The following is a 45,214-nucleotide window of genomic DNA, read 5'->3' on the forward strand; positions in this document are numbered from 1 at the left end:
AGTTTCTGAGAATAGAAAGTCAGGGCCTTATCTACGGAGCAGTATTAAATACTAGACGCACAGGCAAGCTCACTGACTTCGATGTGATAAATGATAGCTAATCATTTATCAATGAGAGATACAAGACACAATGGGTCAATACGGCGATCTAAATCCTCATTATCAATAAATAGTATATTCTGTTTCCTAAAGCAGGCTGTTTATCTACTAAATCAAATGCAATAAATTGCACTCCTAAATTGATATAAACCAAATTCAACAACTGGAGTTACACAAAATGTTTGCCAATCAATTACAGCTAGCGCGTGCTCTAGAGTTACCAACACGCCAAGCCATGCTTTACCGTGAACCAGCAGTACAACACTTTTGGAATAACAACACCGACCTAATTACAAACGCGTGGAGCGAATGGGAAACAACATCAATAGATGGCTCAACGTTTACGGTTGACGACACACTACTTGATAAAAACCTACGTGAAGCAGTAAAGCAAGCATGGGAAGATCCATCAAAAGAGCTGGCCGTAAAAGCGTTATTACACGAAGTTGCGCCTGATGTATTTCAATTTCAATTTTTTGATCCAGAGCGCCTTGCCGTATTACGCGGGTATTTAGAACAAGTATGGAATTCGCAAATTCCTATGCGCCCACCATATGGCATCGTGTTAAATCGCCGTGGTGCCATGCTTGATAGTCGATCAGAAGGTTATTTAGCAGCGCCAAGCTTTCAAGCGTTTTATAACGAAATACTAAACACTTACATGCGCCCTATTTCGCGTATGTTGTTCCCTGAGGTTACGGGGTTTGATACACAAACATTTGGTTTTTCTATTTATTATGAGCCAAACACAGATTCGTCAATTCGCCCACATACCGATGCATCGGCGGTAACGCTTAATATTAACTTAAACTTACCAGGCGAAGAGTTTACAGGGTCAGAAGTTGACTTTTATCACCCGTACACAGGCGACATTAAATCACTTACGTTTAAGCCCGGCACTGCCATGTTACATCGTGGCAATATTGCACACGCAGCCAAGCCTATTACCAGTGGTGAGCGAACTAATTTTGTTTTGTGGTTGTATGGAGAACGTGGGCGATTACCAGCACAAGGTGCACCACGCATTCCTATTGATGCTAAACAGCGCTGGATTAACCCTAAAAAGACGAACGACGGCTATGCACCATTTTAATCGAGTTATTAACTAAGTTTTTAACTAAACAAAAGGCTGCTTAATTTAAGCAGCCTTTTTGTTAGTATCGTTTTAGTTTACGTTTAAAACTTATACGTTGCAGATAGCCTTACACTTCTGGGTGTCCCCGGTTGAACCCAGGCATCAGCAAATGAGTTAGTGTAATAGGTCTCATCAAACAGGTTATCTACTTCTGCACGCAAGCCAATTGCCTTAGTTACATCAATATCTATAAAAGTACGCGCTGTTGTATAGCTTGGTAGCTCAAAGTCGGTACCAAAAAAACCGTTTCGAGAGTCTACATAAACTAAACCTGCGCCAAATTTAATTGCTTTGCCATATAACTCGGCTGATTTAACAAGCTGTAAACTAAGTTGATGTTTAGGAATATTTAATAAAGAACTACCCGCTTCAACGGTATAGCCAAAGTTAGCATCAAAAAATGAGTTTTCAATAGTTGCATCAACATACGCATACGATAACCATAGGCTTACATCATCCGTTAGCTCACCGTTTATATCAATCTCTATGCCTTTGCTTTGTGCTTCCCCTATTGCAGCAAAAGTAAATGCAGTGGGATCGTCAACCACCAGCATGTTGTCTTGCTCTACTTTAAACATCGCGATAGTGCCAAATAAAGCGCCATCGTTTAAAGTAAATTTAACTCCCAACTCTGTTGAAGTAGATCGATTTGGTTCAAACCCATCGCCATTTGTATCAGTGCCTGATAAAGGCCTAAAGTTTTCGCCATAAGCGGCATAAACAGATACAAACTCGCTCGCCTCATACACAACACCTAATTGGGGGCTAACACGTGACTCATTTTGTTTTGATTGTGTATCAGCTAAACGATTATTGAGTGTTTGTTGGTAGTCATCAAAACGTATACCAATACGTACATCAAGCTTATCGGTTAGGCTTATTTGGTCTTGTATAAATACACCTAACGACTCTTGCACTTCTAACTTATCGGTATTGGCCGTTGGCGTAGGTAACTCATATGCTCCATATACAGGATTAAAAACATTTATATACTGATCGCCACGTACACGAAGAACAAATTGATCATTTTCGAACTTATCAGAATCAACACCAATTATTAAACGGTGATCCAACCCTGCAACCTCTAAACTACCTGTCACCTCTGCTCTAAATACCTGATATTTTGCATTGTAATCACGGTAGCGCCTAAAGCGATTTACTTCGCCATCAATCACGCCATCAAAACCGGTTTCGGTAGCAACCCCTTTCAGCGAAGTATCACGGTAGTTAGCGCCCAGCAATACGCTCCAATTATCATTAAAGTCATGAATAAACTCTAATTGATGGCCAAGTACATCAGCCTCTATTGGGCCATCACCTGGCTCACCTAAAAAGCGGCTTTGTGGTATTAAACCAAGTTCGCCATCTATGGCTAATACGCCTCTATCAAAAGGAACCTCTTGGTCGCTGTATTCAAGCTCATATATTAGCTGGCTGTTGTCATTAATGTTCCATGTTATTGATGGGCTAAAGCCTTGTTTAGTTGTCTCTATTGTATCGCGAAAGCTTTTTGCGTCTTCATAAAAACCAACCAGTCTAATTGCTACGTCGTCGCTAAGGGGCGTGGTGTAATCTACATCAGCGCGGTAGGTGTCAAAGCTGCCTACGCTTAGCTTTAGCTCGCCGCTTGTATCAAACGTTGGGCGCTTAGTAACGAGATTTACTGTACCGCCAGGTTCACCACGGCCAAATAAAGCAGCACGTGGACCTTTTAACACCTCAACCGATTCAATACCCGACAAATCACGTGAGCCACCAAAGCCACGCCCAGCATTAAACCCATTAACAAGGTAATTGCTTGGCAAGTTTTCATCGCCTACAAAGCCGCGTAGCGCAAAGCTATTCCAAAGCCCGCCAAAGTTATTTTGACGCGCTACCGATGCCGATAAATCAAGCGCTTGATTTAAATTTATAGCACCTGCGTTTTCAAGCGCTTCTAAATCTATTTTTAATTCTGGTTGCGGTGTTTCTAACGCACTAAATAGCCTTTAAAACCTCGTATCTCTCTCACAAGGTTCACCATCCCTATCACCATCCATTTTTGTATTCGGGCAGTTATTAATAAAAAATATTGCTTCATCTTTAGATGTCATTTGGCTGCAGTGCTGCCTGCCATCACACGTAAAATTTTGCGTGCTTTTAGGAATAACGGTTTTTGGGTATTTTTCATCAAAGGTGACTAAATCATCATTAGTAGCTAAATCATCATTAGTAATAACGGGTGTTTGGCTGCTTGAGTGAGTATTGTATTTATTAATCGCATAAAAACAAAGCGCAGCAATAAGCGCTATTGAGGCAACTTTACCTAAAAAGCTACTGGCAAAATTAGATTTGGCAATACGGTGCGGCTGTTGTGTGTGTTTTTGATAAGGTGCTTTAAGCTCTACAACGCCTTCTATACGGCAGTTAATTGCTTTGGTTTTACCGTCGGGCTGTGTTGCTACTTCAAAGTAAATGGTGTCGCCAACTTTAGGCTTGCGGCTCATGTGTTTGAGCGCTGATATGTGTATAAACGTGTCGTGTTCTAGGGTGTCTGATTTAATAAAACCAAAACCTTTGTCGGTTTTCCACGTTTTTAACAATCCCTTGTGCATGTATCCGCCTATTTTGCTTAAGCTGCGTTTTACGCAAATTCCATTTAGTTAACACTTGTTATTATACGTTCCTAAATTAAAACCATGCAACCAAATATTCATGTTGCGTTAATTTTTACGCTTTACCTAATAAAACAAACTCAAAATAAACGAGCTAAAAACAACTAAGACTCAACTTATTTTATTTATAATTTGCGGCCAAATGTCCTTTAATTCACATCAACCATTACGCACTCACCTACCAACTTAACAGCTTGTTTACACTAGGTTTTGTCATTAGTTATTTCTATCTAAATTAACCTTTTTTAGTACGATTTTTCATTCGTTATTTACTTAATTTATCTATACAATCCACACCTTATTTTTTACGCACGTATTTTAAGTGATTATCTCATGTTACTAACCGTTGTTTATATTATTGGTATTACCGCAGAAGCCATGACCGGTGCACTTAGCGCAGGCAGAATGAAAATGGATTGGTTTGGTGTTGTACTGGTTGCCAGTGCAACGGCAATTGGTGGTGGTAGCGTGCGAGATATTTTACTAGGCAATTACCCACTTACGTGGGTTCAACACCCAGAGTATTTATTAATTACTTGTATAGCGGGCATTGTGACTACGTGGCTGGCTAAATGGGTGGTTAAATTTAAGGGCATATTTATGCGCTTAGACGCACTGGGGCTTGCAGCTTTTAGTATTATTGGCTGCCAAGTGGGGCTAAATATGGGGCTGCATTATGGTATTTGTGTAGTAGCAGCAGTTGTAACGGGTGTTTTTGGTGGCTTACTGCGTGATTTAATATGTCGCCAAGCGCCGCTTGTATTACATAACGAGCTATACGCGAGTGTATCGTTACTTGTTGCCTGTTTATACTTAGCGCTACACCATTACAATATTGACGACAACATCAGCATTATTGTAAGCCTTGTTGCGGGATACTTAATACGTATGGCGTCAATACGCTTTAAATGGCGCCTACCTACCTTTAGTTTATTAGAACCCGCTAAGTAAGTAACTTAAATAAATTATATGAGACAGGCTTGAATCTGCTAGGCAATCACACCTGTCTCCTCTTTTATTACTCTTTAATGCTTTTTAATGCTCTTTATTACTATTTAATACTCACTACATCGCTTAACGCGGTTTTAGAGCCGCTGTTATTGTGCGGCATTACGCTAAAACTGCCATCGGTTTCTAGCACTACGGCGGCTACATCTTCTATGGCTAGTATACCCGCACCACGAATAGCGGCGCGAATTTCTGATTTTGTTACCCGCTGCGATTTAAGTGCAGCCATGCAGTATTCACCATCACTCAATAAAAGCGTGGGTTCTGCTTTTATAAGTGCTGCAAATTTTGACGAGCGCACACTTAGCCACGTAATAACATATTGCAGCCCTATTAATACTACAAAGGCGAGTATGCCCTCAGCTAACGGAACACTTTTTGAAATAATAACAGACGCCAATATAGAGCCCAGCGCAATGGTGACTATAAAGTCGAACACGTTCCACTTTGAAAGCGTACGTTTACCCGATACACGTAACCAAAACACCAGTGCAATATAACCCAGTACACCTATTGTAAGTACACGTAATAATCCCTGCATATCATCATAAAACATAGTGGTTCCTTGCTATTAAAGGTGGCAATTAGCTTTTGCTTATAACCCTACATGGCGCTAAGTTAAATAACGATGAATAAAGTGCCTGCATCTACTTTGTTAGTTGTTTTACAAACTTAATTTTACTTAGCTCTGTGCTTTGATTATCAACGTAGCCACAAACATGATAATCATTGGTGATGAGCATAGTCAGCATTTGAGGAAACCGGTTCATCGATTTAACGTGTATATTGGTAAAGCCTTTTTCATAAGCCCACTTTTCTTGTTGGACAAGTAATTTTTTAGCAATACCTAATCTACGATAGTTAAAATGCACTCCACCAAGCCAACTATAAAATTGTGTATTAGATAGCTCATAGCCAATTTTAAAACCAACTAATGTATCTTCTTTATGTGCTACTAATATCAATGTTTTTTTGTTTTCTAAACGGTTACGTAAAGTGTCACTATCAATGGCTGTTAGTAGTTCAGGGATATATTCACTCACTGCGGTTACATCATCAATGGTGCCTGTAGTTATAGTTATAGCCATAAAATTCCTTGTTTTTATTATATGATTTGACCTAGACAGTTTAAATTTAAACTACGGTTGATTATGATGGTTTAAGCATTAAATCTTTATTTTCGCTTTATCATTTTTGAAAGGATCACCATGTCTAACTATAACGAATCTCCAGAACAAGTTGAACAGGCCACTCAAGGCTTTGTTATGCAACAAACTATGTTACGTATTAAAGATCCAAAGCCGTCTTTAGAATTTTATGAAAATGTATTGGGTATGAAGCTTTTAGGTAAGTATGACTTTCCTGGTATGAAGTTTACGCTTTACTTTTTAGGCTACGAACAAGAGTTGCCAGAAGGCGATGATAAGGCAAAAGCTGAATGGGTGTTTCGTCGCCCTGCGTTGATTGAGTTAACCCATAATTGGGGCACTGAAAACGACGACAGCTTTGAGGGCTACCACAGTGGCAACCAAGAGCCTAAAGGCTTTGGCCATATTGGTATTAGCGTACCGGATGTTTACGAAGCCTGTGAGCGCTTTGCAAAATACGATGTTGAGTTTGTTAAAAAACCAGATGATGGCTCAATGAAAGGCTTAGCATTTATTAAAGACCCTGACGGCTACTGGATTGAAATACTATCTGCCGAAGGTATTACTGATATTATTCTTTCTCAGTAATAATAAGCTGCTATAAAAAGAGCTTAGTTGTAATCTCCACCAGCAACTAATTACCAATTTAGAACCACTGGTTTTGTTACCTTGCTTTTAAGTGAGGTAACCCATTTAAAACGTTTTAGGTAATTAGTTACCCGCCCCGCTGTATTTTAAGCATAAAAGGAGATTTAAATGCTCATTGGTATCATAGAAGATCATCAATTAGTAAGAGACAGCTTTAAAAAGCTTTTAGAGTTACAACCAGATTGGAAAGTAATTATTGAAGCCTGCAGCGTAACAGAAGCCAAGCTGGCTGTAGAGCTTGAACAACCTGATATATTTATTGTTGATATATCGCTTAACGGCACTGAAACCGGCCTTTCTTTTTTATCGTACCTTGAAGAGTTTTTCCCCCATATTAAAAGTATTGTTGCCTCCATGCACGACCACGAACCTTATGTAAGCAATGCTTTGCGATTAGGCGCTTTGGGTTATGTGTCTAAGCGTTCTGCCTCTGATGAACTAATAGATGCAGTTAAAGCGGTCGCTTTAGGTAAAAGGTACATTAGTGAAGACGTAAATTTTTCGATGAGTAGCGAAAATTTAGCATTAACGGTGCTTACTAACAGAGAGCTTGAAGCCCTTCCGTTATTTTCTAAGGGATTAAACGCTAAACAAGTTGCGCAAATACTCGAAATAATGCCTAAAACAGCACATGTACACAAAGCAAACATATACAGCAAACTTAATGTTACGACCTCGTTTGAACTGCTAAAAATTGCAATTGATGCGGGAGTAATACAGTTAGATGAACTTACCTAACGTTTCTTCTTTATTTAATGTTAGTTTTACTACCGCATACAAAGAGGTAGCTAAACAATTATTGGTGGGGCTAATTTACTTTATTGCTTCACTTGCCGCTTTTTGGGTTAGCCAAAACCTTGAAACAGTACCCGAGAGCAGCGCGATATTTATTCCCGCAGGCGTAAAAATTGCGTTTTACTTACTCACTCCAACACGCTATTGGCTCACCTTATGGGTTGTGTCGCGCGCCTTAGCTGCACAGCTTGGTTTAACATACAGTGGGGTTTGGGAGTTTGATTTATTTCATGGCTTTTGGCGGGAGCTTTGTTTTATAGCGCTTGTTTATGTGTTTAAAAATAGCCGTTGGCCGCCAAGCATTAACGACAGCCTAGGTATACTTTCGTTAATACTGCTTTGTGTTGCGAGTACATCTATAAAGTGGTTTTTGTTTGCCAGTGCGTTTGAATTTACAAATGTATTGGTTGCAAAAGAGCTACTACAGTATCAGTTAAACATGTGCTTAGGCGATATTACTGGCTCGTTGTTAATTGCCCCTTTTATTATGTTAATTTACGATTCTAAATACAGTTTTAACACAGTCAGGCTCACTAAGTTATTTGGCCTAGTAGCCACTTTAGTGTGTTTTATATTAATTATATTTTTTGTCTATGCGGTTCGCCCAGACACCTACCCGCTATTAAGGCTTGCATCGTTATTACCGATAATTTGGTTTTCGTATAAGTATGGCTCGTTAGGGGCTGTAAGCAGTGCAGCGCTTATTAACGCGTTAATAATTGTTGAAGCAAGCATTACGCACGAGCCTAGCAATACCTACATTAGCCAGTTATTTATTTTAGCAAACGCAATTACCAGTATGGTTTTAGGCGCTGCAATTACTGAGCTTAAACGTAAAAACAACGAGTTAAAGCAAACCAATAAAGAGCTTAAAGAGCAGCTAACTCAAAACACGGCGCTGGCTGCCAAAATGGTGTCGGTGCAAGAAAACGAGCGAAAGCACCTTTCGCAAGAGTTGCATGACGAATTAGGGCAAAACCTAACGGCATTAAAAACAGATTTAGCTATTTTGTCGCACCTTAGTAACGAAGATACCCAATCGTTTGTGACTACATTAAAAAACAATGCTAATTCGATGTATGACTCTGTTTATCAATTAATGCATTATCTTCGCCCGCGTGAGCTAGATGAACTCGGTTTAGAAAAGGCAATAACACAAGGGCGACTAAAAAGCTTACTGCACAAGGCAAATATTAGGTATCAGCCACAATTTAAGTTAGATAATAGCCTTTCAAAAGATCACGAAATAGCTATTTACCGAATTTGCCAAGAAGCAGTAACCAATTGTATGAAGCACAGCAATGCCAGCAAACTGATTATAAATATAATAAACAGCGACGAATTTATTGAGTTAACAATTAGCGATAACGGGACTTTAGTAACCCCAACAGATAACTCAGGTCACTACGGTTTAGCGTTTATAGAGGAGCGCACTACGGCATTAGGCGGCACTTTTAAGGTGTTTAAACAAAATGGCTTTACCATTAAAGTAAAGCTGCCTTTGAGTTTTGATGGCGCAATTAACTAGCAAACATGAACTTGTTTGGTATAAAACTTTTGCCTTAATTGGCCTTCGTCAAGGTGGTCGGGATTAACTTGGATCTCGGCTTGATTACCTAATAGCTGTAATAGCATGCCTTTTGATATTAGATAGTTCCTAAACTTGATTTTACAATCACTTCTTTGCCTATGGCTTCTTGTAAGCGTGGCGTAGGTAAGCTCGGATGGCTAATTGGTTTTAAGCCCTCAGCTGAGGTAAATAAGTTTATGCAATGCTCTTTAGCTGCAACAATACTTTCGTTTTTACTTTTAATTACATCTACATTATTTAAAAAATGAATTAGTGCTTGGTTAGCCCGATCAAACTCTGCTGATACGTCATCTATATTTCGGGCGGTTGCCCATTTTCGCACAACTATGTATTCGTTTTTTTTAACACGAATTAAGCTTATTGAGGCTCCGGTCATTCTGCTATTCCACTCAATGCGGTAGCAATTAGTTCCTACGCTGTGAAGCAACACGCTCATGCTTCCAAAATCCTTTGTACTTTCATCAATCAAGCTCATTTTCGATCCCTCACTTGCAAGTTACAAGGAGTGTATAAACGATTACTTAAGTAATAAATCATCCATATTCTTAATCGCTCTAGGAAAATGGCTTATATAAATTTTGGATTTAGTGGCTTGCAAGTCAATAACTAATATTACATATAAAAAAGCGAGTGGTTTAGCTAACTGCTAATAATTAATTTGTAAGTGATTTATAGCTTATTTATAAGCCCAGGCATCGGTTATTATTACTTGGCAATTGTTATAACTGGCCGCTTGTTTTTGCGCAATACTTCTTACTCTAAAGTTTGTTGAGTCATTAGGAAGTATAATTAGGTCTTCGTCGGTTATTGATAACGTATCGACTAGCGTGTTTTGCTCGGTTAAAAAATCGACCTTAAACTTTATATTTTTAAAGGTGAAGTCCGACTCGTTTTTTACCTGCCCTATGCATGCAACATACAATGCATCGTTTTCATTTTTAGTATTAATTTGGCTTACATTAGCGATTAAGTTTTTTTGTGCTTGCTTAAAAAAGTAACGATTTTATAACGCAATACAAATAACTGTATATAAATACAGTGCGTGCGATTTTAGCATTTTAACGTAAACATAAAAAAGCCAGCGGTTAAGCTGGCTTAGAATATTTACTAACTTACATAGTTACTTGCGTAGTGCGTCTATTCGCGCATCAAGCGGCGGGTGCGATGAAAACAGCTCAGCAACGCCTTTGCCACTTGCAATACCAAAAGCCATCATTGAGCCTTCTAATTGCGAAGGATGATTTTGCTTTAATCGCTCAAGGGCGGAACGCATTTTGTCAGCACCAACTAATTTTGCTGCGCCGCTGTCGGCTGCAAATTCACGTTTACGGCTGTAACTTGCAACCACTATGCTTGCTAGCACGCCAAATAATACTTGGAATAACATATCGAATAAGAAGTATGTCCAGCTACTGCCGCCCTCTTCTTCATCGCTATTAATAAAGTTATCTACAATGCCTGCCAGTACTTTTGCGGCAAATATTACAAAGGTATTTACCACGCCTTGTATTAGCGTAAGCGTTACCATGTCGCCGTTAGCCACGTGCGATACTTCGTGGGCGAGCACGGCTTCGGCCTGATCTTTGGTCATGTTGTGCATTAAGCCTGTGCTTACTGCCACTAACGAGTTGTTTTTACTTGGGCCCGTTGCAAACGCGTTCATTTCTGGGCTGTCGTAAATAGCCACTTCTGGCATTTTAATACCTGCTTTTTGTGCTTGCGCAGATACCGTTTGTACAAGCCAATGTTCGGTTTCGTTTCGAGGCTGCGTAATTACATGCGCGCCTGTTGATTTTTTAGCGATCCATTTCGACATAAATAACGAAATAAACGATCCACCAAAACCAAATACTGTGGCTATAAGTAAAATTCCGCCAAGGCTACGATGGCTTAAGCCCAGCGCACTCATTATTATTGAAAGCACTACACCTAATATCAACATAACCGCTAGGTTAGTTAATAAAAACAAAAATATACGTTTCATATTGTCCTCACAAAAATAGGTTTGATCACCGAACATAAAATTCAATTAGGTTAAAGCAATCACTGCGTTATGACACACTATGTCATGACGTTAGCGCTATTTTGTGACAAACTATGTCATAACACAAGTGTTATTTATGTGTTTATTGATAATTTTTTTAAGAAGCGTTTTACAGCAAATTTAAGACTAAAGTTTCTTTTTAAATTAGCTTATTACAAGCTGTTATTTAGTTCTGCCATATCAATTGGAAAACCACGCTCGTGTGCCGATATGCGTGCAACTTCGCCAATTTTTTCGCCACTATTATGTTTAAGATACGACCATTGGTGGGTACTGCGGTGATGATTTACAGCAGGATCACTGCTTATTATTCCCAATTTTATAAACTCACCCACTATCTGATCTGCCGCTATTAACGTTGACGATGCTTTAACATTTTCGGCCCGCGCATAATTAATATGCGAATATAAACTTACATCGGCTACGCGCAAAGTGTCGTCATCCCCTGGGATTTGTTGCCCGCCATACAAGGCATTATTTTGTGTATTAGCAGTTTTAAACGCAGGGACAAACTCGGCTACATAATCAATTGCTGTTTGGGTACGTGTTTGCAATGCTGCTTTGTCCCAGCCATCTTTAATATAATGCAGGTATTTATTGGGAAGTTTAGGTTGTGCGCTCATTGGCGTGGCATCAGCTAACCCATCATTAAACAATGTAATGTTGTTTGTCATGCCATGTATTTGAAAGTATCCGTTAGGGTAAGGGGTTAACTGCGCCATACCTTCTGGCGTACCACGGTTACCATAAATAATTATTTCGGGTATTTGCCCACCAGCACCTTGCCAATGAGTAATGTAAGAGGCTTTAAATTCAACCATGCGTTTTACATCTACCCCAACGAGGTCGTCAATAATACCGGTTTGAAAACCACACGCATTAATAAGGTAATCTACCTCAATGGTTTGTGTATCGGCTTGTGTATTGGTTGAAGTATCAGGTTGTTCATCAAGGCTTGGCTCTGATTGATATTCAATGCGCCACTTAAGTGTTTGCTTATCATTATTGGTATTTATAACTGGCGATACATTTTTAACACTGGTGCTTGTTAAAACGTGAGCGTGTTTGTACTGTGCAAGGGCGAGTTGTGCACTGGCCGATAAACGAAAAATATTCCAGCCATATTCTTGTGCAACGATAAGCGGAAACTTTAGCTTGTCTAAATCTAAATGCTTAGCAACGGGTATCATCCACTCATCTAACGACGTGGGCTTGGCTACTTGTTTTTGCTTAGCAAGCTTTAGCATTTGCTCATAACTATATAACTGATAATAATGCTCAGGCTCGCCTAATACTTTATTAGCGCTGTCTTGATCTACAAGCTCGCTGTAGGCTTTTACTAATTTATCTAAACGCGGAAATAAATCCTCGGGTGAGTCGTCATCGCGCTTGGGTACGGCAAATACTGTGGGGCGAACATCGATGGTGTGAGGATAAAGGCGCGCAATATCTATACATTGCTTGAGTAAATCTATGCAGTCTTCGTCGGGTATTTCACGATATAAGTTGCCACCCGCATGCAAATGGCACATTGGCGGACCATCAATTAACGACTTTTTCTTTTCAAGCACATAAGTCTCTAGCCCTAACGCAGCAAGTCTAATGGCTATTGTCGCGCCAGCTGTGCCTCCACCTATTATACCTACGCGTTTTTTAGGTAAGCCATAGTTTAGTGCTTTTGGCTCAGCGCTTACGTGCGCATCTGGGGCGTAGCTTTGAATAAATGGGTGTGTCATATAGTCGTTATGTCCTTAGTAACATTGTCTTTAAGCAAGCTATGTATTTATAAACGTTTATATGTGTACTAAGGTTGACTATTTCAAGATTTACCTAAAAAAGTAACTTTTTTAAAACCACTTAAGTGTTTATAGATAACGCACTAAGCAAGCTTTTGTATATTTGTAACTTAGGAGTTTGCTCGCTGTATGGGCTTATAGCAAGTATTGGAAACGGTAAACGTGCTTTAAGTGAATCAAGGTTTGCTTGGTACTCCTTCATGTTTTTATCTACTTGGTTTGCAATCCAGCCAACGCAGTTTATACCCATACTTTGCATATGCGCAGCGGTTAGTAATGCATGATTTAAGCAACCTAGCTTCATGCCAACAACAAGTATTACCGGCAGTTGCTCTGCTTTAACCCAGTCGTATAAATAATCGTTTTTATTAATAGGTAATGCCCAACCACCAGCACCTTCGGTAAGTATAATATCAGCGCCCTGTTGTTTTACGTTTTTATAAGCATCACTTAGTTTATCTACAGTAATACTAACTCCAACTTGCTCAGCGGCTATATGCGGCGCAATAGGTGGTGCAAACGCAAACGGATTTACTACGTCGTATTTAGCGCTAACTGTTGCGCTTTCCATTAGTATTAGGGCATCGGCGTTTACTAGTTGATCGAACGCCATTTCGCAGCCAGCGGCAAGAGGCTTAAAACCAATGGCTTGTTTTTTGTGTTGGGCAAGTAACTTTAATAGCAAACTGGTAACGTGGGTTTTTCCGGCATCGGTGTCGGTGCCTGTTATAAAAAATTCTTTCATGCGTTGCCTTATTATCTGAATCTAACTTTGGTTTAAGTTTTAACTTAAGCAATTAATCACTTTTTTCTAATGGCTTTTTTCTAATGATAACAGCACCACATGATAAGACACACATGCTTTGTTATTTATAAGCGGATACGCACTGCATACTTTTTTTAGCGCAGATTTAGTAAGTAGCCCTTGGCGCGTATTAGTATGATTTTGCGTAGTTGCACCTATAGCCTTAATTGAAGCAATAGCTTTTAAAGGTGTTGTGTATTCATCGGTGTAAATACGCTTTTTAGCGCTGTTAATAGTAAACCCTACATTTTGGACTGATTGGTTTATATGCTGCTCATTATTAAAGGTATTTATGTGGCTGTTAGAATCAAGCGCGGCAAAGGCCGTTTTTATTTCGTTAAGTGAGCCCTCTACCACAGTGCTTATGTACGCCTGCCCGCATGGTTTTAATATGCTGTAAAGCGATTGCATTAAAGCCGAAAAATTAGCAGACCACTGCACTGCAAAGTTACTGTAAATAACATCAACACTGTTTGCTTGCAGCGGTAAGTTATCCATATCTGCACATATTTTAGGTGTGGTTAAATTACTACTTTGCAGCATGTTTATGCTCAAATCCATGGCAATAACGCTTGCAAACATACTTTGTAAGGTATGCGTATTAACAAGTGGCCCGGCGCCTAAATCAACACAAAGCTTATTTTTATTAAAGCCTGGTTTTATAAGTTTAAATAGATCGATCGCAGCATGTTTTTGAACATTTGCATGGGTGTTATAACGCGCTGCCGCCTTTGAAAATTTACTTTGTGTAGACTTTTTAAGCTCCTTGTTTAGCTCTCGATTTGGCTCCTTATTTAATTCTTTATTTGAATCGCTACTCACTAGGCACGGTTTTACAAGTTGTGTTTGCACTAGATCTGTTTTTAATACTGGCTGAGCAGTCATGCTATTGCACCTACTAAATGCTTAACTAAGTGCGTTATGTCTTGCTCGGTATGTGCGGCGGTTAAAGTAATGCGTAAACGTGATGTGTTATTTGCAACCGTCGGCGGCCTAATTGCAGTAAGCCAAATACCCTGTTGTTTAAGTTTATCTGCCACTTGCAACGTTTGCTCAGCGCAGCCTAATACAATGGGCTGTATGGCTGTATTTGATTCCATTACTGCAATATTATGGGTTTTAGTGAGTTGCTTAAATAATGCAATATTGGCATTTAGCTTATCGCGTTTATCATTGGCTGTTTTTATGTTTTTAATACGCGCAAGAGTGTGACTTGCCGTAAGCGGCGACATGGCGGTTGAATACGTGTAATCGCGATTAAACTGCAGCATGTAATCAATAAACTGTTTACTTCCTAATACACACGCGCCACTACTAGCCACTGCTTTACCAAAAGTAATGACTAATATATCTGGCAGCGTTTGAGTAATAAACGCTTCGCAACTGCCTAAGCCTGTTTTACCTAATGCACCAAAGCCGTGTGCGTCGTCAATCATTAGCCATGCGTTGTGCTGTTTTGCAAGTGCGAGTAATTCTTTAAGAGGCGCGGTATCGCCATCCATCGAAAATACGCCTTCGCTTATAATAAGCTTGTTTTGCGCTTTTGATTTTTCGAGCCGTGAGCGTAAATGATTCATGTCGTTGTGATTAAAACGCACTAAAGCCGCGTTACAATGCAGAGCACCGTCAATCAAGCTTGCATGATTTAACTTATCTTGAAAAATAGCACTGTTTTGTGCAGCGGCTTTATCTTGAAACAACGCTTTAATTACGCTGCTATTAGCGCTAAACCCTGAATTAAATAACATTCCTGCGCCATAACCAAATTGCTCACATAAGTATTGCTCAAGCGCTTTTTGCTGCACCTGATAACCTGTAACCAATGCTGAGCTGTGACTGCCTAATGCTTGGGGGTCATTAAGGTTTGCAGCCTCATCCCCAAAACCTAAATAGTCGTTACTCGCAAAATTAAGATAGGTTTTATTATTAACCGTTATGGTGCGCGCTGTAGAGTGCTCTACTACATTGCGTTTACGAAGCAGCGCATCTTGCTGGCGAGCCTCAAGATGCGTATTTATAAAATCAAAAGGCATAGATATAAAAGCCTACGCTTCGTAAAACAATTCAGACGTTGCTTTGTCGGCTACTTGCGATGAAAGCGAGGCTTCAACTGCTTCGTCTGAATAGTCGTGACGTTTTTCTGGGTTCATACCTAATTTTTTAATTAGGTTCATATCGGCATCAGCGTCTGGGTTTTCGGTGGTAAGGAGTTTATCACCATAAAATATTGAGTTAGCGCCTGCAAAAAAGCACATCGATTGCATTTGCTCGTTCATGGCGTTACGCCCTGCCGATAAACGTACATAACTGTGTGGCATCATAATGCGCGCTGTTGCTATGGTACGTATAAATTCAAAGTGATCTAAATCGTCTACGTTTTCAAGCGGAGTGCCTTTAACTTTAACGAGCATATTAATAGGCACACTTTCTGGCTGTTGTGGCAAATTAGCTAGTTGCATAAGTAGTCCAAAACGGTCGCTTGCTTGCTCACCCATACCGACTATTCCGCCCGAGCATACTTTCATACCGGCATCGCGTACGTGGTCAATGGTATTTAATCTATCTTGAAAAGTACGGGTTGAAATAATTTGCTCGTAATACTCAGGTGACGTGTCAAGGTTATGGTTGTAGTAATCAAGCCCTGCGTCTCTAAGCTCATGGGCTTTTTCGTTTGTGAGTTTACCTAGCGTCATACAGGTTTCTAACCCTAGCTCTTTTACTTCTTTAACCATTTGCGAAATGTATGGCATGTCTCTGTCTTTTGGATCTGACCATGCAGCCCCCATACAAAAACGGGTAGCGCCTTTTTGTTTTGCAAGGCGTGCTTGCTCTACTACTTTTTCTACTTCTATTAAGCGTTCGCGTTCTAAATCTGTTCGGTAATGCCCCGACTGCGGACAGTACTTACAGTCTTCTGGGCAAGCACCTGTTTTAATTGATAACAACGTAGAAATTTGCACTTCATTTGGGTTGAAGTTAGCACGGTGAACCGATGCGGCTTTAAAAAGTAAATCGTTAAATGGCATTTCAAATAATGCTTTAACTTCAGCGTGGGTCCAATCGTGACGAACAGGTGCAAGTTCCATAATACTCTCTTATTTTTTTTCATAACGGTGATATTGGCTTAGTCTACGAGTTGAAGTACCATTGTCAACGAAGCCCACCAAGTTAAAGTTTACATATGACTAAAAAGAATACGATTGACCTTGATTTTGATCGTCAGCACATTTGGCACCCATATACATCGATGACTAAGCCAATTCCGGTATACCCTGTTACACATGCTAATCACAATATTATTCACCTCGAAACTGGCGAGCAATTAATCGATGGCATGGCCTCGTGGTGGAGCGCAATACATGGCTATAACAACCCTGTTATAAATAACGCCATGATTGAGCAAATTAATAATATGAGCCACATTATGTTTGGCGGTATTACGCATAACAGCGCGGTAGAGCTGTGCAAAAAAATAGTAAATATAACGCCGCCTAGTTTAACTAAAGTGTTTTTAGCCGACAGCGGATCGGTAAGTGTTGAAGTAGCAATAAAAATGGCGCTGCAATATTGGTTAAGCCAAGGCATTACAACAAAACAAAAATTAATGACGCCTTACAAGGGCTACCATGGCGACACCTTTGCAGCCATGAGCGTATGCGACCCCGTTAACTCAATGCATAGTTTATATTCAGGCTTTTTACCTGAACACGTTTTTGTGCCTGCACCGGTTAGTCAATTTGGGTTCGAGTTTAACCAAGCTGAAGCCAAAGAGCTTGAAGAATACTTTAAAGCAAACCACAGCCAAGTAGCCGCCTTTATCATTGAGCCTATTGTACAAAACGCAGGTGGTATGAACTTTTATCACCCTGATTATTTAGCCTGCGTGCGTAAATTATGCACCCAATATAACGTACTGCTAATTTGCGACGAAATTGCCACAGGCTTTGGCCGTACAGGTAAATTATTTGCTGTAGAGCACGCCAATATAGAACCCGATATAATGTGTATTGGTAAAGCATTAACCGGCGGTTCAATGACGCTATCGGCCACTATCACTAGCGATAAAATAGCCATTGGCATAAGCGAAGGTGAAGCCGGTGTTTTAATGCACGGCCCTACGTTTATGGGTAATCCGCTTGCCTGTGCAGCGGCCTGCGCAAGTATTGATTTATTACTTGAACAAAACTGGCAACAACGAATAAAGCAAATAAACACACAGCTACAACAACTTAATAAATGCAGTGAACTAGATGCGGTTGCCAATGTGCGTACCTTAGGAGCAATAGGTGTTGTTGAACTGAACGAGGCTGCGGGCAATGTTGATGTTGCTAAAATTCAGGCTTATTTTGTAGTGCAAGGTGTATGGATACGCCCATTCGGTAAACTAATTTACCTTATGCCACCGTATATAAGTGACGACACAAGTATAAAAACATTGTGTGATGCGATTTATAATGCAATTAACAATAAGCATTACTAATACTTGTTGTTAATTTACTTACTCATATTCTTCATTAGGATTTAGGCTAGGGTGTGGAGACCTTTATGGATTGAAATTTGTCTAATCTGAGGCGATTGAATTGCGGCGCGGGGTATTAACCTAGTGGGCTCGGAAACTGCTCCTGCATTATTCTAATGGCTTACGTCCATATAAGAGTAAGTAAAAACCGAGCAAAACTTTCGCACCCTGCTCACGCCCCTTACCAACATCCGTGGAGTAACAAAGAGCATATCGTCACTATAATATACCCAACGGGCGCGCATTTTTGCGCATTTATTCTACGTTATCGCCTACTTATGCGGAATAAACATATTCCATAGGCCCTGCTTTAAATACCAAACATACTACTGCAAATTCAACCACGAAAGATAATATGCCTAATTAGTAAAAATACTCAGTACAAGTAAGGATAAGCCAGCGCAAAGCCAGATATGGCCAAATTTTTGCCATATTAGCGCGTTTTTATACACTCTGTGAGGGTTGTCTTTATCAACTAATAAGGAGCAAGGCTCTCCTTGTTTATATAATTTAAATAACGATTCATCTAAGTCAACTACAACACTGTGAATATCGCCATTGTAATTAAAGCTTACCAACATTGATTGTTGTTGCGCGCATTCTAATGGTAATACACGTGTGTTTATTACGGAGGTGATGTTACTAATTGCACATACTCTCCAATGATGTTTGTTTATCTTACATTTCATCCATCTGAAAAATGGTAATAAACCGGCAGCTATAAAACACATCCCTAAGATTACAAGTATATTACTCATTACATATTAACCTTCTAATAATTGATAAGCACTATGCGCTGCAATTAAGTCGCTAAGTCCAGTACCGACCGATTTAAATAGCGTCATATCTTTATTATTTAAACGGGCATTCTTGTTCTGGATTGCCAATTCGGATAATTCTGCGCAAATTTCGTGTGCGCAAAACACACCCTCTTTAATTGGCAAGAGTAATTCGCCAGCCTCAGCAAGTACGTTTACTTTACTATCAACATATACATTGCTGCGAATAATTGTGGTTGAGTCACATTCACGTTGTTCACTATGGTGATTACCAATTAAATCAATATGAGTGCCTTGGTTTAACCAAGACCCTTTAAATAAAGGTGTTGGCGATCCCGTTGCACAGCTAATCACATCAGCACTGTAAACAACTTCCTTCGTGCTTTTACCAATGACGAACTCCATATTAGGAAATGCCTGCTCTAGGGTATGTTTTAACGCCGCCACTTTTTGAGCATTTCGTGCAATAAGTGTTACTTTCTCAAAATTACGCACCGATATATGTGCTTTAATCATATATAAAGCTAAATTTCCGCTACCAAAAAATACTAAGTGTTTACTGTTTTTTCTGGATAAATACTGGCTTGCTAATGCAGACACAGCTGCAGTTCGCCAAAGCGTAATACGCGTGCCATCGACTAATGCTAATGGTTCACCATGATTGCGAGAAAATAGCATTATTTTAGAATAGAGCGATTGATATTCTGTTTCTGTGTTTGTAGGAAAGTAAGTAAACGCCTTAACGCCAATAACATGTTCATTCCATGCGGGTAATATCGCAAAAGCATCATGATTTGACTTGTCTGTATTAAGTTCGTACACATTACGTTTAGGCATACAAAAAGCAGATGCAAAACCCTTTTGGAGTGCTTTTATTAAAGATTCAAAATTAAGAGCGTAATCAATTTTTTCTGCATTTATTATTTTCATTTTTTACTCCAACCTTAATAGTGCTTATGTTAACTGAGCTTTATATTTAATGGCTCATTAGCACAGCACTATGGCCTGTAGTATTATTAGTAATTAACTCAATAAAAATAGGTTACCCATAAAAAATGCCGAACAGTCTCCTGTTCAGCATTAAGGTTGTATTGCTTCATTGATAGCGATTCTTTGCCTTATGTAGTCTTAAGCAAAGTTATTAAATCAAGTAACAACCTTCTAGGGGAAAACTAAAATTCAATACGTGCAACCAACGACATATAGCGAGCACCTTGGCGGCTAGTCACTAAACCATAGTCAGGGTTTAACTCTAGGCCGTTATCGCCATACTGAGCACGCTCTTCGTTAATATTTATCGCACTATCGCTGTTAAATAAATTATATACAGTACCTTTTAAGGTCATGTCTGAACCAAAAAAATCTGTGTAATAAGTAAGTGACATGTCTACGTTTGTTGACCAAGGCAGATTACCCTTACTGCCTCGTGGCGCAGGGTTGCCATTTTCATCGTAGTGAGATGCTTGATCGTAGTATTTACTAATACATGCATCCCACGGGCTGCCTTGCTCACAGCTATCAACGCCTTCAGGGTGAACAGAGAAATAACTCTTAGGTCGGCCAGACGTAGCGCTTGCAACAATGCCAACGGTTAACGCATCGGTAATATTATAAGCACCACTTACCTTTATTGAATGGCGATGATCGTTTGGTAAATTACCGTAGCCATGATCCATTAAATCGCCGTAGTCATAAGATGTTGTCCAACCTGGATCTGCTTGGTTGTTATCCGTTTTAACTAATCCTTCGGTATTACCATAACTATGTGACCACGTATATGATGTATTAATGCGTAAATCATCAGTTAAGTTGCCATCTAGAGTAAATTCAAGCGCGAGGTATTTTCGTTTAGCTTCTGGTAGTGCCAGTTCTTCGACGCTCAAATTAACGTTATCTACTTGGCCATCTCCATCAAAGTCATACGACATTTGAATTGCTTCACCAGGGTTATTAAGCACATAATATGAACCTTGCCCTACGTTATCGGTGATACCCATTTCAGCAAGCTTTTTAGCAAGCACAGGACCTACATCGGTATCTTCTACACTGCGACCTAAATCACGGTAAATAGCACGTACACCCGCAGACATAGTGTCAAACACTTCTTGCTGATAACCAATTGTAAATTCATCACTGTACATTGGTTTTAAAGAAGCTGAGGCAATTAACCCTGGTTCAGTAATACCACGCTGGCGCCAGCGTCTATCACGTAACATGTTACCTCTGCTAGGTGAGCCATCAGCCAATAAAGAAGGTGATCCATTGCCTTCTAATTGATCTAATTCGAAATACTCAAACCATTCAATAGATGCAGAACCCTGGGTGATATTCATGTTCGCAGAAACAGGTTGAAAATAACGCCCAAAGGTTGCAAATACTTTTGCACTACCATCGCCACTAACATCATAAATTGCTTGTAAACGTGGCGCGATTTGATTATCTATATCAACAAAAGCGCGACCATCTGAAACAGTGTTTTCGAACTGGCTATAGCGTAAACCCATGTTAAGCACTAAATTATCAGTTGCTTGCCATGAATCATTTATATAAAAAGCTAATGAAGTGGTATCCGAATCGACCTCACGGCTACGTATCCTTCTTTCGATAAAGTCACTACCTAGTGCAGCGCCCGAAACGTCGTTTTCGCCAGCAGTTTTTACTGTCCACCAGCCTTTAGCATCCCCAATGCCATTTTGGCCTTCAAAGAAATCAACTTTCACATTTGTGTAATCCACACCAAATTGGATTGAATGCTCATCTAAGTCCCAGTTAAAATCAATGCGAGCTTGGTCTCGGATGTACTCTTCTTCTGTTACACCGGAATTTGTATGCTGGCTTAACGTAACAAAGCCATTTCTTTCATCCCATACACCTGGGTTTGGAGACGCTACCACGTTTTCAACATTTTCAGTAACACGACCAACAACGGCTGACACTGAAAAAGTATCAGTCAGATAGCCATTGTAGTTAATGCTATAAACATTACCGCCATCTTCACCCGGTGCATCAACACCTTGTTGCTCACCAACGACGTTTTCTTCCCACGCATAAGCAAACGTTTTATCAGTCCAAGTACGTTTATTGTTCATTGCTGAAAAACCTACTGAGTGGTTTTCATTAATAAACCAATCAACTTTTGTAAACCAGCGGTCTTCATCACGCTCAAAATCAGAAAATGTGCTTTGCCCAGCGCTGTTCGACTCTTCTCTTCGTGGAGCAAATAGACCATAGAAGAAAAGCGTATCTTCAATAAGTGCACCGCTCGCCCATAACTGTACTTCTTTAAAATCGTAACTGCTCTGTTGCGTATTGGTACTGATGGTGCCGCTATCTTGGAATATTGAATCATGCTGACTACGAAGACTATCAGGATCCCAGCGTACCTCTGCACCAAATTTAAAATCATTATCACCCGATTTAGATACAGCGTTTACAATACCACCTAGAGCCCCACCAAACTCAGGGCTTACTCCACCCGTTTTAACTTGAGTTTGCGAAATAGCCTCCCATGGTAATCGAATCGAACCTAGCCCAGTACGAATACTTGTTACATTCAAGCCATTAAAGTAGTAACCGTTTTCAGCTGCTGACGATCCACCAAAGCTTGATGCGCCTTTAAAATTAGAACCACCTGGTGCAGCAGTGCCCGGAGCCAACAAAGCAATACTTTCAAAACCTGTATTTACCGGCATTGCTTTGAGCTCTGAACTGCTGAACGTTAAGCCAGAGGTGGAAGATGCCATATCAACACGACGAATGGCTGAACCAGTAACAGCAATACGTTCAATATCCGTTCCAGCTTTATAAAGCTGTACATCAAGTATTATTGATTGGCCAATAGTTACAGCAACATTTTCTTCAGTCATTGTTTGATAACCATCTTTTACAATAGTTACATCGTATGTACCTACAGGTACGTTTCTTAATAAGTAATCACCCTCGGCGTTACTGGTAATGGTGTAAACCAATCCCTTACTTTTATGCTTAAGTGTAATAGTTGCGCCGGTTAAATCATTCCCCGATTGGGCAACAATATGACCTTTAACAATACTGCTGCCATCAACAGCGTGTGCAGCTGGCACGATTAATAATGCTGCTGTTACCGCAGTTGCTAGCAGGGTTTTAGCACCCACGCCCCGAGTTTGTTTTTTGTTATTTGTAAACATGTAAGAGTTCCTTGGTCCTGTTGATTTTTTATTGTGAGACTAGCCTCGACATGAAAAATATACACACATTACATATTGTATACAATATGTAATGTGTGTATATTTTTAGTTAAATTTAAATTACAAATTATACAGAACCTAAAACCTTTTCAATTTGTACCTAAAAACAGAGACTTGGAGTTCTGAGATTTAATACATAAAACTGAAATATTAAAAATAAATATTTATAACGATGAGTAACTGCTTGAGGCGAGCTTATGTAATCTACGTTATTTGGTGTAATAGGTTCCTTTATATTTTTAAACTAGATACTTAATTAATTTTGACCTAGGTATTGCCGAAGTAAATTTTGCTGCTACAATAAACCGCATACTGTATACAATATACGCAAATAAGTGGGTATAAGAGGAAGCATAATGAAAACAAATAGCAAAGACTGGCGATATACTGTTATGCCAGCTGTATTTACTTGGCTTAAAGAGTCGCAGTCCGGCGCCCTTGAAATTGATTTTGATGCAACGCAAAAATATGCAAATGATATTTTAAGCGTTAAAGGTAAAGGAGGTACTAAAATGGGAGGGCTTGTTGGCTCTGGCACACTGGGTGAGAATACCTATTTAAGTGACGAGCAGCGCCTTTCTTTACTAAAGGCTCTTTCGGTTGTAGCTAAACAACATAATGTTCCATTAATCAGTGGAGCAGCAGCTGAAACTAAAGAACAGCTTGCCAAAATTGTTACAGAACTTGCGACTGTTGGCGTTGATACCGTGATGGTAATGCCACCAAAAACCACATACACACCTTCTGATGAAGAAATGTATGCATACTATGCCCTTTCTGCAAAAGCTGCAAAAGAGGTAGGCATAACAATAATGCCCTATAACAATCCTGATGCAGCCGGCTACCATGCGCTCTCAACTGATCTTCTAACGAAGCTTGCTGCTTTACCTGAAGTTACCGCGCTTAAAATTTCAACGATAGACGTGTCAGTTATTGAAACAATGATGCTAATGAACAAAGACTTAAAAGTACTAGCTGGTGTAGACACCGTAACCGTACATGCAGGACTCGCTGGTGCGTGCGGTGGAATTACAGGCGTTGGTTGTATATTCCCAAAAGCAAGTGTCACTATGCAGGAACATGTAAATAAAGGCGAATGGGCTGAAGCAAATAAAATTTCTCAAGCGATGAATTCTATATCTTACCTTGATGCACAACCGTTACTTTTAGAATACCTTAAGCTTGCTTTTGGCATTCATCACAATGATGTAACGGGTGGGCTTCGTACCCTTGGGAAAAAACTAACTCAACAGCAGATTGATGATGTTCAAACACGGTATATCAAGGCAAAAGAGAGACTTGAGATTCTAGGTTTAATAGACTAATTATTTAAAAGTTAACAAACAAAAACTCCATTTTTACGGAGTTTTTAGTACCTACCGCTTAACTGTTCTTGCGATGGTTGCATCTCACCCTATTAAATAATCTTACTTATTGAGCATTAAAGAAAAATAGAAATTTAAGGTAGAAAGTTCAGGTGTATCGTTTATGCGAATATTAGGTAAGGTTAAGCTTTACACTTCTAAGCTTTTTGCTCTACCTACCTAAATTATTTTTTAAATATTCACTTTAAAAATGCAGATAAGCTGGTTGAACCTTGAATGGTAGCCAGCTGAGCACATTATAAGAATGTGCTAACAAAGATTTATTAAAAACTACCTTTTTTCATCTTCTATTTTAAGTAATAGTTTTTTAATGTCGTTTTTTGCGCTCAAGATATGCTTTTTCAAAAAAACACAGGCTTTTTTGGTATCTTTTACGCGGCAAAACTGTAATAAAGTGCGATGCTCTTCGGGCGCAGTAGTTAAGCCACCTGCCAGTAAAATATGCATCCGTACATAACGCTCTGAATTTTTACTATACATATCAACTAGCTCCCGAGTTTGTGGCCGTTGTGCGCGTGAATACAACTTACCATGAAAACGGCTGTTTAAATCGCCCGTTGCCAAGTGAGTATCACCTGCTTCCATGGCGCTTTCAAGCTCAGTTAAGATAAGCTCGGCATCGGTTAAATCTTGATCTGTTAATCCCTCTATTGAGTGACTTAGCAGCTCAGCTTCAAGTAATGCCCTCAAATCAAAAATTTCATCAATTTGTGATGCTGAAAGCTCTGTGGCCGTGGCTCCTTTATGCGCTTCAAAATTAACAAGCCCTTCAGCTTCAAGCTGAAGTAGTGCCTCACGAACAGGTATTCGACTCACATTAAGTTCAGCAGCAAGTGCAGCTTGACGCAGCGGATCACCAGCTTTTATCTCACCGGTTAATATTTTTTCACGAATTGCTTCTGCGACTAGTTGGGTGCGGGTTTTGTGCTCGATAGCCATGGTGATCCTTTTATATTGCATTTAGCATACATTATACCCAAGTTCACTTATATGCCAAGTTAGAATCTGCCTAAGCGTCCTTAAAAATAAGTAAAAGCGGGAATATACAATTTGTATATCCCGCCCAATAATCTTATGCTTGATAACAAATTGGTCGCATAAATCGCAACATTGCATTTGTACCAACAGAAGTGCTGCGCACATCCGTTGAGCTTGGGAATGGTCCACCATGGTTCATTGAACCACACACTTCTACACCTGTTGGCATTTGATTTTTAATCAAACGGCCTACTTTATATTGCAGTGCTTCAATAACACTATCAGCTTTATTTAAATCAGCCTCAGTACCATGAACACTGGCAGTAAGCTGACCTTGGAGTTTATTTATCAATATCATGAGCTGTTGCTCACTGTCGTAGCGCACAACTAATGCCGCAGGGCCAAACACTTCTTCATGCAAAGTTGGGGTTGTTAAATAATCATCGGCATTACACGCGAAGACATGCGCATTAGCATGAAACGCTTGCTCAAGCTTACCTTTGCCCAACACGCTTAGTTGAGCAAATTGGCTGCGCTCTTCGACTTGTTGTTTAAACGTTTTAACAATTCCAGGGGTGAGCAAGGTGTCTGATGGCGCATCATTAATACACGCAGTAATGTGTGCTTCAAGTTCATCACACCCCGTTGGCACTAACCAAAGCCCAGGACTGGTACAAAATTGCCCGTTGCCCATCAGCATTGACTGGCAAAGTGACTGTGCCATCTCTTTACTCTGTTCTATGGCTTTATTAGGTAAAATAACTTGTGGATTAATACTTCCCAGCTCGCCATAAAATGGGATGGGTTCTTCACGCTTGGCAATCGTTTCTTGCAGTTTACTGGCCACATTAAATGATCCGGTAAAGCCAACCGCTTTAATTCCCGGAGCAGCAACTAATTGATGCGATATGTCATACGCCTTGCTTTGCACCATAGCAAACACCCCTAAAGGCATCGCACATTCTTTAATGGCTGCAAGCGCCGCTCGTGCCATTAACTCACCCGTACCAGGGTGCGCTGTGTGATTTTTTACAATCACTGGGCAACCTGCAGCAAGCGCTGCTGCAGTATCTCCACCCAGTGTTGAAAAGGCATAAGGAAAATTAGATGCTCCAAATACAGCAACGGGCCCTAACGGTAAATAGTTAAGCTCAGTATGTGGCTTTGGCAAAGGTGCTCTTGTGACATCTGCTTCATCCACTACTTTCAAACCCAGAGGTGACTCAGGGTTTTCACGTAATGCACTAGCAAATGCTTTAAGTTGATTTACGGTGCGCATGCGCTCCCCCTGTAAACGCGCAAGTGGTAGGTTAGTTTCTTGCTGTGTTTGTTCAATTAGCTCATCGCCAAGTACTAAAATTTGCTCTGCGATGCACGTTAAAAAATCTGCACGTTGCGCGAAACTGGTTTTACGGTACTGATAAAACGCCGATTGTGCGGCCTCTATCGCACCGTTTAATTCAGCCGTACTAAGATTAAAAAAGCGCGTTGGTAATGCTTCATTGCGCGCAGGGGAAAATGCGTGAAATTCACCATTCGCTGAATCACCGATCCACTGCCCTGCTACTAAACTTTGTCCTGTTAATGTCATGCTTTGCTCCTCATTAAATTACTTGAAACCCAAATGCATATGGGTCATCGTCATCCACGGTGATCGCGCTTGTGCCCGTCACTCTAGACCAGCCTTGTATACTTGGTAATATGGCTGGTATGCCTGCTATTTCTGTTACTTGCTCAATACAACCAATAAACTGGCTCCCAATATAACTTTCGTGAATAAAATTCTGCCCTTGAGCCAACTGTCCTTTGGCAAAAAGCTGTGCCATACGTGCGCTGGTACCTGTTCCACATGGCGAACGGTCAATAGCTTTGTCGCCATAAAAAACAGCATTTGCTGCATCCGAATTGGGATTTTTAGGTGTGCCTGTCCATAAAACATGGCTAGCACCTTGAACGGTTTTATCTAGCGGGTGCGTACATTGAACTTTCGCGTTTATTGCTTCTCGGACTCTAGGGCTGTACTTTAAAATTTGCCCTGCAGTTAAATGTTCAATGCCTTTATAATTCGTCTGCGGCTCAACAATAATGTAGAAATTACCTCCATAGGCAATATCTACTTTAAGCTCACCTAGCTCAGGTATCTCAATAACTATCGAGCGGTGTGCTAAATATGCGGGTACATTATAAATTTTTACCCACTGTACTTTGCCATCAGTCATTTCATAGTTAATATGAATACGCCCAGCTGGTGTGTCTAACAGCAAAGTACCTGGCACTTTTGCATGTAATAAGCCATGCTCCAAAGCGAAGGTAACAATACCCATCGTACCGTGACCACACATAGGTAAACATCCTGATGTTTCCACGAATAATATAGCTGCATCACCATCTTCCGTGGTGGGTGGATATAAAAACCCGCCCGACATCATATCGTGACCCCTAGGCTCAAACATGAGCGCTTGGCGTATCCAATCGTGATTTTGCAAAAAATCCTGGCGCTTCTCACTCATGCTCAACCCGCTTAATTGCGGGTGACCACTGGTTATTAGCCTTACTGGGTTACCACAGGTATGGCCGTCAATACAAAAAAAGGTCCCTTTGAGCATAACTTATTCCAAATTAAATTTTGTTAAATCAAAGTGGCTTGCCGACGCTTCATTGTAAAGCGAGATGACAGCTACTTTGTTGTCTGCCGTAACCAGTTCAATAATACCGTGAACGCCTTCGTTATTTAGTTCATCATTTACTGTTGATGCAAAATTAACGGCGTTATTTGCATTGAACTGAGTCGTTATTACTGAATAGACTCCTTGCCAATTTACTGCCATTTTTATTACCTAATTTATGTTTAGACTTGATATGATAGGTATATTGTATACAATAATCAATAATCAATAATCAATATGCCAATGTGGCATTTTACAAATTTATAGGTGCATGGTTCTAAACCAAAAAAGAAAGTTATGCTAAGGCACTGTAAGTAAATAACTAATAATTAATAATTAATAATTAAAGTTGTTACAGCGTTGATTATTAATGGTACACAAAACAACACAGCCCGTTTATTACAGGCTAACAACGCAAATAGTATTAAGTGGAGTAACACATTTTGGCAGAGCAAAAAAAACAACAAATAGCTGTGGTTGGTGCTGGAATTATTGGCATTTGTTGTGCACTTAACCTACAACGAGCTGGCTTTTCCGTCACTTTGTATGACGAAAATGGATTGGCTCAAGGCTGTTCAAAAGGTAATGCGGGGCATTTTGCTACCGAACAAATCTTTCCACTTGCACACCCATCATTATTGAAAAAGTTACCGGGTATGTTATTCAACCCATTGGGTCCACTACGCATAGATTGGCGCTATATTTTTAAAGCGCTGCCATGGTTTTGGCTGTTTACAAAAAATATGAGAAGTAAAACCTACAGTGCAAATATAGAAGCGCTTAAAGCATTAAATAACAGAGCTATTACTGCATACGAGCACTTGCTCAATGAGTTTAATTTAGCCCACTTACTCACAAAAAAAGGAAGTTTGTTAACTTTTGAAACAACATCGCTCACACATATAAAAAAAATTTATAATAGCTTTATAGCTCAAGGTATTCCTGTTGAACTACTCAGCGCTGAAGAGGTTAAATTATTAGAGCCAACCCTATCGGCAGTAATAACACATGCTTTATTATTTAAAGATGTAGCCCACAGCGTAGATCCTTATTTTTTTTGCATTAATTTAGCTGAACAATTTAGTGCACTAGGGGGGAAGTTTTGCCAACAAAAAATATCTAAAATTAAGCAGTCTGACGGCGGGTATATACTCAGTAATAATCAACAAACATTTTTCGTTGATAAAGTTGTTGTTGCAGCAGGAGCATGGAGTAAATCGCTAATAGAGCCTTTAGGTTATAAGGTGCCATTAGATACTGAACGTGGTTACCACTGCATGCTAGCAAGTAATTATGGCTTATCTAGGCCTGTTGCGTCTGCAGAACGAAATTTTATTATGACCCCTATGATCCAAGGACTCCGTATTGCAGGCACTGTTGAATTTGCTGGCACTGAGCGAGAAATGAACGAAAAACGTGCTTTTGCATTAGTACCGCACGCAAAAGCAATGCTAAGTAATTCTTCTATTCCATCAGAACCGAGTAGCATATGGATGGGTTGTAGACCATCTTTGCCAGACTCATTACCCGTAATAAGTGAAGCACCTTACCACCCTAATTTATTTTTTGCCTTTGGCCACCAGCATCTCGGTTTAACACAAGGTGCCGTCACAGGAGAATTAATCACTAGTTTATGTTTAAGACAAGACGCAGAGATTGATCTAACACCTTATAGTATATGCCGATTTAACACCCAAGCGGCAAGTAATTCACACATACCATTTGCGCAATAAGCACATTAACTAGGAGAGTATAATGACAACCAAAGGTATTGGCATTCAAACCAAAGAACAAGCACTTGCTAGTTTGAATGATGTGACTGAAGATTTAACCCCGATTCAACCACAAGAGCACCTAGAACGAATTAAAAAAGCTCAGCAATACATGCAGGCCAATGGTATTGATGCCATATATTTAAATGCAGGCACAAACCTTACTTACTTTACGGGAATGCGTTGGTATGCAAGTGAGCGTCTGGTGGGAGCAATTTTACCTGCTAATGGTAGTGTGCAATATATTGCTCCGTATTTTGAAATTGGTTCATTAAATGGCTTTAAAGTGATTGATGGTCCAATTCACGGTTGGCAAGAGCATGAAAGTCCATACGCATTATTTGTCAATATATTATCTGAAATGGGTATTGCTGCTAATGGCACAGTTGGTATTGACGAAAGCGCACAGTTCTTTATTTTTGATGGCATTAATAAAGCCCAAAATGGCTTAAAGTTAGTTAATGCACAGCCTGTTACTGCACATTGTCGCATGCATAAATCAGCCAATGAACTTGCATTAATGCAATGTACTATGGATATGACGCTGGCGGTACATAAAGCAACTGCCAGTATGCTACATGAAGGCATCAGTACCACTGAAGTAGAAGCGTTTATAAAGCAAGCACACCAAAAAGTAGGCGCACCAGGCAATTACTTTTGCATTGTATTATTTGGTGTTGCAACTTCTTTCCCCCATGGTGTAAAAGACGCGCAAATATTAAAAAAAGGTGACATGGTATTAATTGATACTGGTTGTAAAGTGCATGATTACTTATCAGATATCACCCGCACCTACGTATTTGGTGAAGCGAGCGATCGCCAGCGCCAATTTTGGAACTATGAAAAAGCGGCACAAATTGCTGCATTTAATGAAGCAAAAATAGGCCAAACATGTGAAGCCGTAGATGCTGGAGCTCGTAATTATTTAACAGCACAAGGGTTGGGTCCTGAATACCAAACTCCTGGCTGCCCGCATCGCACTGGCCACGGCATTGGCTTAGACATTCATGAATGGCCATATTTAGTAGGCGGTGATAAAACCCCTCTTACTAAAGGTATGTGTTTTAGTAACGAACCAATGCTAGTTGTACCTGATGAATTTGGCGTGCGATTAGAAGATCACTTTTATATGACTGAATCAGGACCTAAATGGTTTACAGAACCCGCACACAGTATTGATAATCCATTTGGCTTGGCTGAGTAAGCCAGATAAACAAAAAATAAATTCGGCTATATAATATAATATTAAACAGCACAGTTGCTCAAACTGTGCTGTTATTATGCCACTTTATGCGTGTACTAATTAAGTTAAAGTTCTCTGCGGTTTGTGTCAACTAAGCCCTCGTCACCCTCTGCTTTACAAGTAAATAATCGCTGTATGAACCTAAAACTCTGCATGTTTTTAACTCATATTTTAAAGGGTAAGTTAAGTATGTAAACGTTATTATTAGTTTACTTTTAAACCCAAACACCATACCATTTATTGTATACAATATACATAAATACAAGGTGACGATAATGATAAAAAGTATAATCCTTCTACTACTCGTATTTTTAACTGTAGCTTGCCAACCACAAGCAGCGACTTATATTAAAAATCCTATTAAACCAATAACACCAGCACCATTAAAAGCTGATATAGCAGTGAACGGTTACACAAGTACACTAAAGGACATAGATATTAAGTTTTTGGGTAAAGAAGTTCCCTACACTTATAGTGAGAGTAAAATTGCTAATAGCCGAGGTTATAATTGGTGGATAAGCAAGCACTTTGCACTTAAAAGTGACCTACCTGAAGAAAAAGTAAGGCTATATTTAGAGTTATTAGAGATGTCTTATCCACACTATGTTGCGTTGTTTGGGATGGAGCCACCTAATATTGAACGCCAACGGATTGCTGTGGTTTATGGTAGTAGTCGTTCAAGAGTCCGTGAAGCTATGCTTGATGATGGTTTTTTACGTGGCGTTCATAAAACAGCTGGTGGTGAAACCATGTATTATAATCGCGCAGGTTACAACTTCCCTAGTCATAGAGAACATCATCAGCGCTACATCGTGATCCACGAAACAATGCATGCATTTCATATGGCATTAAATGGCCATTCTACTTGGGCACCCAATTGGATAACAGAAGGTCTAGCTGATTCAGTTGCTCATCATGTTTATGATCCAAATCTGAAACAACTAACAGTAATGGTATTTGATCGTGCCCCAATGAACTATATAGAGATGGGCTTAAAACAGTATTACAGCGAGAACAAACCCACTATTGAACAAATTAACGATGATCCTGCACTTAAACGCGGTCTTAATTTTTTTATCATTCATTATCTTTTAAGTTCACCAGAGCGAGCACAATTTTTTGCTTACTTTTTAAAGCAGCTTAGGCTAGCTAACCCGCATAGTGAGTCAACCCTTTCAACGGCTAACTCATTACTTAAACACACTTTTAAAGATTGGCAAGCAATTGAACAAGGCTTCGCTGATTTTGTACAAAATATTAAGCCAAGTTTTCATATAGTGTCAGGACCATGGGAGCAAGATGGGGCTTCTTATTGGTTACGAAATACAGACTCAACTGATTTATCTCGTTTAGATATTAACCCACCGAGAAAACAGACCCACCCTGTCATGGATTTTCCTGGGCCATTATCGAATCAGATTATAAATATTTCTAACAAAAACCAAGTGGCTGTTTTAATCGGTTTTGAACAATCACAGATACGCCGAAGCGAAGTCGGTGTTGCTTTACAAGCAAAACGTAGCAAACATAATCAACTATATAGGCAGCGTTTTATTGGGAAAGAACAAATAAATGATGATCAGTTGTTGGAATTTATAATCGTTGATGGTGAACGCTTGCATGTAAATGGGCAAAATATAAATAAATTTAGTTCATTACAGCTAGGCTTAACACCTGAAATTAGGGAGGCCTTAATTAAAAATAAATCTATTGCCATCCTGCTTTCTTTAGAGGAGGCACATATAAAAATCACCTTAACTGCACTAAATAATAAATTAATAGAGCAGCAAATTATTCTGCCTATCGCTCGTGATATACTAACAACATTAAACACCAAAAAAATCAGCTTACTAAGTAGAAACAACAACCATTTACTTACCCCTTATTTATATCCTGCTAACTCATTTAGTAATACACAGCCATCTGTTGCCCAAATACCTAATCCCTGGGTGTTTAAAAATTATAATTTACTAAGCCGCTTATTCAGAACGTGCCAAATTCATGTCTTTAAACTAACAAATTGTGAGCTTGAATTAAGTAAGTTAATGGCAAAGCTAACAGATAAAAAACACCATACAACTATTAACTCTGAGTTAAACTTAAAGCTTAACGATTACATGAAGCGATTAGGTGATATTGGTTTTAGAGCGCTTTCTGGTATTGATTCAAGTATATACTTTAATAAAAGTGATGCTTTTTTAAGAGTTTACAACCCCACAGATTTTGAACTAAAGATTTCAGCTAACATTCAATTTTTAGATACTAAAGGGAATGTTATTGCAAAACAAAAAATAAGTAATGCGCTAAAACCCGGCACTCATAATCTCGATTTAACGAAAGTCCAAGGCGCTAAAAGTTTAAAGGTTGACCAAAAACTACAATGGCAGTCACTTAGCTATCAATCACATTTTCGTGAATCTCTAATGCCCTTTAATGGTGTTGGAATGAAATATAAGTACACCAAAAACAATAAAAACATAGGTGTTTTCAGCGTAACGCTTACAGGACCATATTCAGGTAAAACTGATGGTACGCTCACTCTTTCTGCTATTTCTGATTTAAAACCTTTAGTAATAAAAGAACTCAAACAAAAGGTGAAAATAGAACCTTATGAGAGCAGAACCTATCACTTTGAATTAGCTAATAACAGTGAGCTCACTCGTGCAAATATTACAGCATATTTAGATGTAGATGGTGAAAAAATAAGATTAGTAAAAAACGTAAACTTAACTAAATAAAATCATGCGTTTTAAGTTGCTCACAAAAGCAGCTTAAAATTCTCGCCAACCTGCGAAAAAATAAACCTGCTTAGTAGTAACATTTATAATCGCTACAAAGTAAGCTTTCTTACATGACATTAAGTTATTTAAATCAAAGAGAAAAATGGGATTTTACGAGTAAATATAGATATATTGATTTTGGCAATCATTATGGATATGATAATGGCTATCATTTACAATTACCTTTTGGACTTCTTTGCTATGAAATTACTATTTAAACCAGCCAAAACTTTAGGTGCAAGCCTTTTACTAGCCTCGGCGTTTATGGCTCAACCAGTATTAGCTAACGGCCCTATTGGCGAGCATGTTAATCATCTTCAAGCTAACCTTAAAAGTTACGCAGAAGAAGTAGAATGGATGGTAGGCAAAGTTGATACCATGGTAAGCGACTACGATACTAAAGGCGCAAAATCTGTAAAAACTGATGATTTAATTGAATATTGGGAATCAGTTAAGTTTCACAGCGCAATAGAAACTAACTTCGTACCGGTATACGCTTCTATTTGGCAGGGTCTTTATGGCGTAAAAATGGCCATTGATAATAAAGAGCCTGCTGAGGAAGTTCGTAAACAGCAAAAAGCGATGAACATAGCCTTGTGGCAAGGCCTTGGGGCTGTTAAGCTTGCTGCAAAATTCCAGCAAAAAGGCTTGTTAGACACAGTAAAAGCAACCGCTACAACTCAAATGACACAAAGTGCCACAATTGATGAAATTAAGCACAAATTAGACCGTGTAGTAGCTAAATTTGCTGAGCGTTTACGAGACGAAGCAACTGAAATTGTTCACGATACTTATCTGCACCTGTTTGAAGGCGTTGAAGGAACTCTTATTGAACAAGATGCAAAACTAGTTGAAGTGCTGGAAAAAGACTTTAACGTAACACTGCCACAAGCCATTACAAACAGCAAAAGCGTAGACGAAGTACGCGATGTGATCAGTGATATGCAAACAAAATTAGACCGCGCTAAGGTTTTAATAGAAAAAGCCGAAAAAGCACGTAAGGATGTATTTTAAGTGAAGCGTAGGACCTTTATTCAAGGCCTAGCCGCGTTAGGGGTGGTTGGCTCATTGCCACTGCCTCTTTCTCGTGCGCTAGCCGCTGATATAGCAAACCCTGTTTCTGTTGACGATTTACCAAAGCTTAAAGGCGAGTTAACGCTTTATTTAGGCCGAGGCGAAGGTGGTTTGTATGAAAACGTATTACAAGCAATCCAGAAAAAAAATCCAGACTTTAAACTCGGTATACGCCGAGGTCCTACTGCTGCTTTAGCAAATACCATTGTTGCAGAAGCTAAAGCTGGCGTTCGCCGCGCTGATTTATTTTGGGCAGTTGATTCAGGCGCAATTGGTTTAGTAACCGATGCTGGCCTTGCACAACCTATCCCAGGTGATTTATCTGCTCAGTTACAACCACAATTTAGATATAAAGAGTGGGCACCTGTAACTGGCCGTATTCGTACATTGCCATATAACACGTCGCGTTTGACTAAAGATCAAATTCCAACAAGTATTATGGAAATTGCCGACAGCGATTTAAGTATTGGCTGGGCACCCGCCTACGCTTCTTTTCAATCGTTTGTAACCGCAATGCGAATCTTAGAAGGCGATGACAAAACCGCTAAGTGGCTTAAAAAGATTCAAAAACGTGCTAAAACATACGCCGGCGAGCTAGGTGTTGTTATGGGCGTTGAACGCGGTGAAGTTGATATTGGTTTTGCTAATCACTATTACACTTTGCGTTTAAAATCAGGTAAACCTGATGCCAAGCTAGATTTAGCATTTACACAAAATGATGCGGGCTGTTTAGTTAATGCATCGGGTGTATTAGCGCTTAACGACGATCCGCTTGCAACTAACTTTATGCGTTACTTACTAAGTAAAGAAGTACAAGGTTACTTAGCCAGTGAAGCGTACGAAATTCCGTTAGTAAATGGTATTACCCAACCTGAGGGTTTACCGTCACTTGCTAATATTTCTCCACCTAAAGTAGATTTAACACAGCTAGCTGATTTACGCCCTACTATAGATTTGATGCGAAGCAGCGGCGTATTGTAATGAAAATACCTGCCTCTTATCCAATGGCGCTGCTTGCAGCGCTTGTTGCGCTTACCCCTGTTTATGTATTAATTGTGCTTGCAAGCGATGCAAGCTCAGTGTTTGACACCCACAACCTGCAAATTTTAGGTAACACGTTATCGTTAATGGGTTTAACGGTACTCGGATCTATTTTAATTGGTGTGCCACTGGCGTTTATTAGCGCGTATGTGCATTTACCATTTAAAAAGCTCTGGCTGGTTGTATTTGCAGCCCCACTGGCAATTCCCAGTTATATTGGCGCATTTACACTTTATGCTGCTTTTGGCCCCGGTGGCGAAATAAACACCTTAACAGGAATAGAAACACCATCAATGTATGGCCTAACAGGTGCCGCCATTGTAATGACACTTTATACCTTCCCGTTTGTAATGATGACAACTCGCTCATCCCTACTGAGCCTTGACGCAAGCATGGTTAATGCCGCACGAACGCTGGGCATGTCGATGACGCAAAGTATATTTAAAGTAATATTACCGCGCGTAGTTAACGGTATTGCAGCAGGCTCTTTGTTAGTCGCGCTTTATACGTTATCAGACTTTGGCACGCCCGCAATGATGCGCCTAGATACCTTTACCCGCGTAATTTACGTTGAATACAACGCCTTTGCGTTAGGACGCGCTGCAATGCTTTCACTTCAGCTGATGGTTATTGTCGGTTTTTTACTTTTAGTTGAATCACAAATAAAAACAGCGCCTGAGCGCAATGGTCGCCCGTTAATTTTATTTCCAAACAAATTACAGTTAAGTGCAATGTTTGTTACATTTGCACCTGTTTTGCTACTCGCTATTGGCTTACCTTTGGCTATATTTTCGCTTTGGTTAGCTCGTGATGGTTTTAGCTCATTTGATTTTAATATTGCGTGGAACTCTACGTATGCATCGGGTATTGCGGCAATTGTAGCTGTTATCGTTGCGATCCCCGTTGCACATGCCGCACTGAGTGGAAAAGCGGGTCGTATAATGGAGCGTGTTACTTACTTTGGTTTTGGTATTCCGGGCATAGTAATGGGCACAGCGCTTGTTTACGGTGGTTTGCAGTTACCGTTTCTATATCAAACACTGGGATTACTTATTATTGCTTATATGCTGCGATTTTTACCACTTGCTGTGGGCTCTGTTAGAACAAGCACCGAACACTTAGATCCAAGCTTAGTAAAGTCTGCGCGCGTATTAGGGGCAAGCCCACGTGAAGTATTTACTCGCATAACATTGCCTTTAACAATGCGCGGTATTATTGCCGGTGCAGCATTGGTGTTTTTAGAGTCAATGCGCGAACTAGAAGCCACGCTACTCCTTGGCCCAACAGGGTTTGAAACACTCTCTACCTATTTATGGCGTGTATACGAAGCGGGCTACTTTGGTCGCGCTGCTATTCCTGGATTATTGTTAGTAGTGATATCTGCCTGCGGGTTAGCTATTATGATGTCTGGCGAAAAACGCAACCAGTTTGAACATTAAGGATTTAAAAAACAATGCTATCTGTAAGTCAGTTGTCTATAGATTATGGCAGTAACCGCGTAGTAAGCGATTTAAATTTATCCCTGGGTGAAAACGAAATCCTTATGCTTGTAGGGCCAACAGGTTGTGGTAAAAGTACAATTTTACAAGCCCTTGCGGGCCTTATACCTATTAGCGAAGGCGAAATAAACACGGGTAAATGGCGTGCTACACCTAAATCAACCATACCTCCTGAAAAACGCAGTGTAGGTATGGTGTTTCAAGATTTTGCATTATTTCCGCACTTAACCGTACAGCAAAACATTTGCTTTAGATTAAAAGATACAGCCCCTGCTGAGTATTGGATAAACCTACTTGGACTGAGCGATTTTAGAGATAAAAAACCAGCAACGCTTTCTGGCGGCCAAAAGCAGCGCGTTGCACTTGCGCGTACCCTTGCCCACCAACCTGACTTTGTATTACTTGATGAGCCGCTTTCAAACTTAGATGCCGCTCTTAAAGACATGCTTCGTTGGGATATTAGAAACGCACTTAAAGCCGCTGGCGTACCGGCGATTTGGGTAACACACGACCAAGAAGAAGCACTCTCAGTTGGCGATCGTGTTGGTGTGCTAAAAGGCGGCAAAATTCAGCAAATTGACACGCCAGAGCGCTGCTTTAGCACGCCAAATAATCGCTTTGTGGCACGCTTTTTAGGTGAAGCCAGCTTTATTAGCGGCCAATTTAGCCAAGGACAAGCCACTACCTCAATTGGTAATGCGCCCGCTCATGGCGTTGACTGTGAAAGTGGCGACGTTGATGTACTACTTCGACCAGACGATGTGTTACTTGTACAAAGCAGTGTTGGCAATAACGGCGAAGTAATTTGGGTACGCTTTGAAGGTGGCAGCCGCTTGTGCGCTGTAAAACTTGCGTGCTCTACGGTTGTAACTAGCCGAGTAAGCCATGAAGTTGTGGTAAACCCAGGCGACGAAGTGCATGTATCACTAAGTACCTCGCACCCATTAGCGGTTTATAAATCTATAGATTAATATCTATACCTAACTCAAAATTAAGAGGAAACCCCATGAACGGACCAAACCCCAATAATCCTTCACCAATGGAAGGTTTTCCTCAAGTAGGTTTTTTAAAAAACTATATTACTTCTATCAATATTGAAGTAGGCGATTATACATATTATGACGATCCTGATGGCCCTGAGAATTTTGAAAAAAATGTGCTTTACCATTTCGATTTTATTGGGGATCGTCTGATCATAGGTAAGTTTTGTGCGATAGCTAAAGACGTTACCTTTATAATGAATGGCGCTAACCATCAAACTTCTAGATTTTCTACTTATCCATTTTTTATATTTGGTAATGGCTGGGAAAAATTTGTACCAAAATCAAATGATTTACCCTTTAAAGGCAATACAGAAATTGGTCATGATGTTTGGATTGGTTATAACGCTACAATTATGCCCGGGGTAAAAATTGGCAGCGGCGCTATTATTGCCAGTAAATCAGTTGTTACCTCCGATGTACCTGCTTATAGCGTTGTAGGTGGAAATCCCGCTAAAGTGATAAAAACCAGATTTGACGATAAAACAATTAATACGCTGCTAGATATAGCTTGGTGGGATTGGAGCAATGAAAAAATCACTGCTCATTTAGATGCCATTACACAATGCGATATAAAAGCCTTATCTAATCTCTAAGTGATTACCACTCAAACATGTAGGCCATTTTACTTATAGTTTTTAGCGGCACATTATGTGAGTTTCGTTTAGCGTATAGGTGCTGCATAGCTTTGTCTTTTACTTCACCCACTATCACTTCTTTTACTTGATAACCTAAAGCAACGGCAGCTTGAGAGTAAGCTATAAATTCCCACTTTTTAATATTGGTGTTATCTACAATCACCAATGGAATGCCTTGAGCAAGTGCATTTATAAAGCGCGCCAAATTTAAATTATGAAATTGTGGTAACTTAAATTTATCAAAATGATATTCGCCCTGCTCATTATTAAAGTAATCATCAGTTGAGCAAATTAGATACTGACTTTCGTCGGCTCCACCTAATTCGTCAGCAAGGCTTTGCGCGTAGTAAGACTTACCACTTCCTGGTAGTCCTCGTAAAATAAAAACTTGTTTCATAGCATCGATTTTTTAAGGGTGAATAAATATTAATTTAGTTTGGATGTTAATGATGCCACAAAATCATTAAATTTCAGAGCAACAAATCATAATAGTGGCAATTAAACTCTAAAAACTGTTTAAAAATAAACCGCATGCATAAAAACTTTTAAAGAGTTGCCCACAATAGTTTTTTTATTTAACTTTACTAGGTAAGATACAGGGTTCAAGTGCAGCGCCGTTTATGTGCAATTTATGCCCGAGTGTTGCGCACAGTTAAAATAAAATAGTTAGGCAACTTATATCATTGGAGTGAAGATGAGCCATTTAGCGATTTCAGAGCTATTAAAAGGCAATGTTGCGGTAGACAGCCAAGTAACAATTAAAGGCTGGATCCGTACTCGCCGCGATTCAAAAGCAGGAATTTCATTTTTAGCCGTTCATGACGGTTCGTGTTTTGATCCTATTCAAGCGGTAGTTCCTAATTCACTGAATAATTATGATGAAGTTACTAGCTTAACAGCCGGTTGTTCTGTGTCGGTTACTGGTGTTTTAGTTCAATCTGCTGGCCAAGGTCAATCTTACGAAATTCAAGCTAACTCAGTGACTGTATTAGGTTGGGTAGAAAACCCAGATTCATACCCAATGTCGGCAAAGCGCCACAGCATTGAGTACTTACGTGAGCACGCTCACCTTCGCCCTCGTACAAATATGATTGGCGCGGTAACTCGTGTACGTAACTGTTTAGCACAAGCTATTCACCGTTTTTACCACGAGCAAGGCTTTTACTGGATCAGCACGCCAATCATTACGGCAAGTGACTGTGAAGGCGCTGGCGAAATGTTCCGTGTATCAACGCTTGATATGCAAAACTTACCACTTACAGACAAAGGCGAAGTTGATTACAGCGAAGATTTCTTCGGTAAAGAAGCATTCCTTACTGTATCTGGTCAGTTAAATGGCGAAACTTACGCGTCTGCAATGTCAAAAATTTATACATTTGGCCCTACTTTCCGCGCAGAAAATTCAAATACATCTCGCCACCTTGCAGAATTTTGGATGGTAGAGCCTGAAGTAGCGTTTGCTGATTTAGAAGATATAGCAAAACTTGCTGAAAACATGCTCAAGTATGTGTTTAAAGCCGTACTTGAAGAGCGCCGTGATGACATGGAATTTTTTGCACAACGTGTAGAAAAAACCGCAATTACGCGTTTAGAAGAATTTGTAGACAAAGACTTTGCACAAGTTGACTACACAGACGCTGTAGAAATCCTTAAAAACTGTGGCAAAAAGTTTGAGTACGCTGTTGAATGGGGCGTAGATTTACAGTCTGAGCACGAGCGTTACTTAGCTGAAGAGCACTTTAAAGCACCGGTAGTTATTAAAAACTACCCTCGTGACATTAAAGCATTCTACATGCGTCAAAACGAAGACGGTAAAACCGTTGCCGCAATGGATGTTGTAGCACCTGGTATTGGTGAGATCATTGGTGGTTCACAACGTGAAGAACGTCTTGATGTACTTGATGCACGCTTAGAAGAAATGGGCTTAAACAAAGAAGATTACAGCTGGTACCGCGATTTACGTAAATACGGTAGCGTGCCGCACTCAGGCTTTGGTTTAGGCTTTGAACGCTTAGTTGCTTATGTAACAGGTATGGGCAACGTACGTGACGTTATTGCCTTCCCTCGTACTAAAGGCAGCGCAACTTACTAATATTTAGTAAGATGTATATAAATACTAAAAACCAGCCAATAGGCTGGTTTTTTTGTGTCTTTAATTTACCGAATAAAAAAGCCGCAGCACTCAAAGAGCACCACGGCTTTCAACCAGAATAAATTTTGCTTAATTAAGCGCTATAAAGCACTCTCTAACTGTGGCAGTACTTCAAACAAATCAGCCACTAAACCGTAATCTGCAACTTGAAAAATAGGTGCGTCAGGGTCTTTATTAATCGCGACGATTACTTTTGAGTCTTTCATACCGGCTAAATGCTGAATAGCACCGCTAATACCTACTGCAATGTATAAATTAGGTGCTACAATTTTACCTGTTTGCCCAACTTGCATGTCGTTAGGTACAAAGCCTGCATCAACCGCTGCGCGCGACGCACCAATCGCAGCACCGAGTTTATCGGCAATACCATTAAGTAGTGCAAAGTTTTCACCGTTTTGCATACCGCGACCACCCGATATAACGACAGTGGCAGCCGTAAGTTCAGGGCGTTCAGACTCGGTTTGTTCAACACTTACAAAGCTACTTAATTGCGAATCAGACACTGTATCAATGCTTGTTATAGCAGCAGCTGATTGCTCACCTTGTAAATCAAAGCTACTGGCACGTACGGTAATTACTTTTTTACTGTCGAGTGATTTAACCGTGGCGATTGCATTACCTGCATAAATTGGACGTTTAAATGTATCTGCGTCCACTACTGCGATAATTTCAGAAATTTGCGCAACATCTAATAACGCAGCAATTCGTGGCATAAAGTTTTTGCCTGTTGTCGTTGCACTTGCAACAATGTGGCTGTAGGTGTCGCTAAGCGATAAAACTAAATCGGTCATGCTCTCAGCTAACTGATGTTCATAAACGCTATTATCGGCAACTAAAACATTAGCTACGCCATCAATGCTGGCCACTTGTGAGCTCATTGCGCTTAGGCTATTCCCTGCAATAAGTACATCAACAGGAAAACCCATTTTTACTGCAGCGTTAATAGTTTTTGAGGTTTCTGGTTTTAAGGCACCGTTGTCGTGCTCTGCAATTACGAGTGTTTTCATTTAAATCACCTTTGCCTCTGTTTTTAATTTTTCTACAAGCTGTGCAACGTCTTCAACAATAATTCCTGCGGTACGTTTAGCTGGCTCTTCTACACTTATTAATTGAATACGCGGTGTTAAATCAACACCAAGCGAATCAGCTGCTATTACTTCAAGCGGCTTACGTTTGGCTTTCATAATATTTGGCAGTGATGCGTAACGAGGCTCGTTTAAGCGTAAATCAGTTGTAACAACCGCCGGTAAATTAAGTGCTACCGTTTGCAGGCCCCCATCAACTTCGCGGGTCACGTTTACTTTGCCATTTTCAATAACAACCTTGGATGCAAATGTACCTTGGCCACGTTTAGTTAAAGCCGCTAGCATTTGACCTGTCTGGTTATTATCTGAATCGATTGACTGTTTACCTAAAATGACAAGTTCAGGCGTTTCTTGCTCTACAATTTTAGCGAGTAGTTTTGCAATATGAAGTGACTCGAGCTTTTCATCGGTTTCGATGTGAATGGCTTTGTCAGCGCCCAATGCTAATGCTGTGCGTAATTGTTCTTGTGATGCTTTTGGACCAATAGTTACGGCAACCACTTCAGTGGCGGTACCGGCTTCTTTAAGGCGAATTGCTTCTTCTATAGCAATCTCACAAAACGGGTTCATTGCCATTTTAACGTTGGTTAAATCAACGTCGCTGTTATCACTTTTAACGCGTGCTTTTACGTTGTAATCAATCACTCTTTTTATTGGTACGAGAACTTTCATAGGAACTCCATAATTATTTAAACCTACAAGGTAACGTGCACGTCAACCTATTTATTTTATGAAATTAGACTACTTCCTGTTGACGTAAACGTCAACCTAAAATAACCTTTAACTATTCACAGTCTGTAACGTTTAATTTGCAAGGTTATAAATAGGCTGTACACCTTATTTAAATGCGTAGTAAACATTCAAATAAGTCCGTCATAGATAAAGAGGTTATTATGGTCGAACGTGAAACCATGGAATTTGATGTAGTAATTGTTGGTGCAGGCCCTGCTGGGCTTTCAAGTGCAATTAAACTCGCGCAATTAGCACAAGAAAAACAACAAGAGTGCATGATTTGCGTAGTCGAAAAAGGTTCTGAAGTAGGTGCACATGTACTCTCTGGTGCTGTTTTTGAAACCAGAGCTTTGGATGAACTACTACCTAATTGGCAAGAGCTTGGCGCACCGGTTACAACCAAAGTAACTAATGATGAAATTTATTGGTTTAATAACGAGCAAAAAGCGACACCAATCCCCCACTTTGCTACGCCTAAAACATTCCATAATGATGGTAACTACATTGTGTCTATGGGTAATGTATGTCGATGGCTTGCAGAGCAAGCTGAAAACTTAGGCGTAGAGATATTCCCAGGATTTAGTGCTCACTCTTTAATAATTGAAGATAAAGCAGTAAAAGGCATTATTACTGGCGATATGGGAGTCGACAAAGACGGTAATGAAAAAGACGGTTACATGCCAGGCATGGAGCTTCGTGCAAAATACACTATATTTGCAGAAGGCTGCCGAGGTCATTTAGGTAAGCAGCTAATTAATGAGTTTGGACTTGATGCAGATTCATCGCCACAACATTACGGTTTAGGCTTTAAAGAAATTTGGCAAATTGATGAAAGTAAGCATGAGCTTGGCAAAGTTGTTCATGGTACTGGTTGGCCACTTAGCGGCGATACTAATGGTGGTGCATTTATGTATCACACTGAAAACAATCAAGTTGTTGTTGGTTTAATTGTTGACTTAAATTACTCAAACCCACATTTAAGCCCGTTCGATGAGTTTCAGCGAATGAAGCACCATCCAGTATTTAAAAACGTACTTGAAGGCGCAGAACGCATTGCTTACGGTGCGCGTGCTATTGCTAAGGGCGGTTTACATTCATTACCAAAAATGCATTTTGCTGGTGGCTTAATTATAGGGTGCGATGCAGGCACACTTAATTTTGCAAAAATTAAAGGTAATCACACCGCAATGAAATCAGGAATGATTGCCGCTGAGGTTATTTTTGAAGCATTGCAAAATGAGTTGGCAAATACCGATTTAGCTAATTATCAAACTGCGTTTGAGCAATCGTGGGCATATAAAGAGTTATATCAATCTCGTAACTTTGGCCCTGCTATGCACAAATTAGGTAAGTTTGTAGGGGGTGCGTATAACACGCTTGATCAAAACATCTTTAATGGCGCTTTACCGTTTACGTTTAAAGATAATACGCCCGATCACTCTACCCTTGTAGATGCTAACGCCGCTGACAAAATAGCGTATCCAAAACCAGATGGGAAATTGAGCTTTGATAAACTTTCAAGTGTGTTTTTATCAAATACGAATCACGAAGAATCACAGCCTTGTCATTTAAAGCTCAAAGATCCGTCAATCCCTATTAACGTAAATCTATTGAAATTTGATGAGCCTGCACAGCGTTATTGCCCAGCAGGCGTTTACGAAGTGCAAGAAGTAGAAGGCAGTAAAGAGTTTGTTATAAACGCTCAAAACTGTGTGCATTGTAAAACCTGTGATATTAAAGACCCTAGTCAAAACATTACATGGGTAACACCTGAAGGCGCTGGTGGACCAAACTACCCGAATATGTAACTAAATTATGCGCTAGATACGTATTTAAGTACTATTTTTACATATAAATTATAAACATATCCTAAATTGCAGGG

Annotated in this window: 38 protein-coding genes and 1 pseudogene; 17 read left to right on the top strand and 22 right to left on the bottom strand. The window is 39.9% G+C overall.

What is annotated here, in order from left to right; all coding sequences use genetic code 11:
* Positions 1–277: 277 nt before the first annotated feature.
* Complete coding sequence (locus H4J63_RS10205; protein ID WP_182196348.1) at positions 278–1,192, top strand: 2OG-Fe(II) oxygenase family protein; 915 nt, start codon at positions 278–280, stop codon at positions 1,190–1,192.
* Positions 1,193–1,275: 83 nt separating this feature from the next.
* Here H4J63_RS10205 and H4J63_RS10210 read toward each other — a convergent pair.
* Both H4J63_RS10210 and H4J63_RS10215 read right to left on the bottom strand, forming a co-directional pair.
* Positions 1,276–3,216: pseudogene (locus H4J63_RS10210) on the bottom strand (TonB-dependent siderophore receptor); the annotation flags it as partial.
* Positions 3,217–3,222: 6 nt separating this feature from the next.
* Positions 3,223–3,828 carry a cold shock domain-containing protein gene (locus H4J63_RS10215; protein ID WP_182196350.1) on the bottom strand — a complete coding sequence of 202 codons (606 nt, stop codon included), beginning with the start codon at positions 3,826–3,828 and terminating at the stop codon, positions 3,223–3,225.
* Between the two features lie 393 nt (positions 3,829–4,221).
* On the opposite strand from H4J63_RS10215, the gene H4J63_RS10220 reads away from it, so the two are divergent.
* Positions 4,222–4,839, top strand: a complete 618-nt coding sequence (locus H4J63_RS10220; protein WP_182196352.1) for a trimeric intracellular cation channel family protein — start codon at positions 4,222–4,224, stop codon at positions 4,837–4,839.
* 100 nt (positions 4,840–4,939) lie between these two features.
* Here the strand turns inward: H4J63_RS10220 and H4J63_RS10225 are convergent, their stop codons facing one another.
* Positions 4,940–5,452 carry a DUF421 domain-containing protein gene (locus H4J63_RS10225; RefSeq protein ID WP_182196355.1) on the bottom strand — a complete coding sequence of 171 codons (513 nt, stop codon included), beginning with the start codon at positions 5,450–5,452 and terminating at the stop codon, positions 4,940–4,942.
* Positions 5,453–5,543: 91 nt separating this feature from the next.
* Entirely contained in the window at positions 5,544–5,984 is a 441-nt protein-coding gene (locus tag H4J63_RS10230; protein ID WP_182196357.1) for a GNAT family N-acetyltransferase, read from the bottom strand.
* Positions 5,985–6,104: 120 nt separating this feature from the next.
* Between H4J63_RS10230 and gloA the strand changes: the two genes are divergently transcribed.
* The 3 genes from gloA to H4J63_RS10245 all read left to right on the top strand — a co-directional run bounded on the left by gloA (position 6,105) and on the right by H4J63_RS10245 (position 9,015).
* Positions 6,105–6,632: a lactoylglutathione lyase gene (gloA, locus tag H4J63_RS10235; RefSeq protein WP_182196360.1), complete on the top strand. Its 528-nt coding sequence runs from the start codon at positions 6,105–6,107 to the stop codon at positions 6,630–6,632.
* 168 nt (positions 6,633–6,800) lie between these two features.
* A complete protein-coding gene (locus tag H4J63_RS10240) occupies positions 6,801–7,430 on the top strand; it encodes a response regulator transcription factor (RefSeq protein ID WP_024589303.1) in 630 nt (209 codons plus the stop codon).
* Positions 7,417–9,015 (top strand): MASE1 domain-containing protein, encoded by a 1,599-nt coding sequence (locus H4J63_RS10245; RefSeq protein ID WP_182196363.1) that lies wholly within the window; start codon positions 7,417–7,419, stop codon positions 9,013–9,015. The genes H4J63_RS10240 and H4J63_RS10245 overlap by 14 nt, the downstream gene beginning before the upstream one ends.
* Before the next feature lie 118 nt (positions 9,016–9,133).
* Here H4J63_RS10245 and H4J63_RS10250 read toward each other — a convergent pair whose 3' ends face one another.
* The 8 genes from H4J63_RS10250 to bioB all read right to left on the bottom strand — a co-directional run bounded on the left by H4J63_RS10250 (position 9,134) and on the right by bioB (position 16,809).
* Positions 9,134–9,553, bottom strand: coding sequence for a hypothetical protein (locus H4J63_RS10250; RefSeq protein ID WP_259365605.1), 420 nt, complete (start codon positions 9,551–9,553; stop codon positions 9,134–9,136).
* A 201-nt stretch (positions 9,554–9,754) separates the two neighbouring features.
* Entirely contained in the window at positions 9,755–10,000 is a 246-nt protein-coding gene (locus H4J63_RS10255) for a hypothetical protein (protein WP_259365606.1), read from the bottom strand.
* A gap of 198 nt (positions 10,001–10,198) precedes the next feature.
* Positions 10,199–11,062 carry a protease HtpX gene (gene htpX, locus H4J63_RS10260; RefSeq protein ID WP_182196366.1) on the bottom strand — a complete coding sequence of 288 codons (864 nt, stop codon included), beginning with the start codon at positions 11,060–11,062 and terminating at the stop codon, positions 10,199–10,201.
* Positions 11,063–11,274: 212 nt separating this feature from the next.
* Entirely contained in the window at positions 11,275–12,858 is a 1,584-nt protein-coding gene (locus tag H4J63_RS10265) for an FAD-dependent oxidoreductase (RefSeq protein WP_182196368.1), read from the bottom strand.
* Between the two features lie 121 nt (positions 12,859–12,979).
* Complete coding sequence (gene bioD / locus H4J63_RS10270; RefSeq protein WP_182196371.1) at positions 12,980–13,663, bottom strand: dethiobiotin synthase; 684 nt, start codon at positions 13,661–13,663, stop codon at positions 12,980–12,982.
* Between the two features lie 66 nt (positions 13,664–13,729).
* Positions 13,730–14,608: a methyltransferase domain-containing protein gene (locus H4J63_RS10275; protein ID WP_182196373.1), complete on the bottom strand. Its 879-nt coding sequence runs from the start codon at positions 14,606–14,608 to the stop codon at positions 13,730–13,732.
* Positions 14,605–15,756 carry an 8-amino-7-oxononanoate synthase gene (locus H4J63_RS10280; RefSeq protein WP_182196376.1) on the bottom strand — a complete coding sequence of 384 codons (1,152 nt, stop codon included), beginning with the start codon at positions 15,754–15,756 and terminating at the stop codon, positions 14,605–14,607. Before H4J63_RS10280 ends, H4J63_RS10275 begins: the two co-directional genes overlap by 4 nt.
* Before the next feature lie 12 nt (positions 15,757–15,768).
* Positions 15,769–16,809: a biotin synthase BioB gene (gene bioB, locus H4J63_RS10285; RefSeq protein WP_002961242.1), complete on the bottom strand. Its 1,041-nt coding sequence runs from the start codon at positions 16,807–16,809 to the stop codon at positions 15,769–15,771.
* A 95-nt stretch (positions 16,810–16,904) separates the two neighbouring features.
* Between bioB and bioA the strand changes: the two genes are divergently transcribed.
* On the top strand, positions 16,905–18,203 hold the full coding sequence (gene bioA, locus H4J63_RS10290; RefSeq protein WP_182196377.1) for an adenosylmethionine--8-amino-7-oxononanoate transaminase: 1,299 nt from the start codon (positions 16,905–16,907) through the stop codon (positions 18,201–18,203).
* A gap of 398 nt (positions 18,204–18,601) precedes the next feature.
* Here the strand turns inward: bioA and H4J63_RS10295 are convergent, their stop codons facing one another.
* The 3 genes from H4J63_RS10295 to H4J63_RS10305 form a co-directional block, all read right to left on the bottom strand.
* The gene (locus H4J63_RS10295; RefSeq protein WP_076924620.1) at positions 18,602–19,000 is read right to left on the bottom strand and encodes a hypothetical protein; all 399 of its coding nucleotides are present in this window, start codon (positions 18,998–19,000) and stop codon (positions 18,602–18,604) included.
* Between the two features lie 6 nt (positions 19,001–19,006).
* Positions 19,007–19,951 carry an ornithine cyclodeaminase family protein gene (locus tag H4J63_RS10300; RefSeq protein ID WP_006793003.1) on the bottom strand — a complete coding sequence of 315 codons (945 nt, stop codon included), beginning with the start codon at positions 19,949–19,951 and terminating at the stop codon, positions 19,007–19,009.
* A gap of 242 nt (positions 19,952–20,193) precedes the next feature.
* Entirely contained in the window at positions 20,194–23,187 is a 2,994-nt protein-coding gene (locus H4J63_RS10305; RefSeq protein WP_182196380.1) for a TonB-dependent receptor domain-containing protein, read from the bottom strand.
* A 416-nt stretch (positions 23,188–23,603) separates the two neighbouring features.
* On the opposite strand from H4J63_RS10305, the gene H4J63_RS10310 reads away from it, so the two are divergent.
* Positions 23,604–24,572, top strand: coding sequence for a dihydrodipicolinate synthase family protein (locus H4J63_RS10310; protein WP_006793005.1), 969 nt, complete (start codon positions 23,604–23,606; stop codon positions 24,570–24,572).
* 330 nt (positions 24,573–24,902) lie between these two features.
* Here the strand turns inward: H4J63_RS10310 and H4J63_RS10315 are convergent, their stop codons facing one another.
* The 4 genes from H4J63_RS10315 to H4J63_RS10330 all read right to left on the bottom strand — a co-directional run bounded on the left by H4J63_RS10315 (position 24,903) and on the right by H4J63_RS10330 (position 28,438).
* The gene (locus H4J63_RS10315) at positions 24,903–25,571 is read right to left on the bottom strand and encodes a GntR family transcriptional regulator (RefSeq protein ID WP_024597912.1); all 669 of its coding nucleotides are present in this window, start codon (positions 25,569–25,571) and stop codon (positions 24,903–24,905) included.
* Between the two features lie 133 nt (positions 25,572–25,704).
* Positions 25,705–27,201, bottom strand: coding sequence for an aldehyde dehydrogenase (NADP(+)) (locus H4J63_RS10320; protein WP_182196382.1), 1,497 nt, complete (start codon positions 27,199–27,201; stop codon positions 25,705–25,707).
* A gap of 13 nt (positions 27,202–27,214) precedes the next feature.
* Positions 27,215–28,216: a 4-hydroxyproline epimerase gene (locus H4J63_RS10325; protein ID WP_024597910.1), complete on the bottom strand. Its 1,002-nt coding sequence runs from the start codon at positions 28,214–28,216 to the stop codon at positions 27,215–27,217.
* 3 nt (positions 28,217–28,219) lie between these two features.
* A complete protein-coding gene (locus H4J63_RS10330; RefSeq protein WP_182196384.1) occupies positions 28,220–28,438 on the bottom strand; it encodes a hypothetical protein in 219 nt (72 codons plus the stop codon).
* Between the two features lie 281 nt (positions 28,439–28,719).
* On the opposite strand from H4J63_RS10330, the gene H4J63_RS10335 reads away from it, so the two are divergent.
* The 8 genes from H4J63_RS10335 to H4J63_RS10370 all read left to right on the top strand — a co-directional run bounded on the left by H4J63_RS10335 (position 28,720) and on the right by H4J63_RS10370 (position 39,321).
* On the top strand, positions 28,720–30,009 hold the full coding sequence (locus H4J63_RS10335; protein WP_182196386.1) for an FAD-binding oxidoreductase: 1,290 nt from the start codon (positions 28,720–28,722) through the stop codon (positions 30,007–30,009).
* 22 nt (positions 30,010–30,031) lie between these two features.
* Complete coding sequence (locus tag H4J63_RS10340; RefSeq protein ID WP_182196388.1) at positions 30,032–31,252, top strand: Xaa-Pro peptidase family protein; 1,221 nt, start codon at positions 30,032–30,034, stop codon at positions 31,250–31,252.
* A gap of 314 nt (positions 31,253–31,566) precedes the next feature.
* Positions 31,567–34,029, top strand: coding sequence for a hypothetical protein (locus H4J63_RS10345; RefSeq protein ID WP_182196390.1), 2,463 nt, complete (start codon positions 31,567–31,569; stop codon positions 34,027–34,029).
* Between the two features lie 243 nt (positions 34,030–34,272).
* Positions 34,273–35,085 carry a hypothetical protein gene (locus H4J63_RS10350; protein ID WP_154903076.1) on the top strand — a complete coding sequence of 271 codons (813 nt, stop codon included), beginning with the start codon at positions 34,273–34,275 and terminating at the stop codon, positions 35,083–35,085.
* Positions 35,086–36,126 carry an extracellular solute-binding protein gene (locus H4J63_RS10355; RefSeq protein WP_096793161.1) on the top strand — a complete coding sequence of 347 codons (1,041 nt, stop codon included), beginning with the start codon at positions 35,086–35,088 and terminating at the stop codon, positions 36,124–36,126. It abuts the gene before it with no gap.
* Entirely contained in the window at positions 36,126–37,625 is a 1,500-nt protein-coding gene (locus tag H4J63_RS10360) for an iron ABC transporter permease (RefSeq protein WP_182196391.1), read from the top strand. Before H4J63_RS10355 ends, H4J63_RS10360 begins: the two co-directional genes overlap by 1 nt.
* 14 nt (positions 37,626–37,639) lie before the next feature.
* Positions 37,640–38,656: an ABC transporter ATP-binding protein gene (locus H4J63_RS10365; protein ID WP_182196394.1), complete on the top strand. Its 1,017-nt coding sequence runs from the start codon at positions 37,640–37,642 to the stop codon at positions 38,654–38,656.
* A 35-nt stretch (positions 38,657–38,691) separates the two neighbouring features.
* A complete protein-coding gene (locus tag H4J63_RS10370; RefSeq protein WP_182196396.1) occupies positions 38,692–39,321 on the top strand; it encodes a Vat family streptogramin A O-acetyltransferase in 630 nt (209 codons plus the stop codon).
* A 4-nt stretch (positions 39,322–39,325) separates the two neighbouring features.
* Here the strand turns inward: H4J63_RS10370 and H4J63_RS10375 are convergent, their stop codons facing one another.
* Complete coding sequence (locus tag H4J63_RS10375; protein WP_002961231.1) at positions 39,326–39,760, bottom strand: ATP-binding protein; 435 nt, start codon at positions 39,758–39,760, stop codon at positions 39,326–39,328.
* A gap of 297 nt (positions 39,761–40,057) precedes the next feature.
* Here H4J63_RS10375 and asnS point away from each other — a divergent pair, with 297 nt between their 5' ends.
* Complete coding sequence (gene asnS / locus H4J63_RS10380) at positions 40,058–41,455, top strand: asparagine--tRNA ligase (protein WP_024596826.1); 1,398 nt, start codon at positions 40,058–40,060, stop codon at positions 41,453–41,455.
* 140 nt (positions 41,456–41,595) lie between these two features.
* Here asnS and H4J63_RS10385 read toward each other — a convergent pair whose 3' ends face one another.
* Both H4J63_RS10385 and H4J63_RS10390 read right to left on the bottom strand, forming a co-directional pair.
* On the bottom strand, positions 41,596–42,522 hold the full coding sequence (locus H4J63_RS10385) for an electron transfer flavoprotein subunit alpha/FixB family protein (RefSeq protein ID WP_182196397.1): 927 nt from the start codon (positions 42,520–42,522) through the stop codon (positions 41,596–41,598).
* Positions 42,523–43,272, bottom strand: a complete 750-nt coding sequence (locus H4J63_RS10390) for an electron transfer flavoprotein subunit beta/FixA family protein (RefSeq protein WP_024604313.1) — start codon at positions 43,270–43,272, stop codon at positions 42,523–42,525.
* A 221-nt stretch (positions 43,273–43,493) separates the two neighbouring features.
* Here H4J63_RS10390 and H4J63_RS10395 point away from each other — a divergent pair, with 221 nt between their 5' ends.
* The gene (locus H4J63_RS10395; protein ID WP_182196400.1) at positions 43,494–45,140 is read left to right on the top strand and encodes an electron transfer flavoprotein-ubiquinone oxidoreductase; all 1,647 of its coding nucleotides are present in this window, start codon (positions 43,494–43,496) and stop codon (positions 45,138–45,140) included.
* Positions 45,141–45,214: the final 74 nt, after the last annotated feature.

Source organism: Pseudoalteromonas sp. 5Ae-yellow (assembly GCF_014077565.1).
Classification (GTDB): domain Bacteria; phylum Pseudomonadota; class Gammaproteobacteria; order Enterobacterales; family Alteromonadaceae; genus Pseudoalteromonas.

Bases quoted from the DNA above. Each gene is read 5' to 3' on its own strand.
- H4J63_RS10360 (WP_182196391.1), top strand. From the start codon at position 36,126: ATGAAAATACCTGCCTCTTATCCAATGGCGCTGCTTGCAGCGCTTGTT.
- H4J63_RS10300 (WP_006793003.1), bottom strand. From the start codon at position 19,951: ATGAAAATAATAAATGCAGAAAAAATTGATTACGCTCTTAATTTTGAA.
- H4J63_RS10250 (WP_259365605.1), bottom strand. From the start codon at position 9,553: ATGAGCTTGATTGATGAAAGTACAAAGGATTTTGGAAGCATGAGCGTG.
- htpX (WP_182196366.1), bottom strand. From the start codon at position 11,062: ATGAAACGTATATTTTTGTTTTTATTAACTAACCTAGCGGTTATGTTG.
- H4J63_RS10245 (WP_182196363.1), top strand. From the start codon at position 7,417: ATGAACTTACCTAACGTTTCTTCTTTATTTAATGTTAGTTTTACTACC.
- H4J63_RS10320 (WP_182196382.1), bottom strand. From the start codon at position 27,201: ATGACATTAACAGGACAAAGTTTAGTAGCAGGGCAGTGGATCGGTGAT.
- H4J63_RS10395 (WP_182196400.1), top strand. From the start codon at position 43,494: ATGGTCGAACGTGAAACCATGGAATTTGATGTAGTAATTGTTGGTGCA.
- H4J63_RS10370 (WP_182196396.1), top strand. From the start codon at position 38,692: ATGAACGGACCAAACCCCAATAATCCTTCACCAATGGAAGGTTTTCCT.
- H4J63_RS10325 (WP_024597910.1), bottom strand. From the start codon at position 28,216: ATGCTCAAAGGGACCTTTTTTTGTATTGACGGCCATACCTGTGGTAAC.
- H4J63_RS10305 (WP_182196380.1), bottom strand. From the start codon at position 23,187: ATGTTTACAAATAACAAAAAACAAACTCGGGGCGTGGGTGCTAAAACC.
- H4J63_RS10385 (WP_182196397.1), bottom strand. From the start codon at position 42,522: ATGAAAACACTCGTAATTGCAGAGCACGACAACGGTGCCTTAAAACCA.
- H4J63_RS10390 (WP_024604313.1), bottom strand. From the start codon at position 43,272: ATGAAAGTTCTCGTACCAATAAAAAGAGTGATTGATTACAACGTAAAA.
- H4J63_RS10345 (WP_182196390.1), top strand. From the start codon at position 31,567: ATGATAAAAAGTATAATCCTTCTACTACTCGTATTTTTAACTGTAGCT.
- H4J63_RS10340 (WP_182196388.1), top strand. From the start codon at position 30,032: ATGACAACCAAAGGTATTGGCATTCAAACCAAAGAACAAGCACTTGCT.
- H4J63_RS10280 (WP_182196376.1), bottom strand. From the start codon at position 15,756: ATGCCTTTTGATTTTATAAATACGCATCTTGAGGCTCGCCAGCAAGAT.
- H4J63_RS10350 (WP_154903076.1), top strand. From the start codon at position 34,273: ATGAAATTACTATTTAAACCAGCCAAAACTTTAGGTGCAAGCCTTTTA.
- H4J63_RS10295 (WP_076924620.1), bottom strand. From the start codon at position 19,000: ATGAGTAATATACTTGTAATCTTAGGGATGTGTTTTATAGCTGCCGGT.
- H4J63_RS10225 (WP_182196355.1), bottom strand. From the start codon at position 5,452: ATGTTTTATGATGATATGCAGGGATTATTACGTGTACTTACAATAGGT.
- bioA (WP_182196377.1), top strand. From the start codon at position 16,905: ATGACTAAAAAGAATACGATTGACCTTGATTTTGATCGTCAGCACATT.
- asnS (WP_024596826.1), top strand. From the start codon at position 40,058: ATGAGCCATTTAGCGATTTCAGAGCTATTAAAAGGCAATGTTGCGGTA.
- bioD (WP_182196371.1), bottom strand. From the start codon at position 13,663: ATGAAAGAATTTTTTATAACAGGCACCGACACCGATGCCGGAAAAACC.
- H4J63_RS10310 (WP_006793005.1), top strand. From the start codon at position 23,604: ATGAAAACAAATAGCAAAGACTGGCGATATACTGTTATGCCAGCTGTA.
- H4J63_RS10275 (WP_182196373.1), bottom strand. From the start codon at position 14,608: ATGACTGCTCAGCCAGTATTAAAAACAGATCTAGTGCAAACACAACTT.
- H4J63_RS10330 (WP_182196384.1), bottom strand. From the start codon at position 28,438: ATGGCAGTAAATTGGCAAGGAGTCTATTCAGTAATAACGACTCAGTTC.
- H4J63_RS10265 (WP_182196368.1), bottom strand. From the start codon at position 12,858: ATGACACACCCATTTATTCAAAGCTACGCCCCAGATGCGCACGTAAGC.
- H4J63_RS10365 (WP_182196394.1), top strand. From the start codon at position 37,640: ATGCTATCTGTAAGTCAGTTGTCTATAGATTATGGCAGTAACCGCGTA.
- H4J63_RS10215 (WP_182196350.1), bottom strand. From the start codon at position 3,828: ATGCACAAGGGATTGTTAAAAACGTGGAAAACCGACAAAGGTTTTGGT.
- bioB (WP_002961242.1), bottom strand. From the start codon at position 16,809: ATGGAACTTGCACCTGTTCGTCACGATTGGACCCACGCTGAAGTTAAA.
- gloA (WP_182196360.1), top strand. From the start codon at position 6,105: ATGTCTAACTATAACGAATCTCCAGAACAAGTTGAACAGGCCACTCAA.
- H4J63_RS10240 (WP_024589303.1), top strand. From the start codon at position 6,801: ATGCTCATTGGTATCATAGAAGATCATCAATTAGTAAGAGACAGCTTT.
- H4J63_RS10220 (WP_182196352.1), top strand. From the start codon at position 4,222: ATGTTACTAACCGTTGTTTATATTATTGGTATTACCGCAGAAGCCATG.
- H4J63_RS10205 (WP_182196348.1), top strand. From the start codon at position 278: ATGTTTGCCAATCAATTACAGCTAGCGCGTGCTCTAGAGTTACCAACA.
- H4J63_RS10315 (WP_024597912.1), bottom strand. From the start codon at position 25,571: ATGGCTATCGAGCACAAAACCCGCACCCAACTAGTCGCAGAAGCAATT.
- H4J63_RS10375 (WP_002961231.1), bottom strand. From the start codon at position 39,760: ATGAAACAAGTTTTTATTTTACGAGGACTACCAGGAAGTGGTAAGTCT.
- H4J63_RS10230 (WP_182196357.1), bottom strand. From the start codon at position 5,984: ATGGCTATAACTATAACTACAGGCACCATTGATGATGTAACCGCAGTG.